The organism is Pseudomonas protegens CHA0 (assembly GCF_000397205.1).
In the GTDB taxonomy this organism is placed as follows: domain Bacteria; phylum Pseudomonadota; class Gammaproteobacteria; order Pseudomonadales; family Pseudomonadaceae; genus Aquipseudomonas; species Aquipseudomonas protegens.
Genome location: NC_021237.1, coordinates 5314037 through 5370610, shown reverse-complemented (window position 1 = coordinate 5370610; position 56574 = coordinate 5314037). Strand labels below are relative to the sequence as shown.

Here is a 56574-nt window from a genome sequence, read left to right as displayed (position 1 = left end):
CTTCGAGCAGCACATGGCCGCCAGCGATCAGGGCGGTCAGCACATCATCGATGACCGCTTCCTGGCCGATCACCGCCTTCTGCAGTTCCAGGCGCACCGCCTGAGCCAGCTGGCTGGCCCGCTGGCGCTGCTGGGCAGCATGGACCTGAGGCTGTGGAGCCTCGGAAGGCTCGGGGAATTCGATCGGTTGTTCGCTCATAGGGCATTCCTGAGAGTTTGCAGGCGGGCGACCTGGTGGCTGAAATCAACGCTGGAAAGGCGCTGTCCGGACAAGGGTTGCAGGGCCTGTCGAATGGCCTCGACAGGTTGTTGGCTGAGCAGGGCCAGCACGTCCCACTGGGCCTCGGCCGGCAATTGCTCGAAGCCCGGGTGACGGCGCCGTGCACGGCGCCGGATATCCAGTTGCAGGGCCTGCAGCAACGCACCCTGGCCAGCATGGCGCAGCAGGAAGTCGGCACTGGCCCGCAGGTGTTCACGCAGTTGGCGCCGCGCCTTGGGGGCTGGAGCCAGCAACGGCCCGTGGCGCATGCCGGCCTGCCAGAGCCACAGGCCGAGCAGCAGGGCCAGGGCTACCAGCGCCTGGGGGAAATAGCGCCAGAGCAACTGCCAGAGGTCCGGGTGATCGGTATTGAACAGCAGCGTCACAGCGCTATCGGTATTGAGGTACCACAGCAGCCAGGCGTTGTCGTACAGGCCGATGGCGGGGGCTTTCCAGATATCGGCATCGGTGAGCACGATGACCGCGCCCTTGCCGTATTCAAGCTGGATCATGTGGGTCGCCACGCCGCTGTTGGCCCAGGACTGCGCCAGGCTTTGCGGGTCGTCCAGGTGGAAGTCGGTGTCGAAACTGATGTAGGCCGGAGCCTGTTCGTCTTCCAGGTAGACCTTGGTCAGCTTCGGATAGGCATCGTCGGCTTCCGGCTCCGGTGGCTCGTCAAGGTCCTGGCTGAGCTGCTGGTGGATCTGCACCCGGTCCAGCAGCAGGTCGCCGCTCTTCTGGCTGTCCTCGTCCCACAGGGCCTCGGCGACGAAGAGCAGGCGGCCGCCGGCGCGGGCCCACTCCAGGAGCTGGTCGACCTGGGGCGGGCTCATGTTCGAGCGCTCCCCCAGCAGCAACAGGCTGTTGCCGGCCGGGGGCAAGCTGGCCAGGACGTCCAGGCCATTGGCGTGTTGCACCTTGAGGCCACGTTCACGCAGGAACATCTCGGCCGCCAGGTAGGGGTTGGCCCGGGCCTCGGGGGAGGGGCCGTGATCGACCAATTCCTGATAGGGCGTGGCATGGCGATACAGGTAATAGCCGCCGGCCCCGAGGACCAGAGCCAGGAGCAGGACCAGGCCGCCCCACAGGTAGCGCTTCATGGCTGTGCTCCGGGGCCGAACAGGCTGCGCCAGGCGCCGCACAGTTGTGGTTGCAGGTCGGCGCCGGGTACCTGATGACCGTACGCCATGTTCTGCCAGTGGCGGGTCAGGCTGATGCTGAAAGCCTCCAATTGTGGCTGCTGCAGCGCCTTGATGCGCTCCAGCACCTGGCCTTCGGTATCGGCCACGCTGAGGGGCAGGTGGAAGTCTTCCAGCAAGCGACTGAGCAGCGCCCGGTACAGCAGGCCCAGGGCCTCCCGGGGCTGGCTGGCCCAGAGTTCAGCGGCGCGGGCAGCGACATCGGCGGGCAGGGTTTCGCTGCTGACTTCCAGCCCGAACAACTGCTGGGGCATGGCCGCGGGGCGTTTCTTGCGCGGCAGCGGACGACGGCTGACGAAGGCCTGCAGCCAATCGCGGTAGCGCCAGATCAGCCAGCCCAGAGCCGCCAGCAGCAACCCCCAGAGCAGAATCTCCAGGCCCTTGGCGACCCCGCCGAAACTGTCCTTGCCGAGGCTTTCCAGCAGGTTCTTGAGCCAGCCTGGAGGCTTGCCCTTGGCGTCCTTCTTCTGGGTTTGCTCGTCACCGAAACGGTAGCGAGTGACCGACTCCTGGTTCTTGAAGGGGGGCTTGTCCAGGATGGCCTGGATGCTGTCCCAGGAGGCCTTGCTGGTCAGCGGTTGCTGCAGCAGCCGCGGGGTCTCGGGGCCGGCCGCGGAACTGCTGGGGGCTGCGGCCCAGAGCGGTTGGGTCGGTGCCAGGAGCAGCAGGCCGGCGAGCAAGAGCAGCGTGCTGGCACCGGTCAGGCGCTGGCGCAGGCGACGGAATACCAGCTCGATGTCCCAGGCCTCCAGCTCGGTGCGTCGGTTCAGGTACAGGCTGAAACCGCAGGCCACGTAGATCGGCTCCCAGATCACCAGGACCAGGGCGTAGAAGACGTTGGTCAGGTGTTCCAGCCACAGCCAGTCCTGTTGGGCGGCGATCATCAGGCTCTGCCAGCTCCAGTCCACTTCGACCTGTTGTGGCAGCAGCAGGTAGAACAGCACCATCAGGCCAATCCACAGGGCGCCTTCCAGGTGCATGCCAATCAGGGTCAGCCAGCGCGCGGCACCGGCATTTTTCTGTAGCAGCACCGCCAGGCGTTGTTGCCGGGCGTCGGCGCTCAGGCCTTCAAGTTGTACCACCGGCAGGGTGAAGCTGCGGCTCATGCTGAAGCGGCGCCAGGTCAGGCTGGCCAGCAGTTGCGGCTTGAGCAGGCGAGGCCATTGTTTCAGCGCTTGCCCCAGGCTGGGTGTTTCGCCGAACAGGGCTTTAGACAGAATAAACAGCGGCAGGCGTTCGAAGGCCGGCTTCAGCCACCAGAACAGCAGGATCGCCAGCGACGGCGATTCCCAGAGCAGCAGGCTCAGCAGGGCGAACACTGGCAGGCTGACGATGGCCCAACTGGTCATCAGCAAGCGCCGATGACGCTGGCTCAGTAGTACGCCCAGGTCCATGGCCTCCCAGGCGCTGCGGGGGCGGATCACCACGCTGGCATCACTCAGGCGCATGGGATTCACGTCCGGCCAGGGTCAGGTAGGCCGCCACCAGGCCCCAAAGGGCACTGCCGACGCTGTATTTGACCCAGGCGGCCGGCCAGGTCATGGAGGACCAGTAGGCTTCGACAAAGGCGGCGATCAGCAAGAAGCCGATGACGCCGTAGATCAGTTGCACGCTGACGCGCGCGGCTTGCAGCAGGGCTTCGCCGCGGGTCAGGCGGCCCGGCGCGATCAACGCCCAGCCAAGCTTCAGCCCGGCGGCGCCAGACAGGGCAATGGCGCTGAGTTCAAAGGCGCCGTGGCCGATCACGAACGGCCAGAAGGTCTGGCCGAAGCCGATCTGGGTCAGGTGGCCGGCAATGGCGCCGATCATCAGGCCGTTGAAAAACAGGAAGAACACACTGCCCACGCCGAACAGCAGGCCGCTGGCAAAGGTCTGAAAGGCGATCCCGATGTTGTGCATGATGTAGTAGCCGAACATCACCCAGTCTTCGCTCGAGGCCCGTTCGGCGGCCCGCCCCAGGCGCCCGGCGGTAGGGTCGTACATGCTCTGCATCTCGCTGACTTGCTGCGGGCTCACCAGGCTGTAGATCAGATCGGGAAACAGGTACACCAGCACCCCGATGGCCAGCAGGCTGCCGAAGAACAGCAGGCTGGCCAGCAGCACCAGGCGCCACTCCTGACGCACCAGGCGGGGGAAACCGGCCAGCACGAAACTCAATAGATTGGCCCCGAAGGCGCTGCGCTGTCGGTACAGCTGCTGGTGGCCGCGCAGGGCCAGTTGTTGCAGCGGATCGATCAGGTAGCTGCTGTAGCCGCGTTCTTCGGCCAGGGCCAGGTGCTGGCACAGGCGCCGGTAGTCCTGGACGAAGCTCTGGCATTCCTCGGCTTTGGCCCGGCCATGTTCCAGACGCTCGAGCAATTGCTCGAACTGTTGCCATTGCGCCTGGTGGCGGTGTTCGAAAAGGCTTTGTTTCATGGGGTTCCCAGGAAGCCGCGGGCAATGCCATTGAGTTCGGCCGTGGCCTGGGCACTGGGTACATGCAGCGGTTGTGCGAGGATGCCGGCCAGTTCCCGGGTACGTTCGGCCGACAGCTGGCCCTGGCGCTCGGCAAAGCCGAGGATCGCCCGTTGCTCATTCAGGCTCAGGGCGAAGGGCGCGCTGCGGGGGACGGCTGGCGGCAGTTCGGGGCGTTTGACCGGCTGCTCGCGGTAGATCACCAGGGTGCCGGCGGCCAGATCGCCGAGGCGTTTGAAGGTCGGGTGCTGCAGGCAACTGATGGCGCCGAGGAAATAGCCGAAAGGCAGCATGTCGGCAAAGCGCAGCAGGTTGCGGGTCAGGGAGGCACTCCAGCCAATCGGGGTGCCGTCGTCCTGCACCACTCGCAGCCCCATCAGTTGCTTGCCGGGGGAGCGGCCCTGGTTCAGCACCTCGAACAGCACCATGTACCACCAACTGATGAGGAACAGCAGGATGGAGCCGAGGCCGACGCCGACTTCGTCGAAAAAGCCCAGGATGATGAACAGCAGGCCCAGCACCAGCCCGCGGATGCCCAGGTCGAGACTGAAGGCCAGGGTGCGCACCAGCAACCCCGCAGGCCGCAGCGGCAGGTCGATGCCCTCGGGGGTTTCGACCTGGTAGCGCGTATCCAGTGGCGGGTGCAGCGATGCGTTCCTTGGCGTTGCTGTCGTCTCAAGCATGGGTAACTTATCGGCTTGGTCTGGTAAAAAATCCAGCGCCGATGCTAGCAGTGTCTGAGGGGCAAACGACATCATTAACTACGAATTCGCCAAGTCCAATGCCTTTGCCCCGGTTCGTGCGGCTGGCCCTGACGGCGCCTGAACGCCTAGACTGCGGCGGTCTTTCAGTTCAGGAACAGGCCGTGACTTCCCTCTTTTGGTACGACTACGAAACCACCGGCATCAATCCGCGTTGTGATCGCCCGTTGCAAGTGGCCGGTATCCGCACCGACCTGGCACTCAACGAGATCGACGAGCCGGTCAACCTCTACTGCCAGCCCAGCGACGATATCCTGCCCCATCCGATGGCTTGCATGATCACTGGCATCACCCCTGGCCGTCTGGCCGAACAAGGCCTGGGGGAGGCGGATTTCATGACCCGGGTGCACGAGCAACTGGCGCGCCCCGGGACCTGCGGCGTGGGCTACAACACCCTGCGTTTCGACGATGAGATGACCCGCTACAGCCTGTATCGCAATTTCTTCGACCCCTACGCCCGGGAGTGGCAGGGCGGCAACAGCCGTTGGGACCTGATCGACGTGGTGCGCACGGCTTATGCGTTGCGCCCCCAGGGGATCGTCTGGCCCGAGGAACAGGGGCAGGTAAGCCTCAAGCTGGAGCGCCTGACCGCAGCCAACGGCATCGATCACGGGCAGGCCCATGACGCGCTGTCCGATGTCCGGGCGACCATCGCGCTGGCGCGATTGGTTCGCGACAAACAGCCCAGACTCTATGACTGGCTGTTCCAGTTGCGCAGCAAGCAGCGGGTGATGGATCAGGTCCGCCTGTTGCAACCCATGGTGCACATCTCCGGGCGCTTTTCTGCGGCGCGCCACTACATCGGCGTGATCCTGCCCCTGGCCTGGCATCCACGCAATCGCAATGCCTTGATTGTCTGCGACCTGCACCTGGACCCTCAGGGGCTGCTGGAGTTGGACGCCGAAACCCTGCGCCAGCGTTTGTACACGCGCCGGGAAGATCTGCTCGAAGGCGAGTTGCCGGTGCCGTTGAAACTCATCCATATCAATCGCTGCCCGGTCGTGGCGCCATTGAGTGTTCTGCGCAGTGAAGATCAACAGCGGCTGCACTTGGACATGGAGCTATATCAGCGTCGGGCTGTGGCCTTGAGCGAAGCTCAAGAAGTTTGGCGGGATAAACTTTCGGTGATTTATGGCCCGGATGAATTTGCCGCAAGCGATGATCCGGAGCAACAGTTGTACGACGGTTTTATTGCTGACCGTGACCGGCGTTTGTGTGAGCAAGTACGTGAGGCTGATCCGTTGCACTTGGCCCAGCAACAATGGCCATTCGATGATGAGCGCTTGCCGGAATTACTCTTTCGCTACCGTGCCCGCAACTTTCCAGAAACATTGAACAAAGCCGAGCAAGAACGTTGGCTGGTTTTTTGTCAGCAGCGTTTGCTAGATCCGCAACTCGGTGCGCCCAATACCCTGGAAAGTTTCCGGCAAGGGCTTGAGCAATCGCTGTTAAGTGCGGACCCGGTGCAGCGTCAGGTTCTGGATCAATGGCAGGACTATGTGCAGGCTCTGACTCGGCGCCTGGCTCTTTGAGCAGCGGCCCCGCTTCTTGAGCGGGTTGCCAGGGCATAAAAAAACGCCAGCATGCTGGCGTTTTCTCTGTAGGGCTGCAAAGCCCGGGCGCTCAACGGCGAGGCTTAGCCCAGCAGGGTGGCCCAGCCTTCTACCACGTCGCCGCCCCACTTGGCTTTCCACTCTTTCAGAGTCTTGTGGTTGCCACCTTTGGTTTCGATGACTTCGCCGTTGTGCGGGTTCTTGTACTGTTTAACTTTACGGGCGCGCTTGGTGCCGGTGGTTTTAACCGCGGCGCGAGGTGCTTTAACTTTCGAGTCCGGATCCAGCAGGGCGATGATGTCGCGCAGGGATTTGGAGTACTCGCCCATCAGGCTGCGCAGTTTGCCTTCGAACTCCAGTTCGGCTTTCAGTTTGTCGTCTTGGGACAGGTTCTTCAAACGCGCTTGCAGTTCTTTGATGGCTTCTTCAGTGGCACGGTATTCGTTGATCAGGGACATGAGGACTACCTTATTGAGCGCTGAGTGGCTGGGTGACAGTGTCGCAATAATAGTCAGGGAGTTTGAGCAAGTAAACATAATACCGCTGTTTTATTCGTCTCTCTTAGTGTGTTTAGGCGTAAAAGACATTTCGCTATTTAATAGGTTGATGCATTCGGGCCGGTTATTCACAAACTAGTTAAGCACTATTTACAAGTGCCATTACGGCGCCAGGAGTAGCGGCCGCTAAGCCGGGCCGGAGCGGCCCTTGGTGATCTACCCGGGGCGCTGGATGCAATGAATACTGCAGTTTTGTCGCGCAATCGCTAGAATGGCGACCTTTGCGAAGTTCTGGAGTTTCCCCCCCATGCGCACCTTTCGGTTGGTGATTTCTTGCCCTGACCGCGTTGGCATCGTTGCCAAAGTCAGTAACTTTCTAGCCTCCCACAACGGTTGGATCACCGAAGCGAGCCACCACTCGGACAATCTCAGTGGCTGGTTTTTCATGCGCCACGAGATTCGTGCCGATTCACTGCCCTTTGGCCTGGAGGCTTTTCGCGAGGCCTTTGCGCCGATCGCCGAAGAGTTCTCGATGGACTGGCGCATTACCGATACCGCCGAGAAAAAGCGCGTGGTACTGATGGCCAGCCGCGAATCCCACTGCCTGGCCGACTTGCTGCACCGCTGGCACAGCGATGAGCTGGATTGCCAGATCGCCTGCGTGATTTCCAACCACGATGATCTGCGCAGCATGGTCGAGTGGCACGGCATTCCTTATTACCACGTGCCGGTCAACCCGCAGGACAAGGAGCCGGCCTTCGCCGAGGTGTCGCGCCTGGTCAAGCAGCACGACGCCGAAGTGGTGGTGCTGGCGCGCTACATGCAGATCCTGCCGCCGGAGCTGTGCAGCGAGTACGCGCACAAGGTGATCAACATCCACCACAGCTTCCTGCCATCCTTTGTCGGTGCCAAGCCTTACCATCAGGCCTCGCTGCGCGGTGTGAAGCTGATCGGCGCAACCTGCCACTACGTTACCGAGGAACTGGACGCCGGTCCTATCATCGAGCAGGACGTGGTACGGGTCAGCCACAGCGACAGCATCGAGGACATGGTGCGTTTCGGTCGTGACGTGGAGAAAATGGTCCTGGCCCGCGGCCTGCGCTATCACCTGGAAGACCGTGTGCTGGTGCACGGCAACAAGACTGTGGTGTTCTGATTGAAAAAAAAACCAGGCGCGGGGGTTCAATACCCCGCTCCTGGTTTTGCACATCACGAGGTCAGCCCGATGACCGATCCACTGGATAAAGCCACGTCCAAGGCACCCGCCACCCTCGGCGAAGGTTGCCTGAGCCGTTATGACCCCGATGAGTTGAGCCCTGACGACGGCACCGATTTTCCCGATGCCGCGCAGTTGTGGGAGCAATTGCAGCAGGAACCCCAGGCGCCATCCCGGCCCAAGCCTGCTTGAGCCTGCCGCCGGCTAGCCGGCGACAGGGCGTTGGGCGCTTTCAGATCCTGAAACTGCCCACCAGTTGCTTCAAGCGTGCTGCCTGCTGCTCCAGATCGGAGCAGGCCCGCAAGGTGGCCTGGAGGTTTTCCACGCCTTCCTGATTCAGCGTATTGATCTCGGTAATGTCCATATTGATGGACTCCACCACCGAGGTCTGCTCTTCGGTCGCCGTGGCCACCGACTGGTTCATGCCGTCAATCTCGCCTATGCGCTGGGTCACGCTGTTGAGTCGTTCCCCGGCCTGGTTGGCGATTTCCACGCTGTCCTGGCTGTGGCGCTGGCTGTTGCTCATGGTGCTCACCGATTCGCGGGCGCCCACTTGCAGCTCCTCGATCATGCCCTGCACTTGCTGCGCCGACTCCTGGGTGCGGTGCGCCAGGTTGCGCACTTCATCGGCAACCACGGCAAAGCCGCGTCCTGCCTCGCCGGCCCGGGCCGCTTCGATGGCCGCGTTGAGGGCCAGCAGGTTGGTCTGCTGGGAAATGCTGGTGATCACTTCGAGGATCTGCCCGATGTTCACGGTCTTGCTGTTGAGGGTTTCGATGTTGCTGCTGGAGGCGCTGATCATGTCCGACAGTTGGTTCATCGCCTGGATGCTGCGATCCACCACTTGCTGGCCGTCTTCGGCGAGGTTGCGCGCATCGCTGGCCTGTTGCGAAGCCTGGGCGGCATTGCGGGCGATTTCCTGGGCGGCGGCCCCGAGCTGATTGATGGCGGCGGCCACGCTGTTGGTGCGGCTGGCCTGCTCGTCGGAGTTGAGCATCGACGAGTTGGAGGCGCTGACCACGCGCAGGGCGACTTCGTTGACGTGCTCGGTGGCCGAGGACACTTCGCGGATCGAGCCGTGGATGCGTTCGACGAAACGGTTGAAGGCGGTGCCGAGGATGCCGAACTCGTCCTGGTTATGGATGTTCAGGCGTCGAGTCAGGTCGCCTTCGCCATCGGCGATGTCCTGCATGGCCCGGGTCATCACGTGCAGCGGCTGCATCAGCAGGCGGATCAGCAGGCCCAGCAGGGCAATGGTCAGGGCCACGGCCGTCAGGGTGGCGATGATCGCCGAGGTGCGGAACTCGCTGAGCATGGCGAAAGCCTTGTCCTTGTCCACGGACAGGCCGATGTACCAGTTCACCGAGGACAGGCCCTTGATCTGGGTGAAGGTGACAATGCGCGGCTTGCCATCGACAGTGATCTCGCTGAGTTCACTGCTGATCTTGGGGGTGTCCTGGGGGTAGACGTCCTTGAGGGTCTTCATCACCAGGTTCTTGTCCGGGTGCACCAGGATCTTGCCGTCGGCGCTGATCAGGAAGGCGTAGCCCATGCCGTCGAAGTCCAGGGCATTGATGCTGTCGGTGATTACTTGCAGGCTCAGGTCGCCGCCGACCACACCGATCCTCTGGCCGGCCTTGATCACGCTGTCGACGATGGAGATCACCAACTGGCCGGACGCTAGGTCGATATAGGGTTCGGTCAGGGCCGAGCCGCTGCTGCTCTCGGCACTCTTGTACCAGGGGCGGGCGCGAGGATCGTAGCCATCCGGCATCTTGCTGTTGGGACGGATGATGAAGGTGCCGTCATTGTTGCCCAGGTAGGCCCCCATGAAGGTCGAGCTGACGGATTTCTGTTCCAGCAGGTTGCTGACATTCGCAGGGTCCGTGTTGAGGGCCACCGACTGGGAGATGTTCTCGATCAGCAGGGCGCGACCGGCGAGCCAGGTCTGAATATTTTTTGCCGTGACGTCGCCCATTTCCTGAAGATAGTTGTCCAGATCATCACGAATGGCGTTGCGTTGCAGGTAATCGTTGTAGAGCGTGAATAGTGCAAATGCAGCTATGACGATCAGCGAGGCGGCAAGCAGGATCTTGTGGCTGAAGCGCAGATTTTTGTTCATGGCTTGGGGTGTCCGCTAAGGTCTTTGAGTCCAGGGCATCGGGTTGGAAAAACGCACAGAAGGGCGGTGTTATAAGTAAGCTGATATCTCCATCTATCCCACGGGAATTACCTGACCTTTATTTCAGATACTTCTGATCCATCATTTATTCATATCGACCGTGTAAGGCCAAAGATTAACCAGGGGTGACAAAATGCCTGACTCATCGCAACTCGTAATCGGTGCCGGCCTCGATGGCCTGCCGATCGCCCAGGCCATGCGCCTGGCCAACCGCCACGGTCTGGTGGCGGGCGCCACGGGCACCGGCAAGACCGTCACCCTGCAGCGCCTGGCAGAAGCCTTCAGTGATGCCGGGGTGGCAGTATTTGCCGCAGACATCAAAGGCGACCTCTGTGGGCTGGGTGCTGCGGGCAACCCCCAGGGCAAGGTTGCCGAGCGGATCGCCGGCATGCCCTGGCTCAAGCATCAACCACAGGCCTATCCGGTGACCCTGTGGGATATCCATGGGCAAAGCGGTCATCCTCTGCGCACCACCCTGAGCGAAATGGGCCCGCTGCTGCTGGGCAGTTTGCTGGAACTCACCGACAGCCAGCAGTCGGCGCTCTATGCGGCGTTCAAGGTCGCTGATCGCGAAGGCCTGTTGCTGCTCGACCTGAAGGACCTCAAGGCGTTGCTCAACCACCTCAAGGACAACCCGCAGCTGCTCGGGGACGATGCTGCGTTGATGACTACCGGCTCCAGCCAGGCGCTGTTGCGGCGCCTGGCGACCCTGGAGCAGCAGGGCGCCGAAGCATTGTTCGGTGAGCCGGCGTTGCAGCTGGAGGACATTCTGCAGCCGGCCGCCGATGGTCGTGGGCGGATTCATCTGCTCGATGCCAGCCGCCTCGTGCATGAGGCGCCGAAAGTCTATGCGACCTTCCTTTTATGGCTGCTGGCCGAGCTGTTCGAGCAACTGCCGGAGCGGGGCGATGCGGACAAGCCGCTGCTTGCGCTGTTCTTCGACGAAGCGCACCTGCTGTTCGCCGGTACTCCCAAGGCCTTGCAGGACCGGCTGGAGCAGGTGGTGCGGCTGATTCGCTCCAAAGGTGTGGGGGTGTATTTCGTTACCCAGTCGCCCGGGGACCTGCCGGACAATGTCCTGGCTCAATTGGGATTGCGTATCCAGCATGGCTTGCGGGCCTTTACTGCCAAGGAACAGAAGTCCCTGCGCGCCGTGGCGGATGGTTTCCGTCCCAACCCCGCCTTCGATGCGCTGGCGGTACTGACCGAGCTGGGCATCGGCGAAGCGCTGGTGGGCACCTTGCAGGACAAGGGCACGCCAGAAATGGTCAAGCGGGTACTGGTGGCGCCGCCGCAGTCGCGGATCGGGCCGCTGACCGAGGCCGAGCGCCAGGCCCTGATCGCCAGTTCGCCGCTGCTGGGGCGCTATGACAAACCGATCGACCGCGAATCAGCCTATGAAGTGTTGCTGGGGCGCAAGGAGTTGGCACCGCAGGATCAGCAGCCTTCTGGCAAAGCAGCGGCTGAAGAGCCCAGCCTGGCCGACCGGGCGGGTGAGTTCCTTGGCACGGCTGCCGGGCAGGCATTGAAGTCGGCCATGCGCCAGGCGGCTAATCAATTGGGACGGCAACTGGTGCGGGGCTTGATGGGTTCCCTGCTCGGCGGCAGCAAGCGGCGCTGAAGTACAGGCTTGAGTCAGCCCCGCGGTTTGGCGTGGCTGGCCAGGCGCTCCAGGGCCGCGCGCAGGTTGGGATCGGTGATGCCCTCTGCGGTGGCCTGGATGGTTTCAGCGGCGTTGTTCGACAGGTCCATGGTGTGTCCCGCGGCCCCTTGCTGGACCGTCGGCGGCTGGACCTTGAACAGGATGCGCGTCAGGTTGCTGAACTCGTTGAACTCCAGCAATTGACGTTGCAGGCGCTTTTGCTGATAGCGCAGGCGCGTTGCCCAGTGCCCGTCGGTGACGATCAGCAGCAGGCTGCCTTCACGCCAGGAAGCAACGTGGCAATGTTCGCGAGCGGCCGGCTGCAGCTGGCTTTCCAGCAGGCGCTGCAGATGTGCCAGGCGCTGGGCGTGGCCGAGTATGGCTTTCAGAGGCTTGGCTTCGCGAAGAAGAACGGCGGGAGCGCGTGCCGTAAGGGGGCGAAATGCCATGATCAGAAACCTGAAGTTACAGAGGCACCATGGTAGCAGAAAGCGCCCGCCACGCCGGCGCCATCGCTTGTTCGTACTTTGATCAATTTCTGGTTCTTTGCTGATCGTAATCATTAACTTCTGTGGTCAATGGGCTTGAAGTTCAGCGAAAAGCCCTTATTTTAGGTGAGCCCCGTCACAGCGCTGTGCCAGCATCGTGGAATAACGCCACTTTCCTCACCATCGTTTCCGGGTAGAATGCTCGTTCGCATGCGGCCATGAGGGCTGCTCGGGCGACTCACGGGGCCGCCCTCCAACCCTATGTGTGGAAGATCCTGCCGATATGTTTGCGCCTTTGTTAAAGAAACTTTTTGGAAGCAAGAACGAGCGTGAAGTCAAACGCATGCTCAAGACGGTACAGATCGTCAATGCCTTCGAAGAGCAAATGGTGGCCCTTTCGGACGATCAATTGCGTGCCAAGACTGCCGAGTTCAAGGCCCGTATCGCCAAGGGTGAAACCCTCGACAAACTGCTTCCCGAAGCCTTCGCGGTCGCCCGTGAAGCCGGTAAGCGGATCATGGGAATGCGCCACTTCGATGTGCAGCTGATCGGCGGCATGACCTTGCATGAAGGCAAGATCGCCGAGATGCGCACCGGTGAGGGCAAGACCCTGGTAGCGACCCTGGGTGTGTACCTCAATGCGCTGTCCGGCAAGGGCGTGCACGTGGTGACCGTGAACGACTACCTGGCTCGCCGCGACGCCAACTGGATGCGCCCGCTGTACGAATTCCTCGGCCTGAGCGTCGGCGTGGTCACGCCGTTCCAGCCGCCTGAAGAGAAACGTGCTGCCTACGCCGCCGACATCACCTACGGCACCAACAACGAATTCGGTTTCGACTACCTGCGCGACAACATGGCTTTCAGCATGGAAGACAAGTTCCAGCGCGAGCTCAATTTTGCCGTGATCGACGAAGTCGACTCGATCCTCATCGACGAAGCCCGTACTCCGTTGATCATTTCCGGCCAGGCTGAGGACAGCTCCCGCCTGTACACCGAGATCAACAAGCTGATCCCGCGCCTCGAGCAGCACATCGAGGAAGTAGAAGGCCAGGTCACCAAGGCCGGGCACTTCACCGTCGACGAGAAGACCCGCCAGGTCGAGCTCAACGAAGCCGGTCACCAGTTCATCGAAGAAATGCTGACCCAGGTCGGCCTGCTGGCTGAAGGCGAAAGCCTCTACTCGGCGCACAACCTGGGCCTGTTGACCCACGTTTACGCCGGCCTGCGTGCGCACAAGCTGTTCAACCGCAACGTTGAATACATCGTCCAGGATGGGCAGGTGGTCCTGGTGGACGAACACACCGGTCGTACCATGCCCGGTCGCCGCTTGTCCGAAGGCCTGCACCAGGCCATCGAAGCCAAGGAAAACCTCAATATCCAGGCCGAGAGCCAGACCCTGGCCTCGACCACCTTCCAGAACTACTTCCGTCTGTACACCAAGCTGTCCGGCATGACCGGCACCGCCGACACCGAAGCCTTCGAGTTCCATCAGATCTACGGTCTGCAGGTGATGGTGATTCCGCCGAACAAGCCGCTGGCCCGTAAGGACTACAACGACCTGGTGTTCCTGACCGCGGACGAGAAATACGCCGCGATCATCAACGACATCAAGGAGTGCATGACCCAGGGCCGTCCGGTGCTGGTAGGCACCGCGACCATCGAAACGTCCGAGCACATGTCCAACCTGCTCAACAAGGAAGGCATCGAGCACAAGGTCCTGAACGCCAAGTTCCACGAAAAGGAAGCGGAAATCATTGCCCAGGCCGGTCGCCCGGGCGCCCTGACCATCGCCACCAACATGGCCGGTCGTGGTACCGACATCCTGTTGGGCGGCAACTGGGAAGTGGAAGTGGCTTCCCTGGAGAACCCGACTCCGGAGCAGATCGCCCAGATCAAGGCCGACTGGCAGAAGCGTCACCAGCAAGTGCTGGAGTCCGGTGGCCTGCAGGTGATCGCTTCCGAGCGCCATGAGTCCCGTCGTATCGACAACCAGCTGCGTGGCCGTGCCGGCCGCCAGGGCGACGCCGGTTCCAGCCGCTTCTACCTGTCCCTGGAAGACAGCCTGATGCGTATCTTCGCCTCTGACCGGGTGAAGAACTTCATGAAGGCCCTGGGCATGCAGTCCGGCGAGGCGATCGAGCACCGCATGGTGACCAACGCCATCGAGAAGGCCCAGCGCAAGGTCGAAGGCCGCAACTTCGACATCCGCAAGCAGTTGCTGGAGTTCGACGACGTCAACAACGAGCAGCGTAAAGTGATCTATCACATGCGCAACACCTTGTTGGCCGCGGACAACATTGGCGAAACCATCGCCGACTTCCGCCAGGACGTGCTCAACGCTACCGTCAGCGCCCACATCCCGCCGCAATCGCTGCCTGAGCAGTGGGACGTGGCAGGCCTGGAAGAAGCCATCCAGAGTGGCTTCGGTGTCAGCCTGCCGATCCAGCAATGGCTCGACGAAGACGATCACCTGTACGAGGAAACCCTGCGCGAGAAGCTGCTCAACGAGCTGATCGCCGCGTACAACGAGAAAGAAGACCAGGCCGGTGCCGAAGCCCTGCGCACTTTCGAGAAGCAGATTGTTCTGCGGGTACTGGACGACCTGTGGAAAGACCACCTGTCGACCATGGACCACCTGCGTCACGGTATTCACCTGCGTGGTTACGCGCAGAAGAACCCGAAGCAGGAGTACAAGCGCGAATCCTTCACCCTGTTCTCCGAGTTGCTCGACTCCATCAAGCGCGACTCGATCCGCGTGCTGTCCCACGTCCAGGTGCGTCGCGAAGACCCGGCCGAGGAAGAGGCTCGCCTGCGTCAGGAAGCCGAGGCTCTGGCCCAGCGCATGCAGTTCGAACACGCCGAGGCACCGGGGCTGGATCAGCCGGAAGCCGTGGAAGAGGGCGTCGAGGTCGATGTGGCCCTGGCCACCGCGCCAGTGCGCAACGAGCAGAAGCTTGGCCGCAATGAACTGTGCTACTGCGGTTCGGGCAAGAAGTACAAACACTGTCACGGCCAGATCAACTAAGATCCCCGCCAGACACTGAAACACCCGCGCCGTGACGGCATCAGCCGTCGCGGCGTTTTTCCATTTGCGGCACCGTCTTTTGAGACGACGGTGCAGACACCTGATAAGAGGAGCGCATTCATGGCTGTTGGTCTTGGTCCTTTGCCTACGTTGCACCCGGTTGCCGGCTTCGAGCTCGGTATCGCTTCGGCCGGCATCAAGCGCCCGGGGCGCAAGGATGTGGTGGTCATGCGTTGTGCCGAAGGCTCCACGGTGGCGGGGGTGTTCACCCTCAACGCGTTTTGCGCCGCACCGGTGATTCTGGCCAAGCAGCGGGTACAAGGCCCGGTGCGGTATCTGCTGACCAACACCGGTAACGCCAACGCCGGCACTGGTGAGCCGGGCCTGGCCGCGGCGTCCCGCACCTGCGCCAAGCTGGCGGAGCTGACCGGCGTCGATGCCAGCGCCGTGCTGCCTTACTCCACCGGGGTGATCGGCGAGCCATTGCCGGTAGAGAAAATCGAAGGCGCTCTGCAAGCTGCGCTGGACGACCTGTCCGTGGACAACTGGGCTGCCGCCGCCACTGGCATCATGACCACCGACACCCTGCCCAAGGGCGCCAGCCGCCAGTTCCAGCATGATGGCGTGACCATCACCGTGACCGGCATCAGCAAAGGCGCGGGGATGATCCGCCCGAACATGGCAACCATGCTCGGCTACATCGCCACTGACGCCAAAGTCTCCCGCGAAGTGCTGCAGAACCTGTTGCTGGACGGTGCCAACAAGTCCTTCAACCGCATCACCATCGACGGCGACACGTCGACCAACGACTGCTGCATGCTGATCGCCACGGGGCAGGCCAAGCTGCCGGAAATCACCAAGGCCGAGGGCCCGCTGTTCGCTGCCCTGAAGCAGGCGGTGTTCGAGGTGTGCATGGAAGTGGCCCAGGCCATCGTCCGTGACGGTGAGGGCGCGACCAAGTTCGTCACTGTGGAAGTCAACGGCGGGGCTACTTGCCAGGAGTGCCTGGACGTGGGCTACACCGTGGCTCACTCGCCACTGATCAAGACCGCGCTGTTCGCTTCGGACCCGAACTGGGGCCGCATCCTGGCGGCAGTAGGTCGTGCCGGGGTGCCGGACCTGGATGTCAGCAAGATCGACGTGTTCCTCGGCGAAGTCTGCATTGCCAGCCGTGGCGCCCGTGCCGCGAGCTACACCGAAGCCCAGGGCGCGGCGGTGATGCAGCAGGAAGAAATCACCATCCGCATCGAACTGGGCCGTGGCGCGTGCAGCGAAACCATCTGGACCACCGACCTGTCTCACGAATACGTGAAGATCAACGCGGAATACCGCACCTAAGAACCTCGCCGGCGTTGCCGCTCCTGCTGTAGGAGCCGGCTTGCCGGCGAAGCGCAGATCCAACGCCCGGCCCGCAAGGGCCTGGCCAACATGCCTGAGCAGAGGAAGTAGTGCGGTGAAACGAGTACATGTGGCTGCGGCCGTTATCCGGGATGCCAGCGGCAAGATCCTGATTGCCCGGCGTGCCGATACTCAACATCAAGGTGGCCTGTGGGAGTTCCCCGGCGGCAAGGTCGAGCCCGGGGAGGCGGTCGAAGCCGCGCTGGCCCGCGAGCTACAGGAAGAACTGGGCATCGCCGTCACCGCAGCGCGCCCGCTGATCAAGGTGCAGCACGATTATCCGGACAAGCAGGTACTGCTGGATGTCTGGGAAGTCTCGGCGTTCAGCGGTGAGCCTCACGGCGCCGAAGGGCAACCTCTGGCCTGGGTCACTGCTCGTGAGCTGGCCGACTATGAGTTCCCCGCGGCCAATCAGCCGATTGTCGCTGCCGCGCGTCTGCCAGCCCAATACCTGATCACCCCGGAAGGCCTGGAAACCCCGACCCTGTTGCGAGGCATGCAAAAAGCCGTGGCCCAGGGCTGCAAGCTGATTCAGCTGCGGGCGCCCGGCGGCTACGACCCGCAATACCGCGATCTGGCGGTGGATGCGGTGGGCCTGTGCGCCGGCAAGGCGCAACTGATGCTCAAGGGGCCCTTCGAATGGCTGGGGGATTTCCCCTCGGCGGGCTGGCACATCACTGCGGCGCAACTGCGCAAGTACGCCAGCGCCGGGCGGCCGTTCGGCAAGGATCGCTGGTTGGCGGCTTCTTGCCATAACGCCGAGGAGCTGTCCCTGGCCCAGCAGATGGACGTGGACTTCGTGACCTTGTCTCCGGTACAGCCCACCCAGACCCATCCGGATGCACAGCCATTGGGCTGGCAACAGGCCGAGCAACTGATCAGCGGTTTCAACAAGCCGGTGTATCTGCTGGGTGGCGTGGGGCCCGCCGAATGCCAGCAGGCCTGGGCAGCGGGTGCTCAAGGTGTAGCGGGTATCCGCGCCTTCTGGCCGCAGGATTGAAGACATCCTCAATGGCAGCCTGGGCCCAGGTCTGCGGGAGCAGGCTTGCCTGAGAGGCATCGTCGGGCGCTTGCAGGCCCTTTCGCCCGCAAGCCGCGTGGTCAGGGCTTGGCGGCGGCCTGCCAGAGGATTTCGGCAATGTCCTGGCGCTTGGCGATCAGTCGCGCGGCGACAAACAGCAGGTCCGACAGGCGATTGATGTAGGCCAGCCCAACCCCTTGCAAAGGCTCAACGGCATTCAGGTGCTGACAGCGACGCTCGGCGCTGCGGGCCAGGCTGCGACAGACATGGGCCTGGGCGATCAGCGCCGAGCCGCCGGGCAGGATGAAGTTCTCCAGCGGGCCCAACTCCTCGTTCCACAGATCGATGGCCGCCTCCAGGCGCTGTACTTCGGCCTCGTTGAGGGCCTGATAGACCGGCATCGCCAGCTCGCCACCCAGGTCGAACAACCGATGCTGACAGGGAGCCAGCACTGTGATCACTTCCTCGAGCCCGGGGCAGGCACCGCTCTGCTCACCGAGGCCTGCCAGTAGCAGGCCCAATTGGCTGTTCAGGGTATCAACCTCGCCAATGGCTTCGACCCGAGGGTGATCCTTGGGCACCCGACGGCCATCCCCCAGTCCGGTTTCGCCTTTGTCGCCAGTGCGGGTGTAGATCTTCGACAAGCGAAAGCCCATGTTCAGTTCTCCAGTGGTAACGGTTCTTGGACCAGCGGCTGGCTGCTGGCCAGGGGCAGGCGCAAGGTGAAGCAAGTGCCCTGCCCGCGAGTGGACTGCACCTCCATCTGCCCCTTGTGGTTATTGGTGATGATGAAGTACGACACCGACAGGCCGAGCCCGGTGCCCTGGCCGATTTCCTTGGTGGTGAAGAAGGGCTCGAAGGTACGCTTGCGCACGTTTTCGCTCATGCCGATTCCGTTGTCCTCCACCTGGATCTCTGCCCAGGGCGGATTCAAACGGGTACGCAGGATGATACGTCCGGGTTCGCTGTCATCTTCGCGCTGATGGATGGCCTGGGCGGCGTTTTTCAGCAGGTTGAGCAGCACCTGTTCCAGTTCGTTGGCAGTGCCGGCAACCGGGCCCAGGTTCGGGTCGAACTGGCGAATGATCGCCTGGCCCTTGAAGTCGAAGCCAATGGCCAGGTCGAAGTCGTTGCTGGCGATCTCCACCGCCTGGTCGATCAGCGCCGGCAGGTCGCAGGGGGCCATCTGGCGGTTGCTGCGCCGGCTGAAGCTGAGCATGTGGGTGACGATCTTCGCCGCCCGGGCTCCGGCCTGCTGAATGCCATCGAGCAGTTGCGGCACTTCGCGGCTTTCCAGGTAGCGATTGACGGTCTGCAGTTCAACACCGATCTGCTGCGCGTGCTCAAGGTTCTTTGGCAGGTCGGCAGACAGTCGTCGGCGAATGTTCTGTACGTTGTGCAGGATCGCTCCCAGCGGGTTGTTGATCTCATGGGCCATGCCGGCCGCGAGGCCGCCCACCGAAAGCATTTTCTCCGATTGCACCATCATCTCTTCCAGGGACAGGCGCTGGGTGATGTCGTCGATACGGATCACCACCCCGCGTCCGGCGCCCCCCATCAGGGGGTAGAAGGTCAGGGCGTAGTGCTTGGATTCTTCGTCCTTGAACCAGGTGACCCGCTCGACCTTGGTCACCGTGTGCTGTTCGACGGTTTCCTTGAGCTGCGGCAGGAACGGCTTGAGCGGTTCGAAGGCGAGGAAGATCGGCTGGTTCAGGGCTTCGTCGAGCCGGGTGCCGGACAGGGCGCTGGCTTCCTGGTTCCACTGGGTGACGTAGAGCTGTTCATCCAGAGCGATCAGCGCCGAGGGCATGGAGTCGATGATGCTGTTGAGGTAGTTCTGAAAGCCGGTGAGCTTCTTCTCGATCTTGCTGCGCACCTGGACTTCCAGTTCCAGCTTGCGGTTGGTATGGCGGGTTTCCTCCGCCAGCCCCTGGGCCTGGTCGTAGGCGGCCTGGGAGTCGTCCCGGGCGCGCTTGAGCTGCTGCTCGCGAGCTTCGATGCGCGACAGCATGGTGTTGAAGGCTTCTGCCAGGCTGCCGATTTCATCGTGGTTGCCCCGGGCTGCGCGCAGGGCGTAGTTCTCCTCGCGGGTGACCTGGCGCGACAGTTCCTCGAGCTGGTGGATCGGCTGGGTGATCAGGCGCTTGATCTGCCGGGCGATGACCAGCCACAGCAGCACACTGAAGATCAGGATTCCCAGGCTGGCGGTCAGGGTGCCGGTGTAGAAGGCCATCGGCAGTTCGCTGGTGGCCACCAGCAGCAGGTGGCCGGGGGCCTGGCCCGGGCGGGGCAGGGTGATGACCTGGTTGCTGCGAAACTCGGTCATTTGCCAGGCTTCGATGTGCCGATAGCGTTCGGGCAGCTTGAGGCGTTCGCCGTGCTGCAACTGGGCCAGGCGCTGGCCCTTGCCGTCATAGAGTGCGGCAGCCCGCAGCGGGGTATAGCTGTCGAGTTCGTTGAGCAGCTTCTCGGCATCTTCGGGGGAGTTCAGCGCCTGGATCGCCAGGGTCGGATTGGACACCAGGCGGCCAATGGTCTGCAGCGCCTGGGGCGCCATGCTTTCCTGGGAGATCCAGTAGGCCGCGCTGATAAAGGTCAGGTTGGCGACCAGCAGAACGGTGGTCAGCAGGACAAGCAGGGCGGCCAGGAGCTTTTGGCCCACTGGCAGGTTTTCGAGGCGCTGGCGCAATGGCATCGGCTATATCGCTGGAAATGAGCAAGTGGGGAGCGTAGCCGCTGCTCAGGCGCTGGGCAATCCGCGTTGCTGCAGCTGGTTCACCAGGCGCTGTTGCAACTGCTGCAGATGAGGCAGTTGCAGGCGATGCCGGGCAGCGGCTTCACAGGCGTAACCCAGCAGGTAGCTGATTTCGGTACGCCGCCCGTTGCTGACATCCTGGTGCATTGAGGAATAGTTGGCGGCGGTGGCCAGGATCACCCGTTCCACTTCCTGTTGCAGGTTTTCCGCTGCGGCGGGTTGCCCGCAGCATTGCAGCAGCTCGCTCAGCTCGGCGCACAGGGTGGCCACTTCGCAATGATGCTGCTGCAAGCCACCGTTACGGCAGTCGTGCAGTACCGTCAGTGGGTTGATCGCGCAGTTGAGTGCCAGCTTGCGCCAGAGCCGGGTGAGGATCTGGGTGCTCCATTCATGGGGAATGCCGCTGGCCGCCAATTCGTCGAGCCAGATCGGCGGCGTGGGGTGCCCCGAGTCCCCCAGCCAGGTGTAGCCGTGGCCGGCAAAGACCACGCGCCAGTCGCCATCGCGGAAGGCGCCCTCGGTGCTGGAGGCGGCAATGCAGCGTGCCTGGGGCACTCGGGCGGCCACGGCATCCTGGCTGCCCAGGCCGTTCTGCAGCAGGATCAGTTCGGCTCCCGGCTCCAGGCGCGGGGCGATGCTGGCCACTGCCGCCTCGGCGTCGTAGGCCTTGCAGGCCAGCAACAGGCGCTGGATGGGGGCGCTGCTGGTGCTGGTTTCTCCGGGAATTGCCAGCAGGCTGCTCTGGCCCTGTTCTACCAGGGTCAGGCCGCCGGCCGCCTGATAGGCCCGCAAGCGGGCGGGGTCACGCAGAATCAGGCGTACCGGCAAGCCGGCGCGGGCCAGGCGGGTGGCCCACAGGGTGCCGAGGCTGCCGGCGCCGAGAACATGCCAGGTGGTGGACATCAGGTTTTCGCTCTGTTTGGCCGCCCGGGGGAGGGCGCGGGGTGAAGGAGGGGAAAGACCCGTTATAATGAGCGCGGATTTTAACCGCAAGCCGGGCGTGTTCGATGTTTTGAACAGCGCCCCTTTTTATTTGGAGAGATTACATGCCGTCGTTTGACGTGGTATCCGAACTGGACAAGCACGAAGTCACCAACGCGGTGGAAAACGCCGTCAAGGAACTGGATCGCCGTTACGACCTCAAGGGCAAGGGCAGCTTCGAGTTCAAGGACAAGGAACTGACCGTCAACCTGACCGCCGAGGCCGAGTTCCAGCTTGAAGCGATGATCGAGATTCTCAAGCTGGCCCTGGTCAAGCGCAAGATCGACGTGCAGTGCCTGGAGGTCAAGGACGCCTATGCCTCGGGCAAGGTGATGAAGCAGGAAGCGGTCCTCAAGGAAGGTATCGATAAAGAACTGGCGAAGAAAATCGTCGCCCATATCAAGGACGCCAAGTTGAAAGTGCAAGCCGCCATTCAGGGCGAGCAGGTACGAGTGACCGGCAAAAAGCGTGACGACCTGCAAGAGGCCATCGCCGCCCTGCGTGCCAAAGAGTTCGGCATGCCGCTGCAATTCAACAACTTCCGCGATTGATCGGCTTCTCCGGGAACCTCTAGAGCTTATTGGCGTCCGAGGCCGGAGGAATGGCAGAAACGATTGAGCTCCCGCGGGGCTGGTCGTTCTGCCTGTCAGTCATGTGCGCCGCAACCCCGGGAATCTGGAGAAATAGATGGATTTGAACGCTGAAGTAGACAATCTGGTCCGGGCCTCCCAGGCCTGGATTCCAATGATCATGGAATACGGCAGCCGGGTGCTGCTGGCTGTCATCACCCTGGCCATCGGCTGGTGGTTGATCAACAAACTGACTCACAAAGTGGGCAAGTTGCTGGCCCTGCGCAATGCCGACCTGGCGCTGCAAGGTTTTATCAGCAGCCTGGCCAACATCATTCTCAAGGTCCTGCTGATCGTCAGTGTGGCTTCGATGATCGGTGTCGAAACCACCTCCTTCGTGGCCGCGATCGGTGCTGCCGGCCTGGCCATCGGCCTGGCCCTGCAAGGCAGCCTGGCGAACTTCGCCGGTGGGGTATTGATCCTGCTGTTCCGCCCGTTTCGTATCGGTGACTGGATCGAAGCCCAGGGCATCAGCGGTACCGTCGACAGCATCCAGATCTTCCACACCGTGCTGCGTACCGGTGACAACAAGACAGTGATCGTGCCCAACGGCAACCTGTCCAACGGCATCATCACCAACTACAACCGTCAGCCGACCCGCAAGGTGGTGTTCGACGTGGGTGTGGACTATGACGCGGACCTGCAGAAGGCCCGCGAGGTGTTGCTGGAACTGGCCAAGGATGAGCGGGTACTGGCCGATCCGGCCCCGGTAGCTGTGGTTTCTACCCTGGGCGATAGCGCCATTACCCTGTCGCTGCGGGTATGGGTCAAGACTTCGGACTATTGGGACGTGCTGTTCCAGTTCAATGAGTTGTCCCGTGATCGCTTGAAGGCAGCGGGCATTGATATTCCTTTTCCACAACGGGTGATTCGAGTGGTTCAGGAAGCAGCAGCGCAATAAGTCAGTTTCATGACCTGGCCGTTCGGTCAGCTAATGTTGTTCAAGACAAGGGGCTATCAGCCCCTTGTTTGTTTTCAAGTCCGGACTTGGCAACTATGTAAGTTCGCATCGGCAAGGTCTGAAGTAGCTATTGAAGCCTACTTTATTAGTTAGCTTGCTATCTTGATCGGCGGGTTCAATAGGGTACTTTTGCAAGGCAAAAAAAACCGCCAACCTAGCTCAGGTTGGCGGTTCTTATTAGTACTGCGTGTTAAAGCAATCCGCTGAGCCGTGAATTACAAGATGCTCAGTGGGTACTCTACGATCAGACGCAGGTCGTTCAGGTTGTCGTAGTTGGTCGCGCGGTAATCGCTATTGGTACCACGATAGATCGCGTTACGCAGACGGAAGGACAGGTCTTTGGCCGGGCCTTCCTGAAGCACGTACTTGGCTTCTACGTCCCATTCATGCTCTTTGCCGTCACTGGAGTCAGCAACGGTAACGTTGCTGCCGCGAATGTAGCGAGTCATGAAGCTCAGGCCTGGCACGCCGAAGGAGGCCATGTTCAGGTCGTAGCGAGCCTGCCAGGATCTTTCGTCTTCGCCCACGAAGTCGGAGATCTGCACAGAGTTGGCTACGTAAACGGTGCCACCACCATCAACGCCGTAGTTGTAGCCGGTCTTGCCGCTGGACTGCTGGTAAGCCACGGTGAATTTGTGGGCTTCGATGCTATAGGCAGCTGCCAGGCTCCAGACGCGGTTGTCCAGGTCGCCAGCCAGCTTCTTACCATCATCCTTGCTGCGATAGCCGTTGAAGTCGAAGTTCAGAGATTGTTTTTCGCTCAGCGGCAGGGTGTAGTTGACGTTGAAGTACTGCTTCTTCCAGTAGTCTTCAACATCGGAAGCGTGCACGGCGAAAATGAAGTTCTCAAGACCCGAGTAGGTAGCACCTACGATGTTTGCAGAGCTCAGGCCCGGGTTCTGTTTGCCAGTAACGCGGCTGCGACCGTTGATGCTGTCACGGCCCATGCCGGTCTGGGCGCTCAATGCGGTGAAGCGACCACCGATCAGTTCCAGGCCCTTGATTTCGTTGCTGGTGATCAGGGTACCGGTGGCAACTTCAGGCAACAGACGGCCGTCGTCTGTAGTAAATACTGGGCTGGATACGAACTGGTTGCCGTATTTCAGTACAGTATCGGAGATGCGGAACTTCGCAGCGCCGCCCAGTTTCGACTGGGTGTTTTCAGGCTCGCCGGAACCATTGGTGGCGAACAGGCCGTTACCCGCACGACCCGAACCGCCGTCGAGTTTCACGCTGCCCATGGCCATGGCATCGACGCCGAAGCCGACGGTGCCTTGAGTGAAGCCGGACTGATAGGTGAGCAGTTCGCTGATACCGGTGTCTTGACGGTAGCCGCTGGTTTTGTCGTCAGTGCCTGTGGTGTAAGTACCGTTACCACGACGCACGTTACCAACGCCGTCCTTATAGTCACGGTTCATGTACATTGCGCGAGTTTTCGCGGTCAGGGTGCTGTCTTCGATAAAGCCTTTTGCATCGTCCTGGGAGGATGCAATTGCAAACTGCGAGGTGCCTGCTGATACAGCCAGGGCGATCATGCTCCACTTCATCACGCGCATCGTGATTTGCTCCTTTGGTTTTTAGAAGAGTACTGCCGTCCCACCTGTTTTTTTATCTGGGCGGCTCTTTCTTTTTGTGTCGGCGCAAACTTATATCACGCTGACAATGTTGGCGATACTTGCCTATCTATCCTTTCAGCTTCTTTACGGCCCTGTCGCAATTTGCTCGATAGGCGTCGTAATTCTGCAGTCAGTCTGTATCCAGGCCGACAACTTTCAGCAGTGTTTTTCGAAGCCGAGAATGAAGGAAACAAGTCCCCATGCACACACTCTAAAAAGCACCGCGGGGCAGCCCTGCCACTATTATTATGAGTCTGTAAGGCCTGACTTCCGTTAGACCGTTGCAGACGATGCGGGGTTGAATGCAACAAGCGTGCACAAACTGTATCTAGCCACCCATTTTTCTTCAAAGAGCCGTTCGGGCCTGTAAAAACCGCATAAAATCGCTGTTTCAAGGGGCGTTTTGTTTGGCTTGACTCTGTGGTTTTCCTGGTGCAGGGCTGTGCATTAAGTTGCACAGTGCGGCGAAACGTTACCGCTGCACACTGCAAAGTGAGTAAACGGCGGATGCTTGAGGAATTTAGCGTAGACCGCCTGTGCGATTCTGGTGCAAAACTTTTGCAACGCTGTGCACGATTCATACAGTCAGGCCCAGGCACAATAAGGGGCGCAAGGGTTGGCTCGGGTCATTTTCCGAATGGTCTGCGGGTTGTGGGCGCAAATGGTGCGAGGCGCGAGGAAATGTCCTGCTGTGGGGCGTGGCCTTTGCATCGCGATCGGCTCCTTGCCGTGCCTGAGTGTGTGCTGTCCGGTCTCTGGCTCATTGGTCATGAAGCGCAGGGCATTCGCAGGTATGCTGCGCGTCTGTCGCCTGGCAGGAGTCCGTCTACTGGACGCCGGGCTGAAACAAGCTGAGCGGGAGTAAACGCGGTGTTCACTTTAGATTCACGGCTGCAACAAGACACATTGACCCTCGGGGATTTCCCCCTCTGCCGGTTGCTGCTGTCCAATGACGCCAACTATCCCTGGTTCATCCTGGTGCCGCGTCGCGAGGATATCAGCGAGTTGTTTCAACTGGATGTCACCGACCAGCAACAGCTATGGCAGGAAACCACCGCGCTGGCCGAGTTGCTCAAGGACTCGTTCGATGCCGACAAGTTGAATGTGGCGACGTTGGGCAATGTGGTGAGCCAACTGCATATGCACGTGATCGTGCGCAGGCGTGATGATGCGGCATGGCCGGCACCGGTATGGGGCAAGCATCCGGCCAAGCCTTACAGCACCGAGCAAGTGGCGGCGATCCGTGAACGCCTGCGGTTGGTGCTGACCGATGATTTTCAGTTTCTGGAGGGGTGAGGCATGAGTCTTCAAGAGCGTGTAACCGACCTGGAGAGCCGCCTGGCGTTTCAGGATGACACCATTCAGGCCTTGAACGATGTGCTGGTGGCGCAGCAGAGGGCAGTGGAGCGCCTGCAGTTGCAGATGGCGGCATTGCTCAGGCGCCAGGAAGAAATGGTCGGGCAGTTCGAGTCGTTCGAAGAGGAAGCGCCACCGCCTCATTATTGAGGAGGATCGCCCCCCATAAAAAAACCGCGCCTGGGCGCGGTTTTTTTATGGGCGGCCGATCAGCGGCGCGGCAGCGCGGCAATCACGTCTTCGGCTTGCAGGCCCTTGTCACGGTTCATTACCGAGAACTCCACGCGCTGGCCTTCCACCAGGACGCGATGGCCTTCTCCGCGAATGGCGCGAAAGTGCACGAAAATATCATCGCCGGAATCCCGGGAGATAAAACCGAAGCCCTTGGAGGTGTTGAACCACTTCACGGTACCGGTATCACGATTGCTCATATCGTAGCTTGGCGTGGCGGAAGCGGAAGGTGATGACTTGTAGAAGCTGATGGCCAGGTGCAGGACTACGGCGATCAGTGCAGTCAGCAAGCTGACCAGAACCGCCGGTTGGCCACCAATGACTGGCATGGGGGCCAGCAGGGTGAGGGTTTGCAGTACAACGACCAGCACCAGCAGGGCGCTGACCAGATTTTGCAGGTGATGACGAGAGCCTTTGTTCCAGTAGGGAATAACTGGAGCCAGGATCAGGTTGAGCAGGCCGAAAAGGGCCAGGTAAAGAGCATCGGGTTGTTGCAGGTAGGGAACCGCGTCAGATCTCAGACTCGGAATCAAGGACAGCAGCAAAGCTGCAATGCCTGTCAGCAGGTGGACGATTTTCAACATTTTGATTAACTCACGTTAAGAAGGAAGCACAAGGAGGAGCTGATCACGCACGGTTCGCTTCTGAACAAATAGGTGAGGCGGTGGTTACGTACGCGGTGTCAGCCTATGCGCGCTGGCCGAAGAAATAGGCAACAGCGACACGGGCTCTATTTAACAGCAAAGCCCAGGCCTTCTCAAATCAGCAGCGGGGCTTGGCCCGGGCGTACAAATGAGCGCTTCTGCAGGCCGAGCTCGGAGAATCGGGCAAAAGCCTGTTCTAGACAGATGGCGGTGATTTTTCCAAGGAACGTCGGATTTCTGCTGCTGTCTGACCTGACTCGAACTCAGTGAGGTTTATCCCGGGCCGGGCCACGGGACAATCCACCGCAGGCCGATTGATGATCCTGGGCGGCGCAGGGGCGGTACTCTTGCTAGAGTGGTCCGGCAGATGAATGGGTGAATCCATCCCGATAACGGAGAGAAACATGGCAATTGATATCGGTATCAGCGAAGAAGATCGTAAATCCATCGTCGACGGTCTATCCCGTCTGCTTTCGGATACCTACGTGTTGTACCTGAAAACCCATAATTTCCATTGGAACGTCACCGGCCCGCAATTCCGTACCCTGCACTTGATGTTCGAAGAGCAGTACAACGAACTGGCCCTTGCAGTGGACCTGATCGCCGAACGCATTCGCGCCCTGGGCTTCCCGGCTCCGGGGGCCTATTCCATCTATGCCCGGCTGTCTTCGATCAAGGAAGAGGAAGGGGTGCCTGCCGCCGAGGAAATGATCAAGCAACTGGTCGCCGGCCAGGAAGCAGTGACCCGCACCGCCCGGGGCATCTTTCCGTTGCTGGACAAGGTCAGCGACGAGCCCACGGCGGATCTGCTGACCCAGCGCATGCAGGTGCATGAAAAAACCGCGTGGATGCTGCGCTCTCTGCTGGAAAACCGTTAAGCCCGCTCTTGCGAATGGCGTCCCGTACGCCGTTCGCACCCTCGACCAGCAGGCAGCACCTGCGTTCTCCAGACCTTCCGGGGTTGCAGCCCGGATAGATGCCTGACGGTCGGTGACGCCCGCGATGGGGTCATACGGCTGCACAGGGCCGATTTAATGGATATAATCCCGCTCTTTGCTACGTAGCCCGGGCTTTGGCGTGGGCTCTGGCTGTAGTTCAAGCAGTAATCTGGATTGCCGAGACGCCCCCCATGCCCATGTACGACTATCAATGCGCTTCCTGTGGTCATCAGCTGGAAGCCATTCAAAAGATCAGCGCCGCGCCGCTGGTCGACTGCCCAGCCTGCCAGGCGCCCGAGCTGAAAAAGATGCTGTCCATGCCTGGTTTCCGCCTGAGCGGCACCGGCTGGTACGAAACCGACTTCAAGACCGGCTCCAAGAAGAACCTGGCCGGTGGCGACAAAGCTGACTAAGTTGAACGACACGCGCGAGTTCTTGCACTATCCGGCACCTTGAGGTGCGCAAGGCCTCCATCGAATTTCGAATTACGAGAAGTGAAACCACTACCATGATGCGCAGCCATTATTGCGGCCAACTGAACGAAAGCCTGGAAGGTCAGGAAGTAACCCTTTGCGGATGGGTCCACCGTCGCCGTGACCACGGCGGGGTGATCTTCCTCGATATCCGTGATCGTGAAGGTCTGGCCCAGGTGGTGTTCGACCCGGACCGCGCTGAAACCTTCGCCGCCGCCGACCGCGTGCGCAGCGAATACGTGGTCAAGATCACCGGCAAGGTACGCCTGCGTCCGGCCGGTGCCGGCAACGCCAACATGGCTTCGGGCATGATCGAAGTCCTGGGCTACGAGCTGGAAGTGCTGAACGAGGCGGAAACCCCGCCGTTCCCGCTCAACGAATATTCGGACGTGGGTGAAGAAACCCGTCTGCGCTATCGCTTCATCGACCTGCGCCGTCCGGAAATGGCCGAGAAGCTGCGCCTGCGTTCGCGCATGACCACCAGCATCCGTCGCTACCTGGACGAGAACGGTTTCCTCGACGTGGAAACCCCGATCCTGACCCGCGCCACCCCAGAGGGCGCCCGTGACTACCTGGTGCCGAGCCGCACCCACGCCGGCAGCTTCTTCGCCCTGCCGCAATCGCCACAGCTGTTCAAGCAACTGCTGATGGTGGCCGGCTTCGACCGCTACTACCAGATCGCCAAGTGCTTCCGCGACGAAGACCTGCGTGCCGACCGTCAGCCTGAGTTCACTCAGATCGACATCGAGACCAGCTTCCTCGACGAAAAAGACATCATGGGCCTGACCGAAGGCATGATCCGCAACCTGTTCAAGGAAGTGCTGGGTCTGGAATTCGGCGAATTCCCGCACATGACCTTTGAAGAAGCCATGCGTCGCTACGGTTCCGACAAGCCGGACCTGCGCAACCCGCTGGAACTGGTGGACGTTGCCGACCAGCTCAAGGAAGTGGAGTTCAAGGTGTTCAGCGGCCCGGCCAACGATCCGAAATGCCGCATCGCCGCCTTGCGCGTTCCAGGCGGGGCGAGCATGCCGCGCAAGCAGATCGACGACTACACCAAGTTTGTCGGCATCTACGGCGCCAAGGGCCTGGCCTACATCAAGGTCAACGAGCGCGCCAAAGGCGTTGAAGGCCTGCAATCGCCGATCGTCAAGAACATTCCGGAAGCCAACCTGAACGTGATCCTCGATCGCGTGGGCGCGGTCGACGGCGACATCGTGTTCTTCGGGGCCGACAAGGCCAAGATCGTCAGCGAAGCCCTGGGCGCGCTGCGTATCAAGCTCGGTCACGACCTGAACCTGCTGACGTGCGAATGGGCGCCGATGTGGGTTGTCGACTTCCCGATGTTCGAAGAGAACGACGACGGCAGCTTCACCGCCCTGCATCACCCGTTCACTGCGCCGAAGTGCTCGCCGGAAGAACTGGAAGCCAACCCGGCTACCGCTCTGTCGCGCGCCTACGACATGGTTTTGAACGGTACCGAATTGGGTGGCGGTTCGATCCGTATCCACCGCAAGGAAATGCAGCAAGCGGTATTCCGCCTGCTGGGCATCAGCGAAGCGGAACAGGAAGAGAAGTTCGGCTTCCTGCTGGACGCCCTCAAGTACGGCGCGCCGCCGCACGGTGGCCTGGCCTTCGGCCTGGACCGCCTGGTGATGCTGATGACCGGCGCCCAGTCGATCCGCGAAGTGATCGCCTTCCCGAAAACCCAGAGCGCGGCCTGCGTCATGACTCAGGCACCGGGTCTGGTGGATGCCAAGGCTCTGCGCGAGCTGCACATCCGCCTGCGCGAACAGCCCAAGGCTGAATAAGCCGGCCCGATAAGGCGCACCTTCGGGTGCGCTTTTTCTATGGGTCGAGTTTTTGTTGCCCGCACCCGCCAGGCGGCGTGGGCAATGTTTCAAAGAGAATTTGGAGCAAGTTATGGCAGGTCATTCCAAGTGGGCGAACATCAAGCACCGCAAAGAGCGTCAGGATGCCAAGAGAGGCAAGATTTTCACCAAGTGGATTCGTGAGCTGACTGTCGCGGCCCGTCAGGGCGGCGGCGATCCCAACTCCAACCCACGCCTGCGCCTGGCCCTGGACAAGGCCCTGGGTGCCAACATGAGCCGCGACATCATCGATCGGGCCATCGCCCGTGGCACCGGCGCTGCCGGCAGCGACGATGTGGTCGAGCTGACCTATGAAGGCTACGGCCCCAACGGCGTGGCGGTGATGGTCGAGTGCATGACCGACAACCGCAACCGCACCGCGGCAGCTGTTCGTCATGCCTTCAGCAAGTGTGGCGGCAACCTGGGTACCGACGGTTCGGTGGCCTACCTGTTCGAGCGCAAGGGGCAGATCACCTTCGCCGAAGGTGTCGATGAAGACGCCTTGATGGAAGCGGCGATGGAAGCCGATGCCGACGATGTGGTCAGCAACGAAGACGGTTCGATCGACGTGTTCACCTCGTTCGCCGGTTTCTATGGCGTGCGCAATGCCTTGGAAGCGGCGGGTTTTACTGCTGCGGACGCGGAAATCGTCATGCTGCCGACCACCAGTGCCGAACTGGACCTGGAAGGCGCCGAGAAGGTCCTCAAGCTGATCGACATGCTGGAAGACCTGGATGATGTGCAGAACGTCTATTCCAACGCGGATATTCCAGAGTCGGTCGCCGAGCAACTCGGCTGATTCAACTGCACTAACCTTGAGGCCGGAGGTGCGAAGCCGTGATCATTGCGCGGCAGGGCGCTTCCGGCTTCTGCCTTTTCGCTGTTCCGGTCCTGGCCGGCAAGCCTCTTTATTCAAGCAGCAGGCGTTATGACTCTTATTCTTGGCATCGACCCCGGTTCGCGCATTACCGGTTATGGCGTGGTTCGAGACACGGGGCGCGGCTGTGTGTACGTGGCCTCTGGCTGTATCCGTACCGGGGGGGGCGAGCTGCCCGACCGGCTGCAGATCGTCTATCGCGGGGTGCGTGAAGTGATCCAGACCTACGGTCCGGTGACCATGGGGATCGAGAAGGTGTTCATGGCGCGCAACGCCGACTCGGCGCTCAAGCTCGGCCAGGCGCGGGGGGCAGCGATCGTTGCCGGTGCCGAAGAGGGGCTGGAGATTGCCGAGTACACCGCCACCCAGGTCAAGCAGGCCGTGGCCGGCACTGGCGGGGCCAACAAGGAACAGGTGCAGATGATGGTCATGCACCTGCTCAAGCTGACCGCCAAGCCGCAGATCGATGCCTCGGACGCCCTGGCCATTGCCATCTGTCACGCTCATACCCGTTCCAGCCTGCTGCCCCATGGTCTGGGGACAGCACGCAGTCGTGGCGGCCGCCTGCGTCTCTGATAGCATCAGCGCAGTCATTTTAGGGGTTGAGCGTTTTGCGCCTGGGTAGCCGGCGCAGACGCTCGCCCAACGAGTCGCCAGCTGCGGGCTGGCCATCGCCTAAGGATCTGAAACGTGATTGGACGCTTGCGCGGCACCCTGGCTGAGAAACAGCCGCCGCACCTGATTCTTGATGTAAACGGGCTGGGATATGAAGTCGAAGTGCCGATGACCACCCTGTATCGCCTGCCGTCGGTCGGCGAGCCCCTGACCCTGCACACCCATTTGGTCGTCCGCGAGGATGCGCAGTTACTCTACGGTTTTGCCAGCAAGCGCGAGCGAGACTTTTTCCGCGAGTTGATCCGTCTCAATGGTGTGGGCCCGAAACTGGCCCTGGCGTTGATGTCCAGCCTTGAGGTGGATGAGCTGGTGCGTTGCGTGCAGGCCCAGGACACCTCGGCCCTGACCAAGGTGCCCGGAGTCGGCAAGAAGACCGCCGAGCGCCTGCTGGTAGAACTCAAGGACCGTTTCAAGGCCTGGGAAGCCGTGCCGAGCATGTTCGCCCTGGTGCCGAACCAGCCGGATGCGCCGGCGCCAGTGGCCAGCGCCGAGTCGGACGCGGTCAGCGCGCTGATCTCCCTGGGCTATAAGCCGCAGGAAGCCAGCAAGGCCGTATCCGCGATCAAAGACAAAGGCTTGAGCAGTGAAGACATGATCCGCCGAGCCCTGAAGGGAATGATTTAAGTGATTGAAGCCGACCGTCTGATCGCCGCCACGGGCCCCCGTGAGCGCGAGGAAATCCAGGACCGGGCGATTCGTCCGGTCAGCCTGGCCGACTACATCGGCCAGCCTAGCGTGCGCGAGCAGATGGAGCTGTTCATCCAGGCCGCCCGTGGGCGCAACGAGTCCCTGGACCACACCCTGATCTTCGGTCCCCCGGGCCTGGGCAAGACCACCCTGGCCAACATCATCGCCGAGGAAATGGGGGTATCGATCAAGAGTACGTCCGGCCCGGTGCTGGAGCGCCCTGGCGATCTGGCGGCCTTGCTGACCAATCTTGAGCCTCACGACGTACTGTTCATCGACGAGATTCACCGGCTTTCGCCGATTGTCGAAGAAGTGCTGTACCCGGCCATGGAAGATTTCCAGCTCGACATCATGATCGGCGAAGGCCCTGCGGCGCGTTCGATCAAGCTCGATCTGCCGCCGTTCACCCTGGTGGGGGCAACCACGCGTGCGGGGATGCTGACCAACCCGCTGCGGGACCGCTTCGGCATCGTCCAGCGCCTGGAGTTCTACAGCACTGCGGACCTGGCAACCATTGTCAGCCGTTCCGCGGGCATTCTTGGTTTGCCCCTGGATCCGGAAGGCGCCTTCGAGGTCGCGCGCCGTGCCCGGGGCACTCCGCGGATCGCCAACCGCCTGCTGCGTCGGGTGCGGGATTTCGCCGAGGTGCGGGCCAAGGGGCATATCACCAAACCGATCGCCGACCTGGCGCTGAACCTGCTGGACGTCGATGAGCGTGGCTTCGACCACCAGGACCGACGTCTATTGCTGACCATGATCGAGAAGTTCGACGGCGGACCGGTGGGGGTCGACAGCCTGGCCGCGGCCATCAGTGAAGAGCGCCATACCATCGAGGATGTGCTGGAGCCGTACTTGATCCAGCAGGGCTATATCATGCGCACCCCCCGTGGCCGTGTGGTGACCCGGCATGCCTACCTGCACTTCGGTCTTAACATTCCGTCACGAATGGGGGACATGCCCGTGGTAGACGAATTCCTCGATGCCGTGGACGATTAATAACCCGCTCTTTGTCGATTTATTCGGGGTTTGTGCTGTCCTAGGGACTGGCATGGTTAAAACATCACGAAAAGTCGTACAAGAATGAAAAAACAGTTGCCTGGCCGGATTGGCAACCTGAGGAGTAAGCACTAGAGTATGCGCGCGCAAAACGGGCTTGAGCCGTTCGCACATCGTTGTCGCGTTTATTACGAGGACACCGATGCTGGCGGCATCGTGTATTACGTTAATTACCTTAAGTTTATGGAGCGGGCTCGAACCGAGCGGCTACGACACCTGGGCTTTGCCCAGTCGCAGCTGGTGGGGGAGAACCTGTTATTTGTCGTGCACTCCAGCGAAGCGCGTTATCACGCGCCGGCGCGACTGGACGACGAACTTCTGGTCAGTGCCCAAGTTACCGAATTGAACCGGGTCAGCCTGCGCTTCACTCAGCAGGTCAGGCGAGCCAAAGACAATGCGCTGCTCTGTGAAGGGCAGTTCCTGGTGGCCTGTGTGCGCGCCGACAATTTCAAACCCCGCGCCATTCCAGACGCTCTGCGTACGGCCTTTGCCGACGAGAGCAGCGCGGGTACACACTCAGAGCAGGAGATAAAGCGTGGAAGCTAACGTCGTCGACCATTCCTCCATGTGGAGCCTGGTCAGCAATGCCAGCGTTGTAGTGCAGTTGGTAATGCTGACCCTGGTTGCCGCATCGGTGACTTCATGGATCATGATCTTTCAGCGCAGCAACCTGCTGCGTGCCGGTCGACGTGCCCTGGAGAGCTTCGAAGAGCGCTTCTGGTCCGGTATCGACCTGTCCAAGCTGTACCGCCAGGCGGGCAGCAACCCTGATCCGGATTCCGGCGTGGAGCAGATCTTCCGTGCCGGTTTCAAGGAGTTCTCCCGCCTGCGCCAGCAACCGGGTGTCGATCCTGAAGCGGTCATGGAAGGCGTGGCCCGTGCCATGCGCGTAGCGATTTCCCGCGAAGAAGAAAAGCTCGAGCAGAGCCTGCCGTTCCTCGCCACTGTCGGTTCCGTCAGCCCGTACATCGGTCTGTTCGGTACCGTCTGGGGGATCATGAACTCCTTCCGCGGCCTGGCTCAGGCCCAGCAAGCGACCCTGGCTACCGTAGCCCCGGGTATCGCCGAAGCACTGATCGCCACGGCCATCGGCCTGTTCGCGGCCATCCCGGCGGTGATCGCCTACAACCGCTTCGCCGCTCGTGGCGAGACGCTGATCAGCCGTTACTACACCTTCGCCGACGAGTTCCAGGCGATCCTGCACCGTAAAGTGCACACCAGCGAAGAGTGAGCAGGTAAAACCCATGGCCCGAGTTCGCCACAAACGCAAGCCGGTTGCCGAGATGAACGTGGTGCCTTACATCGACGTGATGTTGGTACTGCTGGTTATCTTCATGGTGACCGCGCCGATGCTCAACCAGGGCGTGAAAGTTGACCTGCCCAAGGTTTCCAGCGAAGCCTTGCCCCAGGACAACAACACCCAGGTGCTGACCATCTCGATCAAGGCTGACAAGACCTACTACTGGAACCTTGGCAGCGAAGTCGACACTGAAAAGCAACAGGACAAGGCGATGACCTTGCCGCAGATGACCGACGCGGTGACCAAGATCATCCGTGCCGGCAATGAAGGCGGCAAGCACACCCAGGTGTTCATTCGCGGTGATAAATCCGTCGACTACGGCGCCGTGATGGGTGCCATGGGCGGCCTGCAGAAAGCCGGAGTCGGTAACGTTGGCCTGATTACCGAGGCGCCCTGATGCACCAACAGCGAGAGCCGTCCGCCTCGGAAAGCTACTTCTGGCCTAGTGTCTGGGCAATTGCCCTGCACGTGCTGGTGTTTGGCATGCTGTTCGTCAGCTTTGCCATGACCCCGGAACTGCCCCCGGCCAAGCCGATCGTTCAAGCGACCCTGTACCAGCTCAAATCCAAGAGTCCGGCAACCACCCAGACCAATCACAAGATTGCGGGTGAGGCGAAGAAATCCGCCGCGCGCCAGACCGAAGCCGAACAGTTGGAGCAGAAGAAGGTCGAGCAGGAAGAGATCAAGGCCGCGGAACAAAAGAAAGAAGAGGCTGCTCAAAAAGCCGAGGAAGCGAAAAAGGCCGATGAGGCCAAGAAAGCCGATGAGGCGAAGAAGGCGGATGACGCCAAGAAAGCCGCAGAAGCGAAAAAGGCTGAAGAGAAACAATTGGCTGATATAGCCAAGAAGAAATCCGAAGAAGAAGCCAAGAAAGCTGCTGAAGAAGAGGCCAAGAAAAAGGCCGCTGAAGAAGCGAAGAAGAAAATCGTCGAAGACGCGAAGAAGAAAGCCGCGGAAGACGCGAAGAAAAAAGCTGAAGCAGACGAAGCGAAGAAAAAGATCGCCGAGGATGCCAAGAAGAAAGCTGCTGCCGACGCTGCGAAGAAGAAGGCCCAGGAAGCAGCGCGCAAATCTGCCGAAGAGAAAAAGGCCCAGGCCCTGGCGGACTTGCTGTCCGATAAGCCGGAGCGTGAAGCCACCAAGTCGGATGAGGTGGGTGACAGTGTCGCAGGCAGTTTCGATGACCTGATTCGCATTCGTGCGGCGGAAGGCTGGGCTCGTCCTCCTTCGGCGCGCAAGGGCATGACGGTGGAACTGCGGATCGGCATGTTGCCTGATGGCACGGTGACCACGGTCAGCGTGATCAAGTCCAGTGGTGATGGTCCGTTCGACGCTTCGGCGGTGGCGGCAGTCAAGAACATTGGGCGTTTGACAGAAATGCAGGGTTTGAGTCCGAAGGATTTCGCGCCCTATCGTTCATTCAAGATGACATTCACACCTGAGGATCTAGCCTTGTGAGAAACCTTCTTCGAGGAATGCTTGTCGTTATTTGCTGTATGGCAGGGATAGCGGCAGCGGACGAAAAAAACATTCTGGTCACCAGTGGCAGTGATCGGGCGACGCCGATTGCGGTAGTGCCGTTTGGCTGGCAGGGCGGCAGCGTGCTGCCGGACGACATGGCACAGATCATCGGTGATGACCTGCGCAACTCGGGTTACTACGCACCGATTCCAAAGCAGAACATGATCAGCTTGCCGACCCAGGCCAGCGAAGTCATTTTCCGCGACTGGAAAGCCCTGGGCGCCCAGTACGTGATGGTCGGCAGCATTGTTCCAGCCGGCGGTCGCCTGCAGGTGCAGTACGCGCTGTTCAACGTCGCGACCGAGCAGCAAGTGCTGACCGGCAGCGTGTCGGGTAGCGTTGATCAGTTGCGGGACATGTCGCACTACATTTCCGACCAGTCCTTTGAAAAACTCACCGGCATCAAGGGGGCGTTCTCTACGCGCCTGCTGTATGTGACGGCTGAGCGTTTCTCGGTGAACAACACCCGTTACACCCTGCAGCGTTCGGACTACGACGGTGCTCGGGCGGTAACCCTGTTGCAGTCTCGCGAGCCGATCCTGTCGCCGCGCTTTGCTCCGGATGGCAAGCGCATTGCGTACGTGTCGTTCGAGCAGAAGCGCCCGCGCATCTTCGTCCAGCACATCGATACCGGGCGTCGTGAGCAGATCACCAACTTCGAAGGCCTGAACGGCGCTCCAGCCTGGTCGCCAGATGGCACCCGCCTGGCTTTCGTGCTGTCCAAGGACGGCAACCCGGATATCTATGTGATGAACATGGCGTCCCGGCAGATCAGCCGCGTCACCAGTGGCCCGGGCATCAACACCGAACCGTTCTGGGGCAAGGATGGTTCCACCATCTATTTCACCTCCGACCGTGGCGGCAAGCCGCAAGTCTATAAAAGCAATATCAATGGCGGTGGCGCCGAGCGTGTGACCTTTATTGGTAACTACAACGCCAACCCGAAACTTTCTGCTGACGAAAAGACCCTGGTAATGATTCACCGCCAGGATGGTTTCACCAACTTCCGGGTAGCGGCTCAGGATTTGCAGCGCGGTAGCGTAAAAATCCTTACAGACACTAACCTTGATGAGTCAGCTACTGTTGCGCCCAACGGCACCATGGTAATCTACGCCACCCGCCAGCAGGGCCGGGGAGTCTTGATGCTCGTGTCCATTAATGGACGTGTGAGGCTCCCGCTTCCTACCGCTCAAGGCGAAGTCAGAGAACCGTCCTGGTCCCCTTACCTGAACTGACGCGGCGCTACAATGTTTCACTTAACACACTGGGGTTCATTAGGAGTTTCACGATGGAAATGTTGAAGTTTGGTAAGTTTGCTGCGCTGGCTCTGGCCATGGCTGTGGCTGTAGGTTGCTCCTCCAAAGGCGGCGACAATGCCGGTGAAGGCGCTGTTGATCCAAACGCTGGTTACGGCGCTAACACCGGTGCTGTTGATGGCTCCCTGAGCGAAGAAGCTGCTCTGCGCGCAATCACCACCTTCTACTTCGAATACGACAGCTCGGACCTGAAGCCAGAAGCCATGCGCGCTCTGGACGTTCACGCCAAAGACCTGAAAGCAAACGGCGCTCGCGTTGTTCTGGAAGGCAACACCGACGAACGTGGTACTCGTGAGTACAACATGGCTCTGGGCGAGCGTCGTGCTAAAGCCGTTCAGCGCTACCTGGTTCTGCAGGGCGTTTCCCCTGCACAGCTGGAGCTGGTTTCCTACGGTAAAGAGCGTCCAGTTGCTACTGGCCACGACGAGCAGTCCTGGGCTCAAAACCGTCGCGTCGAACTGCGTAAGTAATTCGTCATGCGAACGTGCCGTCGTGCTGTAACTATTTTGGCTCTCAGTCTCACGCCGCTTGCGGCGTGGTCTGCGGTTCCTGTGGTCGATAACAACTCCGGCTATAACAATAGCGGGAGCAGTTATCCGCCAGCGGGTTATGGCACGAACGGCGCCTATGCCGGGGGAGGGGTTTCGACCCCTGTCTCGGCACAGGGCGAGCTGTTCCAGCAACTGCAGCAAATGCAAGAGCAGATTGCACGCCAACAGGGTGTGATCGAAGTTCTGCAAAATGATGTAGCGCGGATGAAGCAAGAAAGCCTGGAGCGTTACCAGGATCTTGATCGACGCATAGGAAGCGGTGTCGCACCTGCCGCAACTCCTGAGAATTCTTCTGCCGGTGGCGATAACAGCGCTGCCGGTGCCGCTGCTCAGGCTCCAGCCGCCAGTAGCGAACCCGGTGATCCGGCCAAGGAAAAGCTCTACTACGATGCTGCCTTCGACCTGATCAAGGCCAAGGATTTCGACAAGGCCAGCCAGGCCTTCTCGGCATTCCTGCGCAAGTACCCCAACAGCCAGTACGCCGGCAATGCCCAGTACTGGTTGGGTGAGGTGAACCTGGCCAAAGGCGACCTGCAAGGTGCGGGCCAGGCATTTGCCAAGGTTTCCCAGCTGTATCCCAAGCACGCCAAGGTGCCGGATTCGCTGTACAAGCTGGCTGACGTAGAGCGTCGTCTCGGTCACACCGACCGGGTCAAGGGCATCCTGCAGCAGGTGGTGGCCCAGTATCCGGGCACTTCCGCCGCTCAGTTGGCCCAACGGGACCTGCAGCGCATGTAAGTGCGTTGGCCTCCGTTACAAGAAACCCGCGCTTGTCGCGGGTTTTTTCGTTAGAATCCATGCCCTTTTTCTGAAACACGCTTCCTGGGATCTGCGCGATGGCGGGGTTCCTTGAAGTGCCTGACGGAGGCGGACAGCCTGTTTAGCTGTTACGCCCGTGGCGACTATGCAAGACACATTGAGAATCACCGAAGTTTTCTACTCGTTGCAGGGGGAAACTCGGACTGCCGGGCTGCCCACGGTTTTTGTGCGCCTGACCGGTTGCCCGTTGCGTTGCCAATACTGCGACAGTGCCTACGCGTTCAGCGGCGGTAGCCAGCGGACCCTCGATAGCCTGCTGGAGCAGGTTGCCGGTTTCCGCCCTCGCTACGTCTGCGTCACTGGTGGCGAGCCTCTGGCCCAGCCCAATGCCATTCCCTTGCTCCAGCACTTGTGCGATGCCGGCTACGAGGTCTCGCTGGAAACCAGCGGTGCCCTGGATATCTCTGCGGTGGACCCGCGCGTCAGCCGGATCCTTGATCTCAAGACTCCCGGCTCCAAGGAAGCGCACCGCAACCGCTACGAGAATATCGAGCTGCTGACCGCCAACGACCAGGTCAAGTTTGTCATCTGCTCCCGCGAGGACTATGACTGGGCGGTGTCCAAGCTGATCCAGTACGGTCTTGAGCGACGCGCCGGCGAAGTGCTGTTTTCGCCCAGCCACCATGACTTGAATGCACGAGACCTGGCGGACTGGATCGTCGCCGACAACCTGCCAGTACGTCTGCAACTGCAGCTGCATAAATACCTTTGGAATGACGAGCCGGGGCGCTGACATGACTGAACAAGCATCGAGTGAAAAGCGTGCCGTGATCCTGCTGTCCGGTGGCCTGGACTCTGCCACCGTGGTGGCCATGGCTCGCGCCGAAGGCTACCGCTGCTACACCATGAGCTTCGATTACGGCCAGCGCCATCGGGCCGAGTTGCACGCCGCCGAGCGCGTGGCCCGGGACCTCGGTGTGGTGGAGCACAAGGTGATCGGCCTGAACCTCAACGGTATTGGCGGCTCGGCACTGATTGATAGCACCATCGAGGTGCCAGAGGCGCCGGGGGAGGGCATTCCTGTCACCTACGTGCCGGCACGCAACACCGTCTTCCTGTCCCTGGCCCTGGGCTGGGCGGAAGTCCTGCACGCGCGGGATATCTTCATCGGTGTCAATGCGGTGGATTATTCCGGTTATCCGGATTGCCGTCCCGAGTTCGTCGAAGCCTTCGAGCGCATGGCCAACCTGGCGACCAAGGCCGGTGTCGAAGGGCAGGGCTTTCGTATCCAGGCGCCGCTGCAGAACCTCAGCAAGGCCGAGATCATCCAGGCCGGGGTTCGCCTGGGGGTTGATTACGGGCTGACGGTTTCCTGCTATCAGGCAGACGATAGCGGCCACGCGTGCGGCAAATGTGACAGCTGCCGTTTGCGTGCTGAAGGCTTCAGGGCGGCCGGAATCAGTGATCCAACACCTTATTTTTGATTTTTTTCATATAGGGTGTTGAATTCCCGTTAGAAATCAGTATTATACGCGCCACCACACAGCGGGTCGTTAGCTCAGTTGGTAGAGCAGTTGGCTTTTAACCAATTGGTCGTAGGTTCGAATCCCACACGACCCACCATATTTGGCGGTTTAGAAAATCCGGAAGGCCCACGAAAGTGAGGATTTCCGGGTTTTTTTTTGCCTTGCAAAAAACCGTGATCCCGCCACTCAGCTGCTCAGCTTGCCTTCTTCTCACTGCTTGAATATCAACTCTTCTGCAGAGGCTGGCCTTTTGCCGGTAGCCGGACTCATCTCTAAAAACCTTGATAAATTCAGGGGCTTTATCTGAATTCCCCCTTTTTTTCAGGGGTTATCGCTTTAAATTCAGAATAAGTGCGGGGCTCGTTGACAGCACAAATGCCTCCCGCGTAAATCTTGCCGCCATTGCCGACAGGGGTTGCGTCCCTGGCAAGGAGAACACATACCAGGGTCGGTAACTTCGCAGTCAGCAGGGCTTTGCCCTGCCTGTACGAATCTGTCCCTGAGTCTGTGCGTGAGTCACAAGCCCGGCTTACTCAAGGTGACAGGATGTTCACAGAAGCAGTTGCAATATCCGTTAGGCGCAGTGCCCCCTCCAGCCCTTCCGTCATTCGTGGCAAGGGGTGCTTTCTCTACGATGAGCAGGGCAAATCCTTCCTCGACATGTCCGGTGGCAGCGGTGCCGCCAACCTGGGTTATCAGCGCGATGACCTGGTCGAAGTCCTCAAGCGTCAATCCGAACTGCTGATCCATACCGGTTGGAACATCGACAACCCGCAGCGCCATGAAGTGGTCGCCAAGCTGGAGGGGCTGGTGCCCTATGCGCAGGCTTCGGTGTTTGGCGCGGTCACCGGTGCCGAGGCAATCGAGGTGGCGCTGAAAATCGCCCGCGCCGCTACCGGACGCCAGGGCGTGGTGTATTTCCACAATTCCTTCCATGGCAAGACCCAGGGCGCCCTGTCGGTGACCTCCAACCGCGGTTTTCGCAAGCACCTGGCCGGTGGCGACAGCCTGCAACTGACCGCCCTGGCCCTGGACTATGACGCCGACCAGGACCCGGCCCTGGCCGCCTTGTGGCGTGAGCAACTGGCCGAGGATCTGCGCCAGGCGCAGCAGGCCAATTGCTTGCCCGCGGCGCTGATCATCGAGCCGATCCAGGCAGCGGAGGGCATGTATCCGGTGCCTCTGGCGTTGCTCGAAGCGATTGTCGAACTGGGCAGGACCTTCGGCGTGATCACCATATTCGATGAGATCTACACCGGTTTTGGCCGCACCGGGACGCCGTTTTTCAGCAACCCGCAACTGCTGCCGGACCTGTTGGTGCTGGGCAAGGCCCTGGGCAATGGCTTGCCGATTTCCGCGGTGGTAGGCCGCCCGGAACTGGTGGACTGCCTGGGCTATGCCGAGCATTCCTCCACCTTCACCCTGATGCCGCTGGCCTGTGCCGTGGCTTCCAAGGTGCTGGATATCTACCACCAGGAACAGCCCTGGCAGTGGGCGGCGAGCAACGGCGCGTACCTGCGCCAGGCCCTGGAAGGCCTGGGGGCCCAGGACGCGCGAGTGGTCAATGTGCGCGGCCGCGGCATGATGCTCGCCTTCGATTTCGAGGGCCAGGGCCAGGGCGCTGATGTACTGGCGCTGCGCAACCGGCTGCTGGAGCACGGGGTGATCGTGCGCACCGGCGGGCGCAATCCGGCGACGGTCAAGCTGACCCCGCCACTGAGCATCTCCCAGCAGGAAATCCAGGCATTCATGCAGACACTGCAGGGCGTTTGTCGCTCCCTCTAATAACAACCAGGCAGGGATATCATGTTGCAGGCTTTTACCCGCATGGCGGGTACCGATGTTGCGGGTGTCATCGATGTCCAGGGCAGCCTTGGCTTTGCCGCGCTCGACCAGTTGCGCGAGGGGGTCAGCGCCGAGCTGCAAGGGTTGCCGGAGCCGGTGCTGGCGCTGTATGCCAGCCATGGCCGGGCCATGTATGCGGCGTTGATCGCGGCCTTGTCCGCCGCCCGGCGAGTGGTGTTCATCGACCCGGCGAGCAACCTCGACGAGTTGATGCCGGTGCTCCAGCACCTGGGCGTGAACCTGGTCCTCAATGGCACGACACGGCCTGGTTCACAACTGACCCGTTCCTTGCCGGTGCTCGACCTGCAGCACCTGCAACCCCGGCCCGTGCCCCCTGGCCGGGAATACCCGTTGCGTTGCCAGGACTACGTGATCTTCACCAGCGGCTCCACTGGCGAGCCCAAGGCCATAGTGCAGCGCATCGAGGCCCTGGGCCGGCACATTGACAACTACATCGGCTATGTCGGAATCGGCCCCGGGCAGCGTGTGCTGCAACTGGCTTCCGCGGGGTGGGACGCCGGCCTGATGGACATCTTCGCCAGCCTGAAGACTGGCGCCACCCTGTGCAGCCTCAACCCCCGGGAGCATGACTTCGCCGCAGTCGAGGCGCTGATCGTCGAACATGACATCGATGTGTTGCATATGACGGTGCCCTATCTGCGTGCCTTCTACAGCGATGCGAGCGCCGTCTATGCCCGGCCCAAGCAACTGGTGATCGGCGGCGAGATCATCCACCCCTCGGACATCCAGCGCTTCAACCACGCCTTTGCCCCAGGCTCGCAGTTGTTCAACGCCTACGGGCCGACCGAATGCACCACCGCGCTCTACGCCCGCATCGACCAGGGGCAGACGCTGCAGGACCCGACCTGGGCCCTGGACCGGCCGGTGGAAGGCGTCACCCTGGACATTGCCCAGGAACCGGAGCAGCCCTACGGCGATGGGGTGGGTGAACTGCTGCTCTATTCTTCCCTGGTGGCCCGGCGCCTGGACCCGGCCAGCGGGCTGATCGTCGAGCTGACCCAACCCAGCCCCCTGGACTCGCAGCGCCAGTGCTACGCCACCGGTGATCTGGCGTGCCACCAGCCCGATGGCGCCATACGCCTGCTGGGGCGCAAGGATTCCATCGTCAAGATCAACGGGCAGAAGGTCAGCCTGGTCCAGGTGGAGTCGGAGCTCAAGGCTCTGGCCCAGGTACGGGAAGCCTGTGTGATCGCCCATCAGGCCGGGGACAACCTGGCCCTGGTGGCCTTTGTCATTGCCCGTGACGCCAGCCTTGGCGAAGACCTCCTGCGTCAGGCCGCCAGGGCCGCACTGCCGGCGCACCGGGTGCCGGCGCGCTTCCTGCTGGTGGAGCGTTTTGCCTTGAACCGCAACAACAAGATCGACCGGCAGGCGTTGGCGCAACTGGCTGCCCGCGCCATGGCGGCGCCGGAGCCGGCACAGGCCGCACCGGAGCCTTTCTGGCAAGCCATCGGCCAGGTACTTGGCGGGCAGAGCCCGGACCGGGCCAAGAGCTTTATCGACAATGGCGGCGATTCGCTGCGGGCCTTGCAGGTGGTTGCCACGCTGAAGAGAAAGGGCCTGGTGCTGGACCTGGAAGAGTTGCTGTCGGATCAGGCCCTGGGGCAATTGCCGGTGCATGCGGCGGCGGCCAAGGCCCGGCCCGGGGTTTCCCGGCCGCAGGTCGAGGGCCTGCCCAATCGCCGCTTCCTGCTGAGCCGCGGCATCAGCGACCTGGATCACTGGAACCAGGCCCTGGTGCTGGACATAGCCGCCGGCCAGGAGCCACAGCGAGTCAGCCAGGCGCTGCGGGCAATTTTCCGCCATCACTTTATCGAGGCGGGCGTTCAGGATCAGGGGCTGCAGCCTGCCGGAACGGATCTGCAGCAAGCGGTGCAGCGGACCTGCGCAGCCATCTCCCTGAGCCAGGGGCAACTCTTCTGCTTCAGCCAGCAACAGGACGCCGCTGGCCATCACCTGATCATTGCCGGGCACCAGTTCCAGGTCGATCGCTACTCCTGGATGCTGCTGGTTTCCGAGCTGGACGAATGCCTGGGGCAGGGCCTGGAGTGCATGCAAAGCTGGCCGCGGCCGACGGCCTTCGAGGAGTGGCAGCAGAGCTACCAGCGCGAGCATGCCGCGGCGACCCATGAAGCGTTCTGGGAAGCCCTGCCCTGGGGCCGCTGCGCGCAGTTGACCGGGCAGCGCCCCGAGTTTCCCCGGCGCGAGGCCTTTCGGCGAGCCGAACTGTGCCTGGGGCCGGTCCGCGACCTGCCGCAGTGGGCCCAGGGTGTGGCCGAGACCAGCCAGTTGCTGCTGGCGGCCATCCTGCGCGCCATGAGCCAGAGCGATGACAACCCGTTCCAGAAAGTCCATTTGCTCGACCATGGGCGGGCCCTGGACAAGAGCGGCGCCGAGCTCAACAGCGTGTTCGGCTGGCTGACGGTGATCTACCCGCTGGTGCTGCAAGTTGCCAGCCTGGACCTGGAGCAGATCGCCAGGGAAATCAAGGCCGGCCAGCAAGCCAGCCAGGGCATTGCCCACAGCTTCGGCAACCGTTATTTCGCCACGCCCGAGGCCGAGCGCCTCAAGGGCCTGTTCGATTGCGGCTACAGCTACAACTTCCTGGGCGCCGTGGAGAACCCGCCCGGGGCCCGGGTCGGCGTGCATCCCTTGAGCCTGCAACTGATGCAGGGCAGCCCCAGCCATCACCTGGAGTTCACCGGCTACCTGGCCGCGGGCGAGTTGCTGCTGAAAATCGACTATGACCCGCAGGTCTTCGGCGAAGAACGCCTGGAGTCGCTGCTGACCGGGATCACCGCTGCCTTGAGCTAGAGAAACCTCCATGAACGCCTTACCCGATAACAACAAGAAACCCCGTTCACTGGTCGCCGTGCTGATTTTCCTCGGCTGCCTGCTGATCTGGTCCACCAACTGGATCGCCATTTCGCTGCAGGTGGAACACAGCGACGTCGGCTCTTCGCTGATGCTGCGTTTCCTCATTGCCTACGGGGTGCTGTGGCTGTGGCAACGGCTGTTCGCCGGCCCGCAGCAGCCGGTAACCCGCAAGGCCTACTTGCTGATGGCCGGGGTGGGGGCGGTGTACTTCTATGCCGGCATCGGCCTGGCCTATCTGGCCACCGCTTACCTGGGCAGTGCGCAGATGGCCTGCCTCAGCGCCTTTGTGATTTTCTACATCATCGGCATCAAGCGCCTGTTCCTGCATGTGCCGGTCGCCCTGCACAACCTGCTCGGCGCACTGGTGAGCATCGCCGGGCTGGGGCTGTTCATGCTTGGCGATCCGGGGCGGCCGCTGTCGCTGGCGGGGGTGGCCCTGGGCCTGACTTCCTTCCTGGCGGTGGCCATCGGATCGGTGCTTTCGGAGCACATCCAGAAGATCTGCCAGCTCGGCACTTTGCACATCAACAAGGTGGCGGCCGGCTGGGCCTGCGCTCTATACGCCGTCAGCCTGTTGCTGGGCGGCCATGGCTTGCAACTGCCGGGCACCCTGGCCGATCTGGGCATCCTGCTGTACCTGGGGGTGGTGTGCTCGGCGCTGGTGTTCGTGCTGTTCATCGACCTGATCAAGCGCATGGGCGCCGAGAACGCCGGCTATGTCGGCGTGCTGTACCCCATCGGCGCCAGCTACCTGTCGGTGTGGCTGGGGGAAACGCCCCTGAGCCTGCACCTGATGCTCGGCAGTGCCCTGGTGATGCTGGGCAGCCTGATCAATTTCAAGTTTCGCTACCACCCCGCCCCCAAGAAAGTGGAGTTCAGCTGAATGAGCAATGTACGGATACGCCAGGCCACCACGGACGATCTGATCGGTATTTTCGAGACCCACCGCAACTCGGTAGAGCGCCTGTGCACCTCTGAATACAGCGATCAGCAGATCCGCATGTGGCTCGATGGGCGCTCCCCGGAAACCTACCGCGAAGCCGTGGAAAAGGGATCGCTGTGGCTGGCCGAGGGCGAGCAGATCGAAGGGTTCGTCGAACTCGACGGCAATGAGGTCAGCAAGCTGTTCATCCGTGGCGATGTGGCCAGGCGTGGCCTGGGCAGCCGTCTGCTGGAGGTGGCGCTGGCTCGGCTGCGGGCCAGCGGTGCCAGCTCGGCCTACCTGGAGGCGACCCTGACGGCCGAAGGCTTCTATGCCTACCACGGCTTCCAGAAGATCGGCGAGGGCACTTTCAGCCGCGGCAACAGCCCGGTGTCCATCGAGATCATCAAGATGGAACGCCCGCTTTGAGCTGACCGTCAGCGGCCACTTCAGCACAGCAGGTCTTGCCCGTCCCCGGTTCGCGGGGGCGCGGCCGGCTGCACCCGGAAAACGGCACACGAGGCTTATCCAAGATGACAGGGATGTTATTGAAATTGACGGTGCTCGATCAGAATCTGTGCGCCGGGTGCGGCGCCTGCGCCCTGGTGTGCCCACAGCAGGTAATCGTTTTCGACCCGGACCGGGTGGTGCCGCTGCTCGAGGGCATCGGCGACAGTTGTGAAAGCTGCACCGAGTGCCTGGCGGTGTGCCCGGGGCTGCAGCCGGATACCGATCGCTCCGAACTGGAACTGTTCGGCCGTACCCGCCGCGCCGAAGAGCGCTGGCTGGGGATCAGCCGCCAGGCCATCGGTGCGCGTTCCACCGACCCGCAGATAGTCCGGCGCTCGGCCAGTGGCGGTACCGCCACCACCTTGCTGCTGACCGCCCGGGAGCACTTTGACGTGGACCTGACCCTGACCATGGGCCGTCATCCGGGGCAGGGCTGGCGCAGCGCGCCGCAACTGGGCAGCGCTGCAGCGGCGATCATCAACAATGCCCAGTCCACCTACCAGCTGGCGCCTTACCTCAATGCCCTGCGCGAATGCTACGAACAGCAGCCGGACGCGCGCATCGCCGTGGTGGGGCTGGCCTGCCACGTCCAGGCGATCCGCAAGCTGCAGCGCCGGGACACGGCCATCGGCCACTGGGCCCGCAGCCGGATCATTTGCGTGATCGAGACCGCCTGCTCCTCCAACACCCTGCCGGCCGGCACCCACAGCATCATCAGCGAGGTGCTGGGGCAAGACCCGCAGCAGGTGCGCGATATCAAGTACCGCGAAGGCGATTACCCCGGCCGGCTGCAAGTCACCTTGCTGGACAGCCAGACCTTTGGCATCGATTTCTGGGAGATCCTCGGCAAGCTCAAGGACAACAAGACCTTTCGCTGCCTCAGTTGCGGTGACTGGATGAGCGGGCTGGCCGACGTCAGCGTGTGTGACGGCGACCCCAACATCTTCGAAGCCAGCCTCAACGGTTCCGAAGAACAGAAACACGGCCGCGCGCTGATCCGCACCGAGATGGGCCAGGCCCTGGTGGACAGCGCCATCACCCATGGCCGGCTGGAAAGCTGGGGAGTGGACCTTGGGGGCTTCAACCTCGGCCTTGAACGCAAGAAGAACCGTCGGCGCTTCTATGAAACCCAGCCGCTGGTGTTGCCCGCGGGCCCCGGGGTGGGCGACCACTTCGAGGACGAAGCGCTGGTGGACGACGCCGAACTGATCAACCCCGCCAAATACAGGAGTAGCCCATGATCGATTACCCGGACCGGCCCATCGATTTCACCCTCGGCCGCCAACAGCAAGTCTGGGCCAACATCGACGGCTACCTGCCATCGGACAAGTCCATCAGCCATCGGATGATCCTGTTTGCCGCCCTGGCCCGGCATCCGGTGCGCCTGCGGGACCTGAACCGCGGCAAGGCGGTGACCCTGTTGCTCGATGCCCTGCAGCAACTGGGCCTTGAGGTGACGCCAGGGCAGACGCCCCAGACCCTGGAGATCAGCGGTGAGTTCGCCCAGGCGACCCACGAGCGGCGGGTCGACCTGGGGCCCTCCAGCGCGGCCGCGCGGTTACTGATCGGGATGCTGGTGGGACTCAATGTGCCGTGCATCGTCGATGGCGACGAAACCCTGCGCAACCGCCCCTTCGACTGGATCGTCGAGCCCCTGAACCAGATGGGCGCCCACCTGGAGTACCTGGGGCGTCCGGGCGCGCTGCCGATCCGTATCCACCAGGCTGCATTCCGCGGCGGCGCGGCGCAGATCCACATCGGCAGCGCCCAGGCCATCAGCACCTTGCTGTTTGCCGGGGTGGCGGCACGCAAGCCGATGTCGATCCGGTACCCGGTGGTGGCCCGGGATCACACCCAGCGCATCATCAACAGTTTTGGCGACCGGCTGCAGGACGAGCAGTTGCAGATTCACTACCAGCCACGGGACTGCGCGATTCCCGAGGAGATCAGCATCCCTCGCGACCCCTCGGCCATTGCCTATCCGGCGGCGTTGTTCCTGCTGTGCAACCGCCACCAGGAGCAGCAGCGCCTGAGCTTCGACAATGTGTGCCTGAACCCTACGCGCCTGGGCTTTTTCAACTGGCTGCTGGCCTGTGGTTTCAACCTGACCCTGGAGGTGGACAGCATTCGTCATGGCGAGCCGGTGGGCCGCCTGCTGCTGCGCGGGGGTGGCCAGCCCAGGGCTCACGACTTGCGCGACAAGCACCAGTTCCACGCAATGATCGACGAAGTGCCGCTGGCCCTGGCCATCAGCTGCGTGCTGCCCGGCAGCGCGACCTTCAGTGACCTCTACGAGCTGACCTTCAAGGAGTCGGACCGGATCGCCGCCACCCGCAGCATGCTCAATGCCCTGGGCCTGGACTACCAGGTCGACGGCTACGACGTGCGGGTGGAAGGCGGGCAGGTGCCCAGTGTGCAGGGAGCGATCCCGACTTTCGGTGACCATCGCCTGTCGATGACCGCCCACGTCCTGCTGCTGGCTCACGGGCTGCAGGCCACCATCCTCGAAGGGCATTGCTACCAGACTTCATTTCCAGGGTTTGCCCAGTGCCTGGATCGCCTGACCGGACGGGAGGCCTGATGAGCAGCAGCCGATACACACTCACCGCCTGTGGCGCCGATGGCGTGATCGCCGTGCATGAACCTCTGGCCGCTCTGGCGGCCACTGAAGTGCAGGTGGCGGTGGACTACTCCATGGTCAGCCCGGGCACCGAGCGTCATTACCTGCAGCAGGTACGCGAGACTGGCGAGCAACTGCCGCTGGGCTATTGCGCGGCCGGGGTGGTTAGCGCCGTGGGGCCCGAGGTGGAAGGCGTGCAGCCGGGGGACCGGGTGGTGGCCATGGGCTGGAAGATTGCCACCCATTCCAACTGGATCCAGGTGCCCCAGCGGCTGGTGTGCAAGGTACCGCCGCCACTGACCCAGGACCAGGCGATTCTTGCCACCCTGGGTGCCACTGCGGTGCATGCGGTGGACCGTGCGCAATTGCAGGCGGGGGAGCAGATCCTGGTGGTGGGCATGGGCCTGGTGGGCAAGATGCTGAGCCTGGTGGCGGCCTGTCATGGTGCGCGGATCTGGGTCGCGGACCTCAACCCCGCCGCCATCGACCCGGGCCTGCCGGTGCAGGTGCTCGACCTGCTGGCCGAGCCGGGGGCGATGGCCGGGCAGTTCACCCGGATCTTCCTGTGCATCGATGCTGATATCAGCGCCTTGTTCCCGCGGTTGCTGGCCCTGCTCAATCCGCAGGGCAACGGGGCTGGCCGCTCGCGGCTGGTGAATGTCGGGCGGGTCAGCCTGACCCTGGAGCTCTCGCCGCAAATGGGCAACATCGACATCATCAACGTGTCCCGCTGCGGTAACGGTTACCGCGACGATGCCTACCATCACGGGCGCAAGAGCGTGCAGTGCCCGGCAGGGGAAGCCACGGTGGAGCGCAATATCGCTCGTTGCCTCGACTACCTGGTGGCCGGCAAGGATTGGCTGGAGCACCTGCAGCGGGTCGAGATGGACCTGGGGCAGGCGTTGGCGCACTACAACGGCGCGGCGTTCTTCGCCCCTGGAATCAACCTGATCAAGCACAGGGAAGCGTGACGGCATGGCTCATCTATCTATTGCTTCGTGCCTGGACGACGTCTTCGCCCGGCATGCCACGGATACCGCGCTGAGCTGCAACGGCGCACGGCTCAGCTACCGGGAGCTGGAACAGCGTTCGGCACAGGTGGCGGCCCGCTTGCTGGGCTTGGGCCTGACGCCTGGCAGCACCCTGGGCCTGGAGGTGGAACGCTCGATTGAACAACTGGTGCTGCTGGTGGGCATGGTGCGGGCCGGCCTGTCGTACTGCTATCTGGACCGCAACAACCCGCCCCAGTGGAACCAGTCGGTGTGTGAACGCAGTGGCGTGTGCTGGCGGGTCACGCCGGAGGTTGCCGATGGCCCGGGGTATCTGGCGCTGGATGAGTTGCTCGCGCCCACGGACGAGGCTGCGTGCTGGCCGCCGCTATGCGGCGCCGAGCCGGTGTACGTGAACTTTTCCAGCGGTACCACCGGCGCGCCGAAGATCATTCCCTGTACCCATCGCGGGGTGTTGGGGTTCTGCGACCGGCCGCGACATTTTCCGCTGCAGCCGGGCTTTCGCATGCTGTACGCCTCGAACCTGACCTTCGACGCCTCGCAGTTCGAGATCTGGACCGCGCTGCTCAATGGCGGCGAATTGCATATCCATGTTCCCGGCGCCCTGACCCTGGAACACCTGCATCGTTACATCCACGAGGCCGGGGTCGACAGCCTGTGGCTGACCTCGACCCTGTTCAACACCTTCGTCGATATCGACCGCGGCTGGCTGCGGGGCGTCAAGCGGCTGATGGTCGGCGGTGAGGTCCTGTCCGCAGGGCATGTCCGCCAGGCCTATGCTGCCGCCGATGGGCTGGTTCTCTACAACGGTTATGGCCCCACGGAAAACACCATGGGTACCTGTATCTATGCCATTCCCCGCAGCTTCGACAGCACCCGGGACATTCCCATCGGCCAGGCCGTGGACGATGCCACCCTGTTGCTGCTGCGCCCTGACGGGCAGCCGTGCGAGGTGGATGAACCCGGCGAGCTGCTGATCGCCGGGGGCGGCTTGTCCCCGGGGTATCTGGGGGATGCCGGGCTGACCCGGGAGCGCTTCATCGACCTGCCATGGCAGGGCCGGACGCTGCGTTGCTACCGCAGTGGCGACCTGGTTTCCCGGGATGGCCAGGGGCTCTATCACTTCCATGGCCGCAGCGATGACCAGATCAAGCTGCGTGGCCAGCGCCTGTCGCTGACCGAGGTCGCCGCCGCCTTCAAGCGTTACCCGGGAATGCTCGATTGTGTGGTGTTGCTGGATGACCAGGGAACCGAAGCGCAGTTGCTGCTGGTGTACCTCAAGGCGCCTGGGGTCGAGCCCCGGGTGCTGGCCGACTATGGCCGGCAAAGCCTGCCGCCGTTCATGGTGCCGTCGCGATTTGTCGAGGTTGAGCGCTTTGCCCTGCGCTCTTCCGGCAAGCTGGATATTGCTGAGCTCAAGCAGCGCCTGTGTCTCGGGCAGCCGGCCACTGACACGGACGACTCGCCGGCAGGGCGTTTTCTCGCGCGTTTCGGCGTGTCGGCTCATGACCTGCAGCGCAGCTTCTTCGACAGCGGTGGCAACTCGCTGGCGGCGATCAAGCTGGTGGGCACGGTGAACCGTCACCTGGGCTGGGAAGGCCTGGGCCTGGAGCAGTTCTACCGCATGGCCACCCTGGGCCAGTTGCTGGACTGGCTACAGGCCCAACCCGGCCTGGCGTCCCTGCTGGAAAACGGTGCGCAGGAGTACTACGTGATCGAGTCGGAGCAGGAGTCCTTGCCCGCCGCCCATGCAGGATTTTCGATCAATACTCACCTGGGGCGTTTTGCCGTGGTCCGCGCCACCTCGGCCAGCCACGCCCGGGAGGCGCTGCGCAGCGGTTCCGGGCGGTTGCCGGCTGCCGGCGACAGCCGCTGGATCGGCTTGAACAAGAGCCAGTTGTCGATGGTGTATGCCGAACTGTTCAACAAGGATCTACGGGCCAACAACGTGCTCTACCTGTTCCGGCCCGAGCAGTTGCCGGCCGCCGGGCTGGACCTGCAGGCGTTGGCCCAGGGCTTGAAGCAGCGCTATCCACTGGCGGGCTGTCGGGTGGCGCGGGTCGAGGGCGAGTACTGTCTTGATCTGGCCCCCGAGCCGCCGGCGCGCCTGTGGCTGGAGCCTGTGGCGGAGTTTCCCAGCCAGCAGGCCTGCGTGGAGCATTTCCTTGAGCGGCCGCTGTCACTGTTCGAGCAGGACCTGTGCAGCCTGTTCAAGGTGCGCATCGACGGCACCTTGCACCTGGGGCTGTGGCTGCACCACATCCTTGGCAACCATGTCGGCCAGTTGAGCCTGCTGCGCAGCGTGGAACAGTTGGCGCTGGGCGTGCAGTCGCCGCCGGTGGCGGATTTTTCCTTTGTCGGCAATAACCTGATGCAGGCCGAGGAATATGAGCGTCTGGCAGATGCCGGCACCGAGGCCTGGGAGCAAGAGGCCGAGGAGTACGCGCCGCTGGCCGATGTCCCGGCGCCGGCGGCCACTGCCCAGGCGCTGCAGTTGCGCGCGGCACTGGCCATGGACCCGATGAAGCTGGCCTCGCCGCAGCGTCTGTTCCACCTGTTGCAGGCGTTTCGCCAGGGCTGTGCCGAGGGCTTGGGGATAGAGGCGCCGATCGTCAATCTATTGTTCGCCTGGGCTGAGCGTTCGGTGATCAGCGGATTCTCCAGTTACACGGTGCCCGTGCCCCTGGCTCCCGGGCGCTTCGCCGAAGGCTGCGAGCCACAGGCCTGCATGGATTACCTGAATGCCAAGCTGGCCCGGGCGGCCTTGGGTTACGAGGAAATACTCGCGGCCCTGGGCCTGTACGGCTTTGCTCCGGCGTTCCTGTGCAATTTCGTCGAGCTGCCGGCCAGTGACGCCCGGTGGTTGCAAACGCGGATTGCCAACCCGGTTAGCGAGTGGCCCAAGACCCTGCTCGACCTGACGGTGGTCAAGTCGGCGCTGGGCTGCGAAGTGCTGCTCAACAGCTATCTGCCCGAGCCGCAGGCCAGGGCATTTCTCGAATCCTTTGTCGCGGCGGGGCAACGTCAATGAAACTGATCTGCTTTCCCGACTTCGTCGGCCATCCGATCTGTTTTTCCGCCCTGGGCCGGGCACTCAAGGGGCGGGTGTCGCTGGTGCAGGTCAACTACAGCGACTACTGGCCCTATTCCAGTGTCGAAGACCTGGCCCGGCAGATTGCCCAAGAGCATGAGCTGACGACCCTGGACGCGGTGCTCGGTTACTCCTTCGGCGCTTATGTGGCGGCCTGTTGCGTGGCCCGCAGCACGGCACCCGCCAGGCCGCTGCTGTTGGTGGACCCGCCGCTGCTGGCCGAGCTTCGAGGGTTGGCCCCTGACGCCATTGCCCGGCGTTTGGCGGCCGATCCGCAGTATGCCTACGTCGATGACCTGGTGGACGCGCAGTTGGTCAATCGCGAGTGCGTGCACGGCAATATCCTGCTGCTGTCCCAATGGCAGGCGGTACCGCTGAAGGGGCGCGCGGTGGATGTGCTGTTGTCCGCCGGGCGCAGTGCCGAGGGGCTGGCCCCGGGCCTGGGGCTCGATCCGGCCCAGGACAATCGCTACTGGCGGGACGAGCAGCGCCACCATGGCTCGGTGATCAATAGCCCCGATGTGCTCACCTGGCTGCTGGACCCTGGGGCCTTGCAGCGCATTGCTTGGTGATCGAAGCCGGCCCGTTCGGGGTGCCCTCAGTTCCAGCTAAGTTTTCCCTCGTAGCCTCTGCCTCGCGCCAATACACGCGCCGTTATGGAGAGGCACCCGATGAAGCCGCTGAGCAAGACCGATTGGCTGAACAAGGTTCCGGAGGTGACGCTGTCCTTCTGGATCATCAAGATCATGTCCACCACCGTGGGCGAAACCTGCGCCGACTACCTGGCCGTCGACGCCGGCCTGGGGCAGGGCGTGACCAGCATCGGCATGGCCCTGTTGCTGGGGCTGGCGCTGTTCGCGCAGTTCCGCAGCCGGGCCTACACGCCATGGATCTACTGGCTGAGCGTGGTCCTGGTGAGCATCGTCGGGACCCAGATCACCGATGTGCTCACCGATCAGCTGGGCATCAGCCTGTACCTCAGCACCGCAGTGTTTGCAGGCTTGCTGGCGGTCAATTTCGCTGTCTGGTACGCCGTTGAGCGCAATCTGTCGATCCGCCAGATCGTTACCCCGCGACGCGAGCTGTTCTACTGGGCCACCGTGTTCTGCACCTTTGCCCTGGGAACCGCTGCCGGGGACCTGGCCCCCGAGGCGCTGGGGCTCGGCTTTACCCTGGGAGCGCTGATCTTTGCCGCACTGATTGCCGTGACCCTGGTGGCCTGGCGCCTGGGGGGCAATGCGGTGCTGACCTTCTGGATCGCCTACATCCTTACTCGACCGTTTGGCGCCGCCCTCGGCGACCTGCTGACACAAGCCAAGACCTACGGTGGCCTGGGCCTGGGCGCCACCTGGACCAGCGCAATCTTCCTCTGCGTGATTCTTTTGCTGGTGACCGTCGCGCAGCTCAACGTCAACAACCGTCAGCGCCTTTCCCACTGATTATCCGACCCTCACTCAAGGACTCATCATGGCCTTTATCCGCTCTGCCATTCGCTACACCACGACTCTTTCCATGATTGCCCTACTGGGGCTGGCCGCGGGGTGTTCCAAGCCTGCCGATGCGCCCAAGCCCGGCACTGCCGCTTCAGCCCAGGCTACCGGGGCCACGGCCTCCAGGCTGGGCGACCTGGCCGAGTTCCAGGCCATTGCCCGTGATGTGGCCGGCTTGGTGGACAAGCAGGACCTGCTGCAGGTCAGCGACTCGAGGCCGGGTATTGCCGTGGCTGAGCGCGAGCGCGTGTTCGACCCTTTCCATCGCGGGCTAGCGATGAAGTGGGCTCCGGGCTGGGGCTCGCCATCGTCAAGGCCATTGCCGATCGGCATGCCGGCCGGGTCTGGCTGGATTACTCCGACCAACGGGCCAAACGCGGGTTGTGTGTGACGGTGGCTTTTGCCCGGGTGCAGGTGCCGCCGGCAGGGTAGGGCGCGGCTGTTGGGCAGAATAGGCTTTTGAATACCCTGGATATTCTGTAGCCTTGCGCGGCTCCAATGTTGTCCGTACCTGATGAACTCACTCTCCCGGCGGGGCCTTAAGCGGTCCGGAGCCGGTGGTATACTCGACTTTCGCGCCTCAAGCGCCTGCAGGTCTTGCGAACATGACGCAAATTTCTGAACGCCTTCTGGTTCAAGCCCACCTCGACGCCAAGCAGCCCAAACCCTTGAGCGCTGCGCAAGAGGCCCATCTGCGTGCCGCCATCGCTGCCGAGCTCAAGGCTCAGGATGCGGTGCTGGTTGCACACTTCTACTGTGATCCGGTGATTCAGGCCCTGGCCGAAGAAACCGGTGGCTGCGTGTCCGACTCCCTGGAAATGGCCCGCTTCGGCAATGCCCATCCGGCCAAGACCGTGCTGGTTGCCGGGGTCCGCTTCATGGGTGAGACGGCGAAGATTCTCAACCCTGAAAAACGGGTGTTGATGCCGACCCTGGAAGCCACCTGCTCCCTTGACCTTGGCTGCCCGGTGGAAGAGTTCTCGGCATTCTGCGACCAGCATCCCGAGCGCACCGTGGTGGTCTATGCCAACACGTCGGCGGCGGTCAAAGCCCGTGCCGACTGGGTGGTGACGTCCAGTTGCGCCCTGGAAATCGTCGAAAGCCTGATGGATAACGGCGAGAAGATCATCTGGGGCCCCGACAAGCACCTGGGCACCTACATCCAGCGCCAGACCGGTGCCGACATGCTGCTCTGGGACGGTGCCTGCATCGTTCACGAGGAGTTCAAGTCCAAGCAGCTGGAAGACATGAAGGCGCTGTATCCGGATGCGGCCATTCTGGTGCACCCGGAGTCCCCCAGCTCGGTGATCGAACTGGCCGATGCGGTGGGCTCCACCAGTCAGCTGATTGCTGCCGCGCAGCGCCTGCCGAACAAGACCTTCATCGTCGCCACCGACCGCGGCATCTTCTACAAGATGCAGCAGCTGTGCCCGGACAAGGTGTTCATCGAGGCGCCGACGGCCGGCAATGGTGCGGCGTGCCGCAGTTGTGCCCATTGCCCGTGGATGGCCATGAATACCCTGGAGCGTACCCTGCAGTGCCTGAAGGATGGCAGCAACGAGATCAGCGTCGACCCGGCGCTGATCCCCAATGCGCTCCGCCCTCTGAAGCGCATGCTGGATTTCACCCAGGCCGCGCGGATGAAACTGGCGGGCAACGCCTGATCGGTTCTTCTGCTCGCTTAAAAAAACGCCCCGATCTGTCGGGGCGTTTTTGTAGGCGGCGGGCTTACTTCTTCTGCTTGGGAATGCGCACCAGCTGGCTGTTGGA

53 protein-coding genes, 1 tRNA gene and 1 pseudogene (2 of these 55 only partly in view) are annotated in these 56574 nt (G+C 62.0%); 40 read left to right on the top strand and 15 right to left on the bottom strand.

Features of this window, described 5'->3' with window-relative positions; translation table 11 throughout:
- The 5 genes in view from PFLCHA0_RS23825 to PFLCHA0_RS23805 are tightly spaced (each overlapping or abutting the next) and all read right to left on the bottom strand, a layout consistent with a single transcriptional unit that may run on beyond the window.
- A protein-coding gene (locus PFLCHA0_RS23825) for an AAA family ATPase (RefSeq protein WP_015636785.1) crosses the window boundary here: on the bottom strand, positions 1-199 show its start. The gene continues 827 nt to the left of window position 1, outside the view; 199 of the gene's 1026 nt are visible here — the first part of the coding sequence; it begins with the start codon at positions 197-199; its stop codon lies beyond the left edge, outside the window.
- Entirely contained in the window at positions 196-1359 is a 1164-nt protein-coding gene (locus tag PFLCHA0_RS23820; protein ID WP_015636784.1) for a DUF4350 domain-containing protein, read from the bottom strand. The genes PFLCHA0_RS23825 and PFLCHA0_RS23820 overlap by 4 nt, the downstream gene beginning before the upstream one ends.
- Positions 1356-2906 carry a DUF4129 domain-containing protein gene (locus PFLCHA0_RS23815; RefSeq protein WP_015636783.1) on the bottom strand — a complete coding sequence of 517 codons (1551 nt, stop codon included), beginning with the start codon at positions 2904-2906 and terminating at the stop codon, positions 1356-1358. Before PFLCHA0_RS23815 ends, PFLCHA0_RS23820 begins: the two co-directional genes overlap by 4 nt.
- Positions 2893-3873 (bottom strand): stage II sporulation protein M, encoded by a 981-nt coding sequence (locus PFLCHA0_RS23810; RefSeq protein ID WP_015636782.1) that lies wholly within the window; start codon positions 3871-3873, stop codon positions 2893-2895. Before PFLCHA0_RS23810 ends, PFLCHA0_RS23815 begins: the two co-directional genes overlap by 14 nt.
- Complete coding sequence (locus PFLCHA0_RS23805) at positions 3870-4595, bottom strand: RDD family protein (RefSeq protein WP_041752519.1); 726 nt, start codon at positions 4593-4595, stop codon at positions 3870-3872. The genes PFLCHA0_RS23810 and PFLCHA0_RS23805 overlap by 4 nt, the downstream gene beginning before the upstream one ends.
- 182 nt (positions 4596-4777) lie before the next feature.
- Between PFLCHA0_RS23805 and sbcB the strand changes: the two genes are divergently transcribed.
- Complete coding sequence (gene sbcB / locus PFLCHA0_RS23800; RefSeq protein ID WP_041752517.1) at positions 4778-6205, top strand: exodeoxyribonuclease I; 1428 nt, start codon at positions 4778-4780, stop codon at positions 6203-6205.
- Between the two features lie 104 nt (positions 6206-6309).
- Here sbcB and mvaT read toward each other — a convergent pair whose 3' ends face one another.
- Positions 6310-6684, bottom strand: a complete 375-nt coding sequence (gene mvaT / locus PFLCHA0_RS23795; RefSeq protein ID WP_011063041.1) for a histone-like nucleoid-structuring protein MvaT — start codon at positions 6682-6684, stop codon at positions 6310-6312.
- A 346-nt stretch (positions 6685-7030) separates the two neighbouring features.
- On the opposite strand from mvaT, the gene purU reads away from it, so the two are divergent.
- Positions 7031-7879, top strand: coding sequence for a formyltetrahydrofolate deformylase (purU, locus tag PFLCHA0_RS23790; protein ID WP_011063040.1), 849 nt, complete (start codon positions 7031-7033; stop codon positions 7877-7879).
- A gap of 69 nt (positions 7880-7948) precedes the next feature.
- Positions 7949-8131, top strand: coding sequence for a hypothetical protein (locus PFLCHA0_RS23785; RefSeq protein WP_011063039.1), 183 nt, complete (start codon positions 7949-7951; stop codon positions 8129-8131).
- Between the two features lie 40 nt (positions 8132-8171).
- On the opposite strand, the gene PFLCHA0_RS32430 is transcribed toward PFLCHA0_RS23785, so the two are convergent.
- Entirely contained in the window at positions 8172-8936 is a 765-nt protein-coding gene (locus PFLCHA0_RS32430; RefSeq protein ID WP_370059447.1) for a methyl-accepting chemotaxis protein, read from the bottom strand.
- A gap of 93 nt (positions 8937-9029) precedes the next feature.
- Positions 9030-10061: pseudogene (locus tag PFLCHA0_RS32425) on the bottom strand (HAMP domain-containing protein); the annotation flags it as partial.
- A 193-nt stretch (positions 10062-10254) separates the two neighbouring features.
- Between PFLCHA0_RS32425 and PFLCHA0_RS23775 the strand changes: the two are divergent.
- Positions 10255-11742 carry a helicase HerA-like domain-containing protein gene (locus PFLCHA0_RS23775; protein ID WP_015636778.1) on the top strand — a complete coding sequence of 496 codons (1488 nt, stop codon included), beginning with the start codon at positions 10255-10257 and terminating at the stop codon, positions 11740-11742.
- A 14-nt stretch (positions 11743-11756) separates the two neighbouring features.
- Here PFLCHA0_RS23775 and PFLCHA0_RS23770 read toward each other — a convergent pair whose 3' ends face one another.
- Positions 11757-12212, bottom strand: coding sequence for a DUF721 domain-containing protein (locus PFLCHA0_RS23770; RefSeq protein WP_011063036.1), 456 nt, complete (start codon positions 12210-12212; stop codon positions 11757-11759).
- Between the two features lie 322 nt (positions 12213-12534).
- Here PFLCHA0_RS23770 and secA point away from each other — a divergent pair, with 322 nt between their 5' ends.
- The 3 genes from secA (at position 12535) to PFLCHA0_RS23755 (ending at position 17674) form a co-directional block, all read left to right on the top strand.
- Positions 12535-15276, top strand: a complete 2742-nt coding sequence (secA, locus tag PFLCHA0_RS23765; protein ID WP_041752515.1) for a preprotein translocase subunit SecA — start codon at positions 12535-12537, stop codon at positions 15274-15276.
- Positions 15277-15396: 120 nt separating this feature from the next.
- Complete coding sequence (argJ, locus tag PFLCHA0_RS23760; protein ID WP_015636776.1) at positions 15397-16614, top strand: bifunctional glutamate N-acetyltransferase/amino-acid acetyltransferase ArgJ; 1218 nt, start codon at positions 15397-15399, stop codon at positions 16612-16614.
- 115 nt (positions 16615-16729) lie between these two features.
- A complete protein-coding gene (locus PFLCHA0_RS23755) occupies positions 16730-17674 on the top strand; it encodes a Nudix family hydrolase (protein ID WP_011063033.1) in 945 nt (314 codons plus the stop codon).
- A 101-nt stretch (positions 17675-17775) separates the two neighbouring features.
- Here PFLCHA0_RS23755 and PFLCHA0_RS23750 read toward each other — a convergent pair whose 3' ends face one another.
- From PFLCHA0_RS23750 to PFLCHA0_RS23740, 3 genes are read right to left on the bottom strand one after another with little or no spacing between them, the layout of a single operon-like run.
- Complete coding sequence (locus tag PFLCHA0_RS23750) at positions 17776-18351, bottom strand: cob(I)yrinic acid a,c-diamide adenosyltransferase (RefSeq protein ID WP_015636774.1); 576 nt, start codon at positions 18349-18351, stop codon at positions 17776-17778.
- 2 nt (positions 18352-18353) lie between these two features.
- Positions 18354-20390 carry a sensor histidine kinase gene (locus PFLCHA0_RS23745; RefSeq protein WP_015636773.1) on the bottom strand — a complete coding sequence of 679 codons (2037 nt, stop codon included), beginning with the start codon at positions 20388-20390 and terminating at the stop codon, positions 18354-18356.
- A 45-nt stretch (positions 20391-20435) separates the two neighbouring features.
- Complete coding sequence (locus PFLCHA0_RS23740; RefSeq protein ID WP_015636772.1) at positions 20436-21353, bottom strand: putative 2-dehydropantoate 2-reductase; 918 nt, start codon at positions 21351-21353, stop codon at positions 20436-20438.
- A gap of 143 nt (positions 21354-21496) precedes the next feature.
- Between PFLCHA0_RS23740 and PFLCHA0_RS23735 the strand changes: the two genes are divergently transcribed.
- Entirely contained in the window at positions 21497-21982 is a 486-nt protein-coding gene (locus tag PFLCHA0_RS23735) for a YajQ family cyclic di-GMP-binding protein (RefSeq protein ID WP_011063029.1), read from the top strand.
- 136 nt (positions 21983-22118) lie between these two features.
- Entirely contained in the window at positions 22119-22961 is an 843-nt protein-coding gene (locus tag PFLCHA0_RS23730) for a mechanosensitive ion channel family protein (protein ID WP_011063028.1), read from the top strand.
- A gap of 275 nt (positions 22962-23236) precedes the next feature.
- Here PFLCHA0_RS23730 and PFLCHA0_RS23725 read toward each other — a convergent pair whose 3' ends face one another.
- Positions 23237-24577 (bottom strand): OprD family porin, encoded by a 1341-nt coding sequence (locus tag PFLCHA0_RS23725; RefSeq protein ID WP_015636771.1) that lies wholly within the window; start codon positions 24575-24577, stop codon positions 23237-23239.
- A 930-nt stretch (positions 24578-25507) separates the two neighbouring features.
- On the opposite strand from PFLCHA0_RS23725, the gene PFLCHA0_RS23720 reads away from it, so the two are divergent.
- Positions 25508-25933 carry an HIT domain-containing protein gene (locus PFLCHA0_RS23720; protein WP_011063026.1) on the top strand — a complete coding sequence of 142 codons (426 nt, stop codon included), beginning with the start codon at positions 25508-25510 and terminating at the stop codon, positions 25931-25933.
- A 3-nt stretch (positions 25934-25936) separates the two neighbouring features.
- On the top strand, positions 25937-26143 hold the full coding sequence (locus PFLCHA0_RS23715) for a SlyX family protein (protein ID WP_015636770.1): 207 nt from the start codon (positions 25937-25939) through the stop codon (positions 26141-26143).
- A gap of 59 nt (positions 26144-26202) precedes the next feature.
- On the opposite strand, the gene PFLCHA0_RS32145 is transcribed toward PFLCHA0_RS23715, so the two are convergent.
- Complete coding sequence (locus PFLCHA0_RS32145) at positions 26203-26808, bottom strand: cold-shock protein (RefSeq protein ID WP_011063024.1); 606 nt, start codon at positions 26806-26808, stop codon at positions 26203-26205.
- Between the two features lie 464 nt (positions 26809-27272).
- Here PFLCHA0_RS32145 and PFLCHA0_RS23705 point away from each other — a divergent pair, with 464 nt between their 5' ends.
- From PFLCHA0_RS23705 to nadA, 29 genes are all read left to right on the top strand, one after another.
- Complete coding sequence (locus PFLCHA0_RS23705) at positions 27273-27746, top strand: Dps family protein (protein ID WP_011063023.1); 474 nt, start codon at positions 27273-27275, stop codon at positions 27744-27746.
- Between the two features lie 251 nt (positions 27747-27997).
- Positions 27998-28219, top strand: coding sequence for an FmdB family zinc ribbon protein (locus PFLCHA0_RS23700; RefSeq protein ID WP_010457489.1), 222 nt, complete (start codon positions 27998-28000; stop codon positions 28217-28219).
- Positions 28220-28314: 95 nt separating this feature from the next.
- The gene (gene aspS, locus PFLCHA0_RS23695) at positions 28315-30090 is read left to right on the top strand and encodes an aspartate--tRNA ligase (protein ID WP_011063022.1); all 1776 of its coding nucleotides are present in this window, start codon (positions 28315-28317) and stop codon (positions 30088-30090) included.
- Between the two features lie 112 nt (positions 30091-30202).
- Positions 30203-30949, top strand: coding sequence for a YebC/PmpR family DNA-binding transcriptional regulator (locus PFLCHA0_RS23690; protein WP_011063021.1), 747 nt, complete (start codon positions 30203-30205; stop codon positions 30947-30949).
- A 129-nt stretch (positions 30950-31078) separates the two neighbouring features.
- Positions 31079-31603, top strand: coding sequence for a crossover junction endodeoxyribonuclease RuvC (gene ruvC, locus PFLCHA0_RS23685; RefSeq protein WP_015636769.1), 525 nt, complete (start codon positions 31079-31081; stop codon positions 31601-31603).
- Between the two features lie 114 nt (positions 31604-31717).
- On the top strand, positions 31718-32326 hold the full coding sequence (ruvA, locus tag PFLCHA0_RS23680; RefSeq protein WP_011063019.1) for a Holliday junction branch migration protein RuvA: 609 nt from the start codon (positions 31718-31720) through the stop codon (positions 32324-32326).
- On the top strand, positions 32327-33385 hold the full coding sequence (gene ruvB, locus PFLCHA0_RS23675; protein ID WP_011063018.1) for a Holliday junction branch migration DNA helicase RuvB: 1059 nt from the start codon (positions 32327-32329) through the stop codon (positions 33383-33385). It begins immediately after the preceding gene.
- A gap of 138 nt (positions 33386-33523) precedes the next feature.
- Positions 33524-33991, top strand: coding sequence for a tol-pal system-associated acyl-CoA thioesterase (ybgC, locus tag PFLCHA0_RS23670; protein WP_011063017.1), 468 nt, complete (start codon positions 33524-33526; stop codon positions 33989-33991).
- Positions 33981-34676: a protein TolQ gene (gene tolQ / locus PFLCHA0_RS23665; RefSeq protein WP_011063016.1), complete on the top strand. Its 696-nt coding sequence runs from the start codon at positions 33981-33983 to the stop codon at positions 34674-34676. The genes ybgC and tolQ overlap by 11 nt, the downstream gene beginning before the upstream one ends.
- Positions 34677-34689: 13 nt before the next feature.
- Positions 34690-35142: a protein TolR gene (gene tolR / locus PFLCHA0_RS23660; protein ID WP_011063015.1), complete on the top strand. Its 453-nt coding sequence runs from the start codon at positions 34690-34692 to the stop codon at positions 35140-35142.
- Positions 35142-36203, top strand: coding sequence for a cell envelope integrity protein TolA (gene tolA, locus PFLCHA0_RS23655; protein ID WP_011063014.1), 1062 nt, complete (start codon positions 35142-35144; stop codon positions 36201-36203). Before tolR ends, tolA begins: the two co-directional genes overlap by 1 nt.
- A gap of 17 nt (positions 36204-36220) precedes the next feature.
- Positions 36221-37501, top strand: coding sequence for a Tol-Pal system beta propeller repeat protein TolB (tolB, locus tag PFLCHA0_RS23650; protein WP_015636767.1), 1281 nt, complete (start codon positions 36221-36223; stop codon positions 37499-37501).
- A gap of 53 nt (positions 37502-37554) precedes the next feature.
- Positions 37555-38052 (top strand): peptidoglycan-associated lipoprotein Pal, encoded by a 498-nt coding sequence (gene pal / locus PFLCHA0_RS23645; protein WP_003227510.1) that lies wholly within the window; start codon positions 37555-37557, stop codon positions 38050-38052.
- A 6-nt stretch (positions 38053-38058) separates the two neighbouring features.
- Positions 38059-38871, top strand: coding sequence for a tol-pal system protein YbgF (gene ybgF / locus PFLCHA0_RS23640; protein ID WP_011063012.1), 813 nt, complete (start codon positions 38059-38061; stop codon positions 38869-38871).
- Positions 38872-39037: 166 nt separating this feature from the next.
- Positions 39038-39685, top strand: a complete 648-nt coding sequence (queE, locus tag PFLCHA0_RS23635) for a 7-carboxy-7-deazaguanine synthase QueE (protein WP_011063011.1) — start codon at positions 39038-39040, stop codon at positions 39683-39685.
- A 1-nt stretch (position 39686) separates the two neighbouring features.
- A complete protein-coding gene (gene queC, locus PFLCHA0_RS23630; RefSeq protein ID WP_015636766.1) occupies positions 39687-40376 on the top strand; it encodes a 7-cyano-7-deazaguanine synthase QueC in 690 nt (229 codons plus the stop codon).
- 63 nt (positions 40377-40439) lie between these two features.
- A tRNA-Lys gene (locus PFLCHA0_RS23625) sits at positions 40440-40515 on the top strand.
- 449 nt (positions 40516-40964) lie between these two features.
- The gene (locus PFLCHA0_RS23620; protein ID WP_011062908.1) at positions 40965-42203 is read left to right on the top strand and encodes an aspartate aminotransferase family protein; all 1239 of its coding nucleotides are present in this window, start codon (positions 40965-40967) and stop codon (positions 42201-42203) included.
- Between the two features lie 21 nt (positions 42204-42224).
- Entirely contained in the window at positions 42225-45098 is a 2874-nt protein-coding gene (locus PFLCHA0_RS23615) for an AMP-binding protein (protein ID WP_015636765.1), read from the top strand.
- A 10-nt stretch (positions 45099-45108) separates the two neighbouring features.
- Complete coding sequence (locus tag PFLCHA0_RS23610; RefSeq protein WP_015636764.1) at positions 45109-46044, top strand: DMT family transporter; 936 nt, start codon at positions 45109-45111, stop codon at positions 46042-46044.
- A complete protein-coding gene (locus PFLCHA0_RS23605; protein ID WP_015636763.1) occupies positions 46045-46512 on the top strand; it encodes a GNAT family N-acetyltransferase in 468 nt (155 codons plus the stop codon).
- 113 nt (positions 46513-46625) lie between these two features.
- Positions 46626-47834, top strand: coding sequence for a Coenzyme F420 hydrogenase/dehydrogenase, beta subunit C-terminal domain (locus PFLCHA0_RS23600; protein WP_011062905.1), 1209 nt, complete (start codon positions 46626-46628; stop codon positions 47832-47834).
- Complete coding sequence (locus tag PFLCHA0_RS23595) at positions 47831-49174, top strand: 3-phosphoshikimate 1-carboxyvinyltransferase (RefSeq protein ID WP_015636761.1); 1344 nt, start codon at positions 47831-47833, stop codon at positions 49172-49174. Before PFLCHA0_RS23600 ends, PFLCHA0_RS23595 begins: the two co-directional genes overlap by 4 nt.
- Entirely contained in the window at positions 49174-50184 is a 1011-nt protein-coding gene (locus PFLCHA0_RS23590) for a zinc-dependent alcohol dehydrogenase (protein ID WP_015636760.1), read from the top strand. Before PFLCHA0_RS23595 ends, PFLCHA0_RS23590 begins: the two co-directional genes overlap by 1 nt.
- Positions 50185-50188: 4 nt before the next feature.
- On the top strand, positions 50189-53254 hold the full coding sequence (locus tag PFLCHA0_RS30950) for a non-ribosomal peptide synthetase (protein ID WP_015636759.1): 3066 nt from the start codon (positions 50189-50191) through the stop codon (positions 53252-53254).
- Positions 53251-53886 carry a thioesterase domain-containing protein gene (locus tag PFLCHA0_RS23580; protein ID WP_015636758.1) on the top strand — a complete coding sequence of 212 codons (636 nt, stop codon included), beginning with the start codon at positions 53251-53253 and terminating at the stop codon, positions 53884-53886. Before PFLCHA0_RS30950 ends, PFLCHA0_RS23580 begins: the two co-directional genes overlap by 4 nt.
- 99 nt (positions 53887-53985) lie before the next feature.
- Positions 53986-54753: a COG4705 family protein gene (locus tag PFLCHA0_RS23575; RefSeq protein ID WP_015636757.1), complete on the top strand. Its 768-nt coding sequence runs from the start codon at positions 53986-53988 to the stop codon at positions 54751-54753.
- Between the two features lie 333 nt (positions 54754-55086).
- Entirely contained in the window at positions 55087-55236 is a 150-nt protein-coding gene (locus PFLCHA0_RS32140; protein ID WP_324608119.1) for an ATP-binding protein, read from the top strand.
- A 173-nt stretch (positions 55237-55409) separates the two neighbouring features.
- Positions 55410-56468 carry a quinolinate synthase NadA gene (gene nadA / locus PFLCHA0_RS23565; RefSeq protein ID WP_015636755.1) on the top strand — a complete coding sequence of 353 codons (1059 nt, stop codon included), beginning with the start codon at positions 55410-55412 and terminating at the stop codon, positions 56466-56468.
- 64 nt (positions 56469-56532) lie between these two features.
- Here the strand turns inward: nadA and PFLCHA0_RS23560 are convergent, their stop codons facing one another.
- Positions 56533-56574 carry the 3' end of an RDD family protein gene (locus tag PFLCHA0_RS23560; RefSeq protein ID WP_011062898.1) on the bottom strand. It continues 447 nt past the right edge of the window, so the window shows 42 of its 489 coding nt (coding positions 448-489); its start codon lies beyond the right edge, outside the window — the gene reads right to left on this strand; it ends in the stop codon at positions 56533-56535.

Coding starts and splice junctions, on each gene's coding strand:
- PFLCHA0_RS23820 (WP_015636784.1), bottom strand. CDS start 1,359: ATGAAGCGCTACCTGTGGGGCGGCCTGGTCCTGCTCCTGGCTCTGGTC.
- PFLCHA0_RS23815 (WP_015636783.1), bottom strand. CDS start 2,906: ATGCGCCTGAGTGATGCCAGCGTGGTGATCCGCCCCCGCAGCGCCTGG.
- PFLCHA0_RS23810 (WP_015636782.1), bottom strand. CDS start 3,873: ATGAAACAAAGCCTTTTCGAACACCGCCACCAGGCGCAATGGCAACAG.
- PFLCHA0_RS23805 (WP_041752519.1), bottom strand. CDS start 4,595: ATGCTTGAGACGACAGCAACGCCAAGGAACGCATCGCTGCACCCGCCA.
- mvaT (WP_011063041.1), bottom strand. CDS start 6,684: ATGTCCCTGATCAACGAATACCGTGCCACTGAAGAAGCCATCAAAGAA.
- purU (WP_011063040.1), top strand. CDS start 7,031: ATGCGCACCTTTCGGTTGGTGATTTCTTGCCCTGACCGCGTTGGCATC.
- PFLCHA0_RS23785 (WP_011063039.1), top strand. CDS start 7,949: ATGACCGATCCACTGGATAAAGCCACGTCCAAGGCACCCGCCACCCTC.
- PFLCHA0_RS32430 (WP_370059447.1), bottom strand. CDS start 8,936: ATGCTCAACTCCGACGAGCAGGCCAGCCGCACCAACAGCGTGGCCGCC.
- PFLCHA0_RS23775 (WP_015636778.1), top strand. CDS start 10,255: ATGCCTGACTCATCGCAACTCGTAATCGGTGCCGGCCTCGATGGCCTG.
- PFLCHA0_RS23770 (WP_011063036.1), bottom strand. CDS start 12,212: ATGGCATTTCGCCCCCTTACGGCACGCGCTCCCGCCGTTCTTCTTCGC.
- secA (WP_041752515.1), top strand. CDS start 12,535: ATGTTTGCGCCTTTGTTAAAGAAACTTTTTGGAAGCAAGAACGAGCGT.
- argJ (WP_015636776.1), top strand. CDS start 15,397: ATGGCTGTTGGTCTTGGTCCTTTGCCTACGTTGCACCCGGTTGCCGGC.
- PFLCHA0_RS23750 (WP_015636774.1), bottom strand. CDS start 18,351: ATGGGCTTTCGCTTGTCGAAGATCTACACCCGCACTGGCGACAAAGGC.
- PFLCHA0_RS23745 (WP_015636773.1), bottom strand. CDS start 20,390: ATGCCATTGCGCCAGCGCCTCGAAAACCTGCCAGTGGGCCAAAAGCTC.
- PFLCHA0_RS23740 (WP_015636772.1), bottom strand. CDS start 21,353: ATGTCCACCACCTGGCATGTTCTCGGCGCCGGCAGCCTCGGCACCCTG.
- PFLCHA0_RS23735 (WP_011063029.1), top strand. CDS start 21,497: ATGCCGTCGTTTGACGTGGTATCCGAACTGGACAAGCACGAAGTCACC.
- PFLCHA0_RS23730 (WP_011063028.1), top strand. CDS start 22,119: ATGGATTTGAACGCTGAAGTAGACAATCTGGTCCGGGCCTCCCAGGCC.
- PFLCHA0_RS23725 (WP_015636771.1), bottom strand. CDS start 24,577: ATGCGCGTGATGAAGTGGAGCATGATCGCCCTGGCTGTATCAGCAGGC.
- PFLCHA0_RS23715 (WP_015636770.1), top strand. CDS start 25,937: ATGAGTCTTCAAGAGCGTGTAACCGACCTGGAGAGCCGCCTGGCGTTT.
- PFLCHA0_RS32145 (WP_011063024.1), bottom strand. CDS start 26,808: ATGTTGAAAATCGTCCACCTGCTGACAGGCATTGCAGCTTTGCTGCTG.
- PFLCHA0_RS23705 (WP_011063023.1), top strand. CDS start 27,273: ATGGCAATTGATATCGGTATCAGCGAAGAAGATCGTAAATCCATCGTC.
- PFLCHA0_RS23700 (WP_010457489.1), top strand. CDS start 27,998: ATGCCCATGTACGACTATCAATGCGCTTCCTGTGGTCATCAGCTGGAA.
- aspS (WP_011063022.1), top strand. CDS start 28,315: ATGATGCGCAGCCATTATTGCGGCCAACTGAACGAAAGCCTGGAAGGT.
- PFLCHA0_RS23690 (WP_011063021.1), top strand. CDS start 30,203: ATGGCAGGTCATTCCAAGTGGGCGAACATCAAGCACCGCAAAGAGCGT.
- ruvC (WP_015636769.1), top strand. CDS start 31,079: ATGACTCTTATTCTTGGCATCGACCCCGGTTCGCGCATTACCGGTTAT.
- ybgC (WP_011063017.1), top strand. CDS start 33,524: ATGCGCGCGCAAAACGGGCTTGAGCCGTTCGCACATCGTTGTCGCGTT.
- tolR (WP_011063015.1), top strand. CDS start 34,690: ATGGCCCGAGTTCGCCACAAACGCAAGCCGGTTGCCGAGATGAACGTG.
- tolA (WP_011063014.1), top strand. CDS start 35,142: ATGCACCAACAGCGAGAGCCGTCCGCCTCGGAAAGCTACTTCTGGCCT.
- tolB (WP_015636767.1), top strand. CDS start 36,221: ATGCTTGTCGTTATTTGCTGTATGGCAGGGATAGCGGCAGCGGACGAA.
- pal (WP_003227510.1), top strand. CDS start 37,555: ATGGAAATGTTGAAGTTTGGTAAGTTTGCTGCGCTGGCTCTGGCCATG.
- ybgF (WP_011063012.1), top strand. CDS start 38,059: ATGCGAACGTGCCGTCGTGCTGTAACTATTTTGGCTCTCAGTCTCACG.
- queE (WP_011063011.1), top strand. CDS start 39,038: ATGCAAGACACATTGAGAATCACCGAAGTTTTCTACTCGTTGCAGGGG.
- queC (WP_015636766.1), top strand. CDS start 39,687: ATGACTGAACAAGCATCGAGTGAAAAGCGTGCCGTGATCCTGCTGTCC.
- PFLCHA0_RS23620 (WP_011062908.1), top strand. CDS start 40,965: ATGTTCACAGAAGCAGTTGCAATATCCGTTAGGCGCAGTGCCCCCTCC.
- PFLCHA0_RS23615 (WP_015636765.1), top strand. CDS start 42,225: ATGTTGCAGGCTTTTACCCGCATGGCGGGTACCGATGTTGCGGGTGTC.
- PFLCHA0_RS23610 (WP_015636764.1), top strand. CDS start 45,109: ATGAACGCCTTACCCGATAACAACAAGAAACCCCGTTCACTGGTCGCC.
- PFLCHA0_RS23605 (WP_015636763.1), top strand. CDS start 46,045: ATGAGCAATGTACGGATACGCCAGGCCACCACGGACGATCTGATCGGT.
- PFLCHA0_RS23600 (WP_011062905.1), top strand. CDS start 46,626: ATGTTATTGAAATTGACGGTGCTCGATCAGAATCTGTGCGCCGGGTGC.
- PFLCHA0_RS23595 (WP_015636761.1), top strand. CDS start 47,831: ATGATCGATTACCCGGACCGGCCCATCGATTTCACCCTCGGCCGCCAA.
- PFLCHA0_RS23590 (WP_015636760.1), top strand. CDS start 49,174: ATGAGCAGCAGCCGATACACACTCACCGCCTGTGGCGCCGATGGCGTG.
- PFLCHA0_RS30950 (WP_015636759.1), top strand. CDS start 50,189: ATGGCTCATCTATCTATTGCTTCGTGCCTGGACGACGTCTTCGCCCGG.
- PFLCHA0_RS23580 (WP_015636758.1), top strand. CDS start 53,251: ATGAAACTGATCTGCTTTCCCGACTTCGTCGGCCATCCGATCTGTTTT.
- PFLCHA0_RS23575 (WP_015636757.1), top strand. CDS start 53,986: ATGAAGCCGCTGAGCAAGACCGATTGGCTGAACAAGGTTCCGGAGGTG.
- nadA (WP_015636755.1), top strand. CDS start 55,410: ATGACGCAAATTTCTGAACGCCTTCTGGTTCAAGCCCACCTCGACGCC.